This is a genomic window from Streptomyces sp. NPDC055815 (assembly GCF_053616475.1).
This window is the reverse complement of the sequence record NZ_JBSHDU010000001.1, coordinates 89579-146824: the sequence shown is the minus strand read 5'-3', so window position 1 is coordinate 146824 and position 57246 is coordinate 89579. Positions and strand designations below refer to the sequence as shown.

General features: G+C 71.3%; 48 protein-coding genes and 4 pseudogenes (1 of these 52 running past the window's edge). 24 read left to right on the top strand and 28 right to left on the bottom strand.

Annotated elements, in window-relative coordinates:
* Positions 1 to 1482 carry the 5' portion of a glycoside hydrolase family 15 protein gene (locus ACWGN5_RS00780; RefSeq protein ID WP_453510297.1) on the bottom strand. It extends 336 nt beyond the left edge of the window, so 1482 of the gene's 1818 nt are visible here — the first part of the coding sequence; the start codon lies at positions 1480 to 1482; its stop codon lies off the left edge, out of view.
* 175 nt (positions 1483 to 1657) lie between these two features.
* Here ACWGN5_RS00780 and ACWGN5_RS00775 point away from each other — a divergent pair, with 175 nt between their 5' ends.
* Complete coding sequence (locus ACWGN5_RS00775) at positions 1658 to 2491, top strand: hypothetical protein (protein WP_453510620.1); 834 nt, start codon at positions 1658 to 1660, stop codon at positions 2489 to 2491.
* Between the two features lie 13 nt (positions 2492 to 2504).
* Here ACWGN5_RS00775 and ACWGN5_RS00770 read toward each other — a convergent pair whose 3' ends face one another.
* From ACWGN5_RS00770 to ACWGN5_RS00760, 3 genes and pseudogenes are all read right to left on the bottom strand, one after another.
* Positions 2505 to 3215: a 2-phosphosulfolactate phosphatase gene (locus ACWGN5_RS00770; RefSeq protein WP_453510295.1), complete on the bottom strand. Its 711-nt coding sequence runs from the start codon at positions 3213 to 3215 to the stop codon at positions 2505 to 2507.
* An 8-nt stretch (positions 3216 to 3223) separates the two neighbouring features.
* Complete coding sequence (locus ACWGN5_RS00765) at positions 3224 to 3607, bottom strand: nuclear transport factor 2 family protein (RefSeq protein WP_453510293.1); 384 nt, start codon at positions 3605 to 3607, stop codon at positions 3224 to 3226.
* 73 nt (positions 3608 to 3680) lie between these two features.
* Positions 3681 to 4175, bottom strand: a pseudogene (locus tag ACWGN5_RS00760) (TetR/AcrR family transcriptional regulator); the annotation flags it as partial.
* Between the two features lie 9 nt (positions 4176 to 4184).
* Here ACWGN5_RS00760 and ACWGN5_RS00755 point away from each other — a divergent pair.
* The 4 genes from ACWGN5_RS00755 to ACWGN5_RS00740 all read left to right on the top strand — a co-directional run bounded on the left by ACWGN5_RS00755 (position 4185) and on the right by ACWGN5_RS00740 (position 8559).
* Entirely contained in the window at positions 4185 to 5105 is a 921-nt protein-coding gene (locus ACWGN5_RS00755) for a TIGR03620 family F420-dependent LLM class oxidoreductase (RefSeq protein WP_453510619.1), read from the top strand.
* A gap of 73 nt (positions 5106 to 5178) precedes the next feature.
* A complete protein-coding gene (locus ACWGN5_RS00750; protein ID WP_453510292.1) occupies positions 5179 to 5736 on the top strand; it encodes a GNAT family N-acetyltransferase in 558 nt (185 codons plus the stop codon).
* Between the two features lie 311 nt (positions 5737 to 6047).
* Positions 6048 to 6740, top strand: a complete 693-nt coding sequence (locus tag ACWGN5_RS00745) for a TetR family transcriptional regulator (protein WP_453510291.1) — start codon at positions 6048 to 6050, stop codon at positions 6738 to 6740.
* Positions 6741 to 6951: 211 nt separating this feature from the next.
* On the top strand, positions 6952 to 8559 hold the full coding sequence (locus ACWGN5_RS00740; protein ID WP_453510618.1) for an MDR family MFS transporter: 1608 nt from the start codon (positions 6952 to 6954) through the stop codon (positions 8557 to 8559).
* Between the two features lie 534 nt (positions 8560 to 9093).
* Here the strand turns inward: ACWGN5_RS00740 and ACWGN5_RS00735 are convergent.
* Positions 9094 to 10440, bottom strand: a pseudogene (locus tag ACWGN5_RS00735) (nucleobase:cation symporter-2 family protein); the annotation flags it as partial.
* Positions 10441 to 10893: 453 nt separating this feature from the next.
* On the opposite strand from ACWGN5_RS00735, the gene ACWGN5_RS00730 reads away from it, so the two are divergent.
* Both ACWGN5_RS00730 and ACWGN5_RS00725 read left to right on the top strand, forming a co-directional pair.
* Positions 10894 to 11625: a hypothetical protein gene (locus ACWGN5_RS00730; protein WP_453510289.1), complete on the top strand. Its 732-nt coding sequence runs from the start codon at positions 10894 to 10896 to the stop codon at positions 11623 to 11625.
* 299 nt (positions 11626 to 11924) lie between these two features.
* The gene (locus ACWGN5_RS00725; RefSeq protein WP_453510287.1) at positions 11925 to 13328 is read left to right on the top strand and encodes a nucleobase:cation symporter-2 family protein; all 1404 of its coding nucleotides are present in this window, start codon (positions 11925 to 11927) and stop codon (positions 13326 to 13328) included.
* A gap of 470 nt (positions 13329 to 13798) precedes the next feature.
* Here the strand turns inward: ACWGN5_RS00725 and ACWGN5_RS00720 are convergent, their stop codons facing one another.
* Entirely contained in the window at positions 13799 to 14056 is a 258-nt protein-coding gene (locus tag ACWGN5_RS00720) for a hypothetical protein (protein WP_453510285.1), read from the bottom strand.
* A 51-nt stretch (positions 14057 to 14107) separates the two neighbouring features.
* Between ACWGN5_RS00720 and ACWGN5_RS00715 the strand changes: the two genes are divergently transcribed.
* Both ACWGN5_RS00715 and ACWGN5_RS00710 read left to right on the top strand, forming a co-directional pair.
* Positions 14108 to 14338 (top strand): FAD-dependent monooxygenase, encoded by a 231-nt coding sequence (locus tag ACWGN5_RS00715; protein WP_453510284.1) that lies wholly within the window; start codon positions 14108 to 14110, stop codon positions 14336 to 14338.
* A pseudogene (locus ACWGN5_RS00710) lies at positions 14296 to 14553 on the top strand (aromatic-ring hydroxylase C-terminal domain-containing protein); the annotation flags it as partial. The gene ACWGN5_RS00715 and the pseudogene ACWGN5_RS00710, both read left to right, overlap by 43 nt.
* Positions 14554 to 15092: 539 nt before the next feature.
* On the opposite strand, the gene ACWGN5_RS00705 reads toward ACWGN5_RS00710, so the two are convergent.
* The 5 genes from ACWGN5_RS00705 to ACWGN5_RS00685 form a co-directional block, all read right to left on the bottom strand.
* The gene (locus ACWGN5_RS00705; RefSeq protein ID WP_453510283.1) at positions 15093 to 15836 is read right to left on the bottom strand and encodes an amino acid ABC transporter ATP-binding protein; all 744 of its coding nucleotides are present in this window, start codon (positions 15834 to 15836) and stop codon (positions 15093 to 15095) included.
* On the bottom strand, positions 15833 to 16723 hold the full coding sequence (locus tag ACWGN5_RS00700; RefSeq protein WP_453510281.1) for an amino acid ABC transporter permease: 891 nt from the start codon (positions 16721 to 16723) through the stop codon (positions 15833 to 15835). Before ACWGN5_RS00700 ends, ACWGN5_RS00705 begins: the two co-directional genes overlap by 4 nt.
* A 10-nt stretch (positions 16724 to 16733) precedes the next feature.
* Positions 16734 to 17612, bottom strand: coding sequence for an ABC transporter substrate-binding protein (locus ACWGN5_RS00695; RefSeq protein ID WP_453510279.1), 879 nt, complete (start codon positions 17610 to 17612; stop codon positions 16734 to 16736).
* 52 nt (positions 17613 to 17664) lie between these two features.
* On the bottom strand, positions 17665 to 18501 hold the full coding sequence (locus ACWGN5_RS00690) for an SAM hydroxide adenosyltransferase (protein WP_453510277.1): 837 nt from the start codon (positions 18499 to 18501) through the stop codon (positions 17665 to 17667).
* 499 nt (positions 18502 to 19000) lie between these two features.
* Positions 19001 to 19396 carry an effector-associated constant component EACC1 gene (locus ACWGN5_RS00685; protein WP_453510276.1) on the bottom strand — a complete coding sequence of 132 codons (396 nt, stop codon included), beginning with the start codon at positions 19394 to 19396 and terminating at the stop codon, positions 19001 to 19003.
* A gap of 81 nt (positions 19397 to 19477) precedes the next feature.
* On the opposite strand from ACWGN5_RS00685, the gene ACWGN5_RS00680 reads away from it, so the two are divergent.
* Entirely contained in the window at positions 19478 to 22711 is a 3234-nt protein-coding gene (locus ACWGN5_RS00680) for a caspase, EACC1-associated type (protein WP_453510274.1), read from the top strand.
* A gap of 182 nt (positions 22712 to 22893) precedes the next feature.
* Here ACWGN5_RS00680 and ACWGN5_RS00675 read toward each other — a convergent pair whose 3' ends face one another.
* A complete protein-coding gene (locus ACWGN5_RS00675; RefSeq protein WP_453510273.1) occupies positions 22894 to 25257 on the bottom strand; it encodes a SpoIIE family protein phosphatase in 2364 nt (787 codons plus the stop codon).
* Positions 25258 to 25530: 273 nt separating this feature from the next.
* On the opposite strand from ACWGN5_RS00675, the gene ACWGN5_RS00670 reads away from it, so the two are divergent.
* A complete protein-coding gene (locus ACWGN5_RS00670; RefSeq protein WP_453510271.1) occupies positions 25531 to 27666 on the top strand; it encodes an ATP-binding protein in 2136 nt (711 codons plus the stop codon).
* Here the strand turns inward: ACWGN5_RS00670 and ACWGN5_RS00665 are convergent.
* A complete protein-coding gene (locus tag ACWGN5_RS00665; protein ID WP_453510270.1) occupies positions 27593 to 29410 on the bottom strand; it encodes a hypothetical protein in 1818 nt (605 codons plus the stop codon). The two genes, ACWGN5_RS00670 and ACWGN5_RS00665, sit on opposite strands and share 74 nt — an antisense overlap.
* A 171-nt stretch (positions 29411 to 29581) precedes the next feature.
* Positions 29582 to 30856, bottom strand: coding sequence for an extracellular solute-binding protein (locus ACWGN5_RS00660; RefSeq protein WP_453510268.1), 1275 nt, complete (start codon positions 30854 to 30856; stop codon positions 29582 to 29584).
* 726 nt (positions 30857 to 31582) lie between these two features.
* Here ACWGN5_RS00660 and ACWGN5_RS00655 point away from each other — a divergent pair.
* Positions 31583 to 31729, top strand: a complete 147-nt coding sequence (locus ACWGN5_RS00655; protein ID WP_453510266.1) for a hypothetical protein — start codon at positions 31583 to 31585, stop codon at positions 31727 to 31729.
* Here ACWGN5_RS00655 and ACWGN5_RS00650 read toward each other — a convergent pair.
* Positions 31726 to 32106 (bottom strand): toxin Doc, encoded by a 381-nt coding sequence (locus ACWGN5_RS00650; RefSeq protein ID WP_369148968.1) that lies wholly within the window; start codon positions 32104 to 32106, stop codon positions 31726 to 31728. The two genes, ACWGN5_RS00655 and ACWGN5_RS00650, sit on opposite strands and share 4 nt — an antisense overlap.
* A 3-nt stretch (positions 32107 to 32109) precedes the next feature.
* On the bottom strand, positions 32110 to 32358 hold the full coding sequence (locus ACWGN5_RS00645) for an antitoxin MazE7 (protein ID WP_453510265.1): 249 nt from the start codon (positions 32356 to 32358) through the stop codon (positions 32110 to 32112).
* Positions 32359 to 32722: 364 nt separating this feature from the next.
* Here ACWGN5_RS00645 and ACWGN5_RS00640 point away from each other — a divergent pair, with 364 nt between their 5' ends.
* Together ACWGN5_RS00640 and ACWGN5_RS00635 are read left to right on the top strand one after the other, a co-directional pair.
* Positions 32723 to 33247: an AAA family ATPase gene (locus ACWGN5_RS00640; RefSeq protein ID WP_453510263.1), complete on the top strand. Its 525-nt coding sequence runs from the start codon at positions 32723 to 32725 to the stop codon at positions 33245 to 33247.
* Between the two features lie 132 nt (positions 33248 to 33379).
* Complete coding sequence (locus tag ACWGN5_RS00635; RefSeq protein WP_453510262.1) at positions 33380 to 33904, top strand: GNAT family N-acetyltransferase; 525 nt, start codon at positions 33380 to 33382, stop codon at positions 33902 to 33904.
* A 59-nt stretch (positions 33905 to 33963) separates the two neighbouring features.
* On the opposite strand, the gene fxlM is transcribed toward ACWGN5_RS00635, so the two are convergent.
* On the bottom strand, positions 33964 to 36306 hold the full coding sequence (fxlM, locus tag ACWGN5_RS00630) for a methyltransferase, FxLD system (RefSeq protein ID WP_453510260.1): 2343 nt from the start codon (positions 36304 to 36306) through the stop codon (positions 33964 to 33966).
* Positions 36307 to 36403: 97 nt separating this feature from the next.
* Positions 36404 to 37813: a phosphotransferase gene (locus ACWGN5_RS00625; protein WP_453510259.1), complete on the bottom strand. Its 1410-nt coding sequence runs from the start codon at positions 37811 to 37813 to the stop codon at positions 36404 to 36406.
* 337 nt (positions 37814 to 38150) lie between these two features.
* Here ACWGN5_RS00625 and ACWGN5_RS00620 point away from each other — a divergent pair, with 337 nt between their 5' ends.
* Positions 38151 to 38612 carry a hypothetical protein gene (locus ACWGN5_RS00620; RefSeq protein ID WP_453510257.1) on the top strand — a complete coding sequence of 154 codons (462 nt, stop codon included), beginning with the start codon at positions 38151 to 38153 and terminating at the stop codon, positions 38610 to 38612.
* A gap of 88 nt (positions 38613 to 38700) precedes the next feature.
* Here the strand turns inward: ACWGN5_RS00620 and ACWGN5_RS00615 are convergent, their stop codons facing one another.
* Complete coding sequence (locus ACWGN5_RS00615; protein ID WP_453510256.1) at positions 38701 to 39267, bottom strand: dihydrofolate reductase family protein; 567 nt, start codon at positions 39265 to 39267, stop codon at positions 38701 to 38703.
* A 233-nt stretch (positions 39268 to 39500) separates the two neighbouring features.
* On the opposite strand from ACWGN5_RS00615, the gene ACWGN5_RS00610 reads away from it, so the two are divergent.
* Positions 39501 to 40283, top strand: coding sequence for an SAM-dependent methyltransferase (locus tag ACWGN5_RS00610; RefSeq protein ID WP_453510255.1), 783 nt, complete (start codon positions 39501 to 39503; stop codon positions 40281 to 40283).
* 115 nt (positions 40284 to 40398) lie between these two features.
* Here ACWGN5_RS00610 and ACWGN5_RS00605 read toward each other — a convergent pair whose 3' ends face one another.
* The 4 genes from ACWGN5_RS00605 to ACWGN5_RS00590 all read right to left on the bottom strand — a co-directional run bounded on the left by ACWGN5_RS00605 (position 40399) and on the right by ACWGN5_RS00590 (position 44611).
* Positions 40399 to 41217 (bottom strand): isocitrate lyase/PEP mutase family protein, encoded by an 819-nt coding sequence (locus ACWGN5_RS00605; RefSeq protein ID WP_453510253.1) that lies wholly within the window; start codon positions 41215 to 41217, stop codon positions 40399 to 40401.
* 166 nt (positions 41218 to 41383) lie between these two features.
* Positions 41384 to 42409 carry a TolB-like translocation protein gene (locus ACWGN5_RS00600; protein WP_453510617.1) on the bottom strand — a complete coding sequence of 342 codons (1026 nt, stop codon included), beginning with the start codon at positions 42407 to 42409 and terminating at the stop codon, positions 41384 to 41386.
* A gap of 5 nt (positions 42410 to 42414) precedes the next feature.
* Positions 42415 to 43728 carry an MFS transporter gene (locus ACWGN5_RS00595; RefSeq protein ID WP_453510252.1) on the bottom strand — a complete coding sequence of 438 codons (1314 nt, stop codon included), beginning with the start codon at positions 43726 to 43728 and terminating at the stop codon, positions 42415 to 42417.
* Position 43729: 1 nt separating this feature from the next.
* Entirely contained in the window at positions 43730 to 44611 is an 882-nt protein-coding gene (locus ACWGN5_RS00590) for an alkaline phosphatase family protein (RefSeq protein WP_453510250.1), read from the bottom strand.
* A gap of 297 nt (positions 44612 to 44908) precedes the next feature.
* Here ACWGN5_RS00590 and ACWGN5_RS00585 point away from each other — a divergent pair, with 297 nt between their 5' ends.
* The gene (locus tag ACWGN5_RS00585; protein ID WP_453510248.1) at positions 44909 to 45367 is read left to right on the top strand and encodes a group II truncated hemoglobin; all 459 of its coding nucleotides are present in this window, start codon (positions 44909 to 44911) and stop codon (positions 45365 to 45367) included.
* A 179-nt stretch (positions 45368 to 45546) separates the two neighbouring features.
* On the opposite strand, the gene ACWGN5_RS00580 is transcribed toward ACWGN5_RS00585, so the two are convergent.
* The 5 genes from ACWGN5_RS00580 to ACWGN5_RS00560 form a co-directional block, all read right to left on the bottom strand.
* Positions 45547 to 46440 (bottom strand): AraC family transcriptional regulator, encoded by an 894-nt coding sequence (locus ACWGN5_RS00580; RefSeq protein WP_453510246.1) that lies wholly within the window; start codon positions 46438 to 46440, stop codon positions 45547 to 45549.
* Between the two features lie 189 nt (positions 46441 to 46629).
* Positions 46630 to 47007 (bottom strand): FKBP-type peptidyl-prolyl cis-trans isomerase, encoded by a 378-nt coding sequence (locus tag ACWGN5_RS00575; RefSeq protein WP_453510245.1) that lies wholly within the window; start codon positions 47005 to 47007, stop codon positions 46630 to 46632.
* Between the two features lie 151 nt (positions 47008 to 47158).
* A complete protein-coding gene (locus tag ACWGN5_RS00570) occupies positions 47159 to 47668 on the bottom strand; it encodes a hypothetical protein (RefSeq protein ID WP_453510243.1) in 510 nt (169 codons plus the stop codon).
* A 121-nt stretch (positions 47669 to 47789) separates the two neighbouring features.
* Positions 47790 to 48488, bottom strand: a complete 699-nt coding sequence (locus ACWGN5_RS00565; RefSeq protein ID WP_453510241.1) for a nucleotidyltransferase domain-containing protein — start codon at positions 48486 to 48488, stop codon at positions 47790 to 47792.
* 94 nt (positions 48489 to 48582) lie between these two features.
* Positions 48583 to 49323, bottom strand: a complete 741-nt coding sequence (locus ACWGN5_RS00560; protein WP_453510240.1) for a class I SAM-dependent DNA methyltransferase — start codon at positions 49321 to 49323, stop codon at positions 48583 to 48585.
* 133 nt (positions 49324 to 49456) lie between these two features.
* On the opposite strand from ACWGN5_RS00560, the pseudogene ACWGN5_RS00555 reads away from it, so the two are divergent.
* The 7 genes and pseudogenes from ACWGN5_RS00555 (at position 49457) to ACWGN5_RS00525 (ending at position 57118) form a co-directional block, all read left to right on the top strand.
* Positions 49457 to 50177, top strand: a pseudogene (locus ACWGN5_RS00555) (transposase).
* Positions 50178 to 50631: 454 nt separating this feature from the next.
* Positions 50632 to 51657, top strand: a complete 1026-nt coding sequence (locus tag ACWGN5_RS00550; protein ID WP_453510239.1) for an SGNH/GDSL hydrolase family protein — start codon at positions 50632 to 50634, stop codon at positions 51655 to 51657.
* A 260-nt stretch (positions 51658 to 51917) separates the two neighbouring features.
* The gene (locus ACWGN5_RS00545; RefSeq protein ID WP_453510237.1) at positions 51918 to 52256 is read left to right on the top strand and encodes a thioredoxin family protein; all 339 of its coding nucleotides are present in this window, start codon (positions 51918 to 51920) and stop codon (positions 52254 to 52256) included.
* Between the two features lie 157 nt (positions 52257 to 52413).
* On the top strand, positions 52414 to 53010 hold the full coding sequence (locus ACWGN5_RS00540; RefSeq protein WP_453510235.1) for a PadR family transcriptional regulator: 597 nt from the start codon (positions 52414 to 52416) through the stop codon (positions 53008 to 53010).
* Positions 53007 to 54770 carry a sulfatase gene (locus ACWGN5_RS00535; RefSeq protein ID WP_453510234.1) on the top strand — a complete coding sequence of 588 codons (1764 nt, stop codon included), beginning with the start codon at positions 53007 to 53009 and terminating at the stop codon, positions 54768 to 54770. Before ACWGN5_RS00540 ends, ACWGN5_RS00535 begins: the two co-directional genes overlap by 4 nt.
* A gap of 244 nt (positions 54771 to 55014) precedes the next feature.
* A complete protein-coding gene (locus ACWGN5_RS00530; protein ID WP_453510232.1) occupies positions 55015 to 55911 on the top strand; it encodes an alpha/beta hydrolase in 897 nt (298 codons plus the stop codon).
* Positions 55912 to 55936: 25 nt separating this feature from the next.
* Complete coding sequence (locus tag ACWGN5_RS00525) at positions 55937 to 57118, top strand: serine hydrolase domain-containing protein (protein ID WP_453510230.1); 1182 nt, start codon at positions 55937 to 55939, stop codon at positions 57116 to 57118.
* Positions 57119 to 57246: the final 128 nt, after the last annotated feature.

The following is a 57246-nucleotide window of genomic DNA, read 5'->3' as shown; positions in this document are numbered from 1 at the left end:
CGGGTCGCGCGGTGCGATGAAGCCGGTGATCGGCATCAGCAGCAGCGAGGCGTCCAGTACCTGGCTGCCGTAGTGCTGGACGAAGGCCTGCCGCTCGGCGGACCACCCCCGCTCCATGACCTGGTGCAGCACCGCGTCCCGCGCGGCCGTCCAGCGCTGCAGGTCGGCGGGACGGCTGAGTTCCACGGCCATCCGTACGGCACGGTCGAAGGCCACCCAGCACATCAGCCGGCTGTAGGTGAAGTCCTGGCGGCCGCCCCGGGTCTCCCAGATCCCCTCGTCGGGGCGGTCCCAGTGCTCGCACAGCCAGTCCACGGCGGCGGCGAAGCGCAGCCAGCCGTCGTAACCGGCGAGCTGGGTCAGGTCGCGCGACTGCGCGAAGGCGTAGACGGCCTCGCCGTAGATGTCGAGCTGGAGCTGGTCGGCGGCGCCGTTGCCGGCGCGGACCGGGGCCGAGCCGCGCCAGCCCTCCAGATGGCCGAGCACCTCCTCGCTCAGGTGCGGGTCCCCGTCCACCCGGTACATGATCTGCAACGGCTCGCCGCTGACCGTGCCACCGGCCCGGACCCGGGCGCCCAGCCACCGGCGGAAGGCGTCGGCCTCCTCGGTGAAGCCCAGGTCGACCATGGCGCGCACCGACAGGGAGGCGTCCCGGATCCAGGTGTAGCGGTAGTCCCAGTTCCGTTCGCCGCCGACCTGCTCCGGCAGGCCCATGGTGGCGGCGGCCACCGGCGCGCCCGACGGGGCGTACGTGAGCAGCTTCAGCGTGATCGCCGAGCGGTTGACCTGCTGCTGCCAGCGGCCCCGGTAGCTGCAGCGGCTGATCCACGCGTGCCAGAAGCCCCGGACCCCGTGGAAGGCGGCGCGCAGCCCCGCCTCGTCCATCGGCTCGGGCGGCGCTGCTCCGGGGCCGTCCACGGTGAGCACGGCGGCGGCGCGTTGACCGGCGGTGAGCTCCACCTCGGCACGGACGTCCTCGCCGTCGCGCCGCAGGGCGACGGGCCCGAGGAGCTGGAGGTGCGCGCCGGCCGTGACGCCGGAGAACCGCGCGGTGGCGCCCTCGACGACCAGTTCGTGGGCTTCCCGGCCGTAGTCGAACCGCGGCCGGCACTCCAGCGCGAAGCGGACCGTGCCGCGCACCACCCGCAGCACCCGGACCAGGCTGTGCCGGTCGGTCGGTACGGTCGGGTCGGCGGCCAGCGGCATGAAGTCGGCCACCTCGCCCACGCCGTCGGGGGTGAGGAAACGGGTGAGCAGCACCGCGCTGTCGGCCAGGTAGAGCTGGCGCACCGTCGTCCCCGGCGTGTCGACGGTGATCGAGAAGTGCCCGCCGCGCTCGTGGTCGAGCAGGCGACCGAAGATGCTCGGCGAGTCGAAGCGCGGCGAGCAGAACCAGTCCACCACGCCCTCGGCGGAGACCAGCGCGCACGTCTGCAGGTCTCCGATGAGCCCGTGGTCGGCGATCGGCGGGTAGCGGTGCATCGGCGGGGTCCTCAGGGGGCTCGGGCCGGGGCGGGGGCGGCGGGCGGCGGGCGGTCCTCAGAACCACCCTCCGGCGGAACGGCCCCCGGGGCGACCGGAGCTGCGCCGAACAGGCCGCCGCCGGCACCCGGGCGTGGTGGTGCCGATCCCCGGCGTCCCGTACGGTCGGTCAGTGATGATCAAGACGGGCAGGACGCGCCGGATGGGCGTTCCGGCCGCCGAGGCGAGGGTGCGCTTCGAGGCGGAGCAGGGGGCGTACGGAGGTGCCGCGCCGGGCCGCAGGGTGCTCGTGGTCGACGGCGAGCCCGCCTTCGAGCTCAGCTTCTGGTGCGGAACGTGCGCGTTCCTGTTCAGCCGTCTGGAAGGCGCCCGGCAGACGCTGTCGCTGGACACCGTCCAGGAACAGCTCGCGGGTGCGCTCGCCGGCCCGGACGACGAGGGCGTGATCGCGGCGTTCGGCGCGCTGCTGCCGGAGGGGGAGTACCTTCCGGTCCTGCTCCGCGTGAAACCGCGCCTGGTCGTCCCCGGCCAGGACGGCGACTACTTCAGCGGCGAGCAGGTGGACACGTGGGGGCTCGACCAGTTCTGGGGCCTGCCGCAGTACCCGCACACGCCGTACTACCGGACCTTCGAGACCCCGGTCGACGCGTCCGCCCACCTCTACGAGTTCGTCGTGCCCATGGTCCCCCCGACATGGAACGCACGGGAACGCGTCGAGGAGTACGCCGACCTCATGAGCCGGGGAACGGTCCCCACGGCGGTGGCGGTCTCGACCCTGGACGTGTGCGAACCCGCCACCGGCGCGCCGGCCGACCACTACCGGCACTGGGGCCTGACGCACTTCCTCCTCGACGGCCACCACAAGCTGGAGGCCGCGGCCACGGCAGGCCGGCCGGTGCAGCTCCTCGCGCTCCTGGCCCTGGGTGAGGGCCTCGCGCGACCCGAGGACTGGGCGCGACTGCCCGCCCTGCGCACCCAAGACAGGTCGGGGCGGCCTCGCCGACAGTGACGGCCGACACGCCTCACGGCGAGTGGACGGGATCCCCGTCAGCCGGCGGAGGCACCGGGTGGGGGCGCAGGACCATGAGGGAGTCTTCCGAGGCCGCCACCATCGCGAAGGGGAACCGGTCGAGCTCAAGACACAGGGCGACGTCATCGGCATGCACTCCCCGACGTACACCCTGCGCCAACTCGGCGGCGGCCCGCGAATCGGCGGCGCGCCGGAGGAAGGGAGCGGCATCCGTCCCGGCCCCGGAAGCCGTCCCGGCGATGTACTGCGCGCAGGCCAGATCCTCATCGGCCCGCCCGTCCTCGCCGGTGACGACGAAGGTCACACGGTCACTCCCACGTGCCCGCAGGACCCGGGCCGTCGCCTCCGCCACCACGAAGCCCGCGCACAGCACCAACTCCGCGTCCTTGACCGCGAGGGCACCGACGGTGCCGGCCGTGGTCTTCTGCACGACGGTCCGCCCGGCAAGGTCGACGGACCGCAGCATGCCCGGCGAGTTGACCAGGTCGAACCCGGCCGCGGGCGGACCGTCCTTGAGCGCCACCCAGTCCGGATGGCGGGCCTTGAGCGCCAGAGCGCCGTCCAGCGACTCGGCAAGAACGATCTTCTCCGCGCCCCGGGCGAAGGCCCAGGCGGCGACGGTGTAGGCGCGCATGACGTCGACGACGACCGCCACGGACGGGGTTTCGGTCAGATCGGCGATACCGAGAAAGCGGGCGTCCATACCGATCCTCACGCGTCCGGAACAGGCGTGGCCTGGTGGTAGAACATCCGCCAGCCGGTCTCGTCGTCCAGCTTCCGCCAGATGGAACTCCTCCGGGCCCGCCGGCCGTCCAGCAGGGTCTCGAACGTCAGGTGCACGAGCCCCGGCGCCAGCACGGTGCCGGTCATCTCCGTGGGCACGTACTGCGGGCCGTCGTCGGCCGCACCCTGCATCACCGGCAGCGCCGAGAGCACCGCCTCGCGATCCCACCGACGTCCTGACGCACCCACCTCCGTGAACTCCGGATCGAGGAGTCGCTCCGCCACGGCCCTGGACGACCGCCCGGCCGGACTCAACAACTCCAGCTCCCGCTGGACGACCTCGGCCACGCTGCTGTCCCTGTCTCCGCTCATGGGAGCATCCTGCCCCACCTGACCTGGGTGTTCGCAAGCGAATTGAGGCGGTGCCGCGGGGTCCGGGCAGGAGTCACTTCCTCCGGCGCGGTGCTCCGTGCACGGCGTCCAGCACCAGATCCAGCAGGAGTTCGGGCTGCCCGGTCTGCTCGCTGTGGGCCGTGGACAGCGCGATCCCGACGACGAGTTGGAGCAGGTCGTCGGCGGTCAGGTCGACGCGAGCCGTTCCGTGCTGTTGGGCACGGGAGAGCAGGCCGCTCGCCATGTCGGTGATGCGTCGATGGCAGTCGAAGCCCAACTCCCCGGCCGATTCCATCAGCAGCGCGCTGCCCATGCCCTGGTTCACGCGGGCATGGTCGAGGAAGGCCCGCAGCCATTCCTCCAGGGCGTCGTCGGCGTCCGCCGAAGCGAGCAGCCGTTCCGCGTGCGCGCCCAGGGTCTCGATCCGGTCTCCGAGTACGGCGGTCAACAGGGCCGAGCGCTGGGGAAAGTGGCGGTACAGGGTGCCGGGCCCCACCCCCGCCCGGCGGGCGATCTCGTTGAGGGACGCGCCGGGTCCGGCCTCGGCCGTGTCGGGATCTGGACCTTCGCCTACGAGGGGCAACCCGCCGGGCGCGTACGTGAATCGGTCGCGGAACTGGAGGAGTTGGGTTACGGAGCGATCTGGTACGGGGAAGCCTTCGGCCGTGACACGGTGGGCCAGGCCTGGCTCCTGCTGTCGGCGACCCGCCGGATCACCGTCGCGTCCGGGATCGCCAACATCGCCTTCCGGGACCCGATCGCCACGGCCAACGCGACACGCACCCTCGGCGAGGCCTTCCCCGGACGCTACCTGCTCGGCCTGGGCGGGCACCGGGTCGACGACACCGTGCACCTGGTGGACGGCTACCCCGTCCCGGCCCGGGGCAGGGCGGTCGCCACGATGCGCGCCTACCTCGAAGCCATGGACGCCACCCCGGCCCACGGCCCCGTACCGGACCCCGCTCCCCGCCGCGTCCTGGCCGCCCTCGGCCCGAAGATGCTCCAACTGGCGGCCGAACGCACCTGGGGCGCGCACCCCTACTTCGTGCCCGTCGAGCACACCGCGCAAGCCCGGACGATCATGGGACCGGATGCCTTTCTCGGGGTCGAGCAGGCCGTCGTCCTGGACACCGACCTCGGCCGGGCCAGGGAACTGGCCACGGAACATGTCGCCGGATACGTCGCCATGGCGCCGCACCAGCAGGCGAACGTCCGAAGGCTCGGCTTCGGCGACGAGGACATCACGGGCGGCCCGAGTCGCCGACTGGTGGACGCGATCGTCGCGTACGGCGACACGGAGGCGATCCGCCGCCGCGTGCAGGAGCACCTCGACGCAGGGGCCGACCACGTCTGCCTGCAGGTACTGACCGCCGATCCGGCGGCGCTGCCGGAACGGGAGTGGCGCGAACTCGCCGCCGCCCTCGTCGCGCCGTCGCCTTCGCCGTTGCGGAACTCCCGAGAGCTCGCCCGAGACTGACACCGTCTGCGCGTCGGCGGCCTCGGTGGCCTCGGTAAGATCGCGGGGTTTCGGCAGTCCGAGGGGGCATCACATGACAGCGCAGGCGGCCATCGCCATGGAGCGCATGGACGGATCGACGGCGACGCATGTCATGGAGGCGTTCAAGCTCATCTACGCCGAAGTGTTCGCCGAACCCCCCTACAGCGAGACCGAGGACGGCGTCGCCGCCGCATTCCGCCGATTCCCCACCCAGGCCGTCAGGCACGGGTTCCGCGCCGTCCTGGCCCGTACGGAGGACGGCGAGGCGGTGGGCATGGCGTACGGCCACCCGCTCGCCCCCGACACCCGGTGGTGGGACGAACTGGCCGAGCCGGTGCCCGCCGACATGCGACGGGAGGACGGGCACCGCACCTTCGGGCTGATGGAACTCGCCGTCCGCGAGCCGTGGCGGGGTTCCGGCATCGCACGGCGCCTGCACGAGACGCTCCTCGACGGCCTCGCGGCCGAGCGGGTGCTGCTGAACGTCCACCCGGGTGGCGAAGCGGCCTGCGCCGCCTACCGGTCCTGGGGATACCGCAAGATCGGCGAGACGAAGCCCTGGGGAACGGGCGCGGACCGCTATCACCTGATGCTGCTCGACCTGCACTGACATCAGCCGACGGACGCGGTGACCCCCGCTCCAGGGGGCCTCGTCCGAGGTCACCGCTCATGTGCCCGCCGGCAGTTGCCCCTGCGCACACATCGACGCCTCGCACCTCTACCACCACGTGCGCGCCGACATCACCGCCGCCCGCGAGCGGAACCTGGGGCTCCGCCGAGGTCCTGCGCGACACCCTCGCCGGACGCCTGACCACCCACCCACCCTCCCAGTCGAAGCCGCCCTCGACGAACTCGGCGAGTGCGTCTCGTCGACCGTCCGATTATTTTTGCAGACCCTGCATTTTTGCGTACCATGCACCCATGGTGGAGGGGGTTCCCGTCGAGGGCGGGCTCAGAGAACGCAAGAAGCGGGCGACGCGGGCCGCCCTGGTCGAGGCGGCGGTACGCCTCGCCGTGGAGCGCGGCGTCGAGCACGTGACCGTCGACGCCATCAGCGCCGCAGCGGGCGTGTCCACGCGCACCTTCTTCAACTACTTCGACTCCCGCGACGAGGTCTTCGTCATGGTCGGCGCGGACGCCGGCGACCGGGTCCGCCGAACCGTCCTCGCCGCTCCACCCGAACTCCCCCCACTCGAAGCGCTCCGTGAGGCCCTCGCGGCGGAACTCGGCGAGGTCGAGCAGCAACACGAGCTGTGGCGTCTGCACGCCGAAGTCCTGCGCAAGGCACCCCAGCTCCTCGCCCGCAGGATCGGCGCCCACATGGCCGACGAACTCGGCCTCGCCGAGGCGCTCGCGGAGCGCATCGGCAGGGGCTCGCCCCTGTTCACCGAGGACCGCCCCGCGTTCGCGTCGCCGGAGGACGAGGCACGCCGCCGCGCCCTGGGGCTGTACCCGCGCCTGCTGGCCGCCGTCGGCGGCGCGGCCGTCCGCGTCGCCGTGGAGCACTGGAGCGTCCGCCAGGAGGACGTCCCCTTCGCGGACGTGTTCCGGGAGACGTTCGACCACCTCGCCGCAGGCCTCCCACAGCCGCCCCTGCCGACAGACGCACGCTGAGCGGCTGATCGCGGCCCGGCCGAGTCCGACCGGCTGGGCCAGTACCGGCGGCGCCGTACCCGCGGAGCCCAGTACCCACGGCCCCGTACCCGCGGCGCGTGGCCCTGCCACGCCACGCCGAGGCCCCCCCAGAACCCCTGTGAACCACGAAACACTGAGAAGAGATGCTGTGAAATCACCCGCGGCGCCGGTCGACGCGTCCCCGGCTGCCATGTCCGACCGTCAGATACTCCAAGCGATGTCCGGCCTGATGGCGGGCATGTTCGTCTCCATCCTGGCCGGCACCGTCGTCGCCAACGCCCTGCCCCGCATCATCGCGGACCTGGGCGCCAGCCAGTCCTCGTACACCTGGGTCGTCACCGCCGAACTGCTCGCCATGACGGCGACCGTGCCGCTGTGGGGCAAGCTGGCCGACCTCTACAACCAGAAGCTGCTCCTCCAGATCTCTCTCGGTCTGTTCGTGGTCGGCTCGCTCCTCGCCGGCTTCTCGCACGACGTCTCGCTGCTGATCTTCAGCCGGGTCGCCCAGGGCATCGGCGCCGGCGGTCTGACCGCCCTCGCGCAGGTCGTGATGGCCGCGATCATCCCGCCGCGCAGGCTCGGCAAGTACGCCGGCATCTTCGGCGCCGTCTTCGCCGTCGGCACCGTCGCAGGGCCGCTCATCGGCGGTGTTCTCGTGGACACCTCCTGGCTGGGCTGGCGTTGGTGCTTCTTCGTCGGCGTCCCGTTCGCACTGCTCGCCATCGTGCTGCTGCAGCTCACGCTGAAGCTGCCCGTCAGGCGCCGCGAAGCGAAGATCGACTACCTGGGCGCGTTCCTCATCGTCGCCGGTGTCTGCGCGCTGCTCATCTGGGTGTCGCTGGCCGGCAACAGCTTCGCCTGGGCCTCCTGGCAGACCGCCGCCCTGACCGGTGGCGGACTGGTGCTGCTCGTCGCGGCGGTCCTCGTCGAGTCCCGGGTGCCCGAGCCGATCATCCCGCTCGGCATCTTCCGTAACCGCACCGTGGCGCTCGCCACCGTCGCCAGCCTCTTCGTCGGTCTCGCCATGTTCGGTGGCACCGTCTTCCTGTCGCAGTACTTCCAGATCTCCCTGGGGAAGTCCCCGACCGTCGCGGGCCTGATGAGCCTGCCCATGATCCTCGGACTCCTGGTCTCCTCCACCGTCGCCGGACAGATCATCAGCAAGACGGGCCGCTGGAAGGCGTACTTGGTCGCCGGCGGCATCACGATGACGGTCGGTCTCGGCCTGCTCTCCACGATCGGCGCCGACACGGGCTTCGGCCTGACCAGCGTCTACATGGCCGTCATGGGCATCGGCGTCGGCATGCTGATGCAGAACCTGGTCCTGGCCGCGCAGAACGACGTGGCCGCCACCGAACTGGGTGCCGCCACCTCGGTGCTGTCCTTCTTCCGCAGCCTCGGCGGCACGATCGGCACCAGCGTGCTCGGTGCGATCCTGGCCGGCCGCGTCGCCACGGAGATGACCAAGGGACTCGCGGATGCCGGAATACCGGCCGGAGCCGGCGCCGGCGGCGACGGCGCGGTGCCGGACATGACGACCCTCCCTGCCCCGATCCGCGAGATCGTGGAGCACGCGTACGGCGTCGCCACGGGCGAGATCTTCCTGGTCGCGGCCCCCTTCGCGTTCCTCGCGCTCGTCGCCGTCGTCTTCATCAAGGAGAAGCCGCTGAAGACCACGAGCGGTATGCAGCGTCTCGCGGAGGAGGAGGAGGCGGACGGTCCGGGTCAGGACGGTGTGAGCGGCCCGTCCGGTACGGCCGTGGACGCGGCGCCGGCGCAGCCCGCCGAAACCGGCTGAGACACCGCGGCGACGCGTCGCCGGGACACACCACGGCCCCGTACGGACATGGCCCCCACCTTTGAGGCGGGAGTCATGTCCGTACGACGTTCCGAACCGCTGGGGACCGTCAGTCGAACCGGCCCCGCTGAACTCCGGCCCCGACCCGTCCCGTTCGTGGCGTCAGCCGGATGTCGTGCCCCGGCCGTGCGTGGTCGGGTCGTCGTCGGGGTGTCCGGTCCGGTTCCGCAGCGGGTGCAGAGGGCCCGGGAACGTGGCGCCTTCGGCCGCGGGGTCGTAGGCCGCGGCGGGATCCTCGTACGTCTCGGGGCCGCCGGTGACGAGGTCGGGGTCGTAGGGCGGCCAGTCTCCGGCGAGCGTCGCGGTGTGCGGCGGGGGCGGGGTGACGGTCCGGGGGCGTGGCGGTGCCGCGTCACCGAAGGGCGACCAGGCGGGCCCGGGGGCGTACGAAGGGAACGCGCCGACGGGGGCGGTGCCGTCGAGTGCGGTGACCTGCTCGGCGGGTACGGCGTCGAGGTCGGCTTCCGTGCCGCGGCCGAGATGGTTGAGCAGGTAGTTCAGCAGGATGGCGACGAGACAGCCGGCGGTGATGCCCGAACCCAGGACGGTGGCCGCGGGGGCGGGCAGACGCTCGTAGAAGTCGGGGTGGGCGACGGGGAAGAGCCCGAAGGCGAGGGTGACGGAGACGATCAGGCTGTTGTGGCCGGTGCCGAGGGCCGCCTTGGCGAGGGTTCGGATGCCCGCGACCGCCACCGATCCGAAGAAGACGACGCCGGCGCCGCCGAGGACGGGCAGCGGGACGAGGGCGACCAGGGAACCGAGGACCGGGACCAGGCCCATCAGGACCAGGAGGGCGCCGCAGAGGGTGACGACGTACCGGCTGCGGATCCGGCTGAGCGCGACCAGGCCCACGTTCTGGGCGTACGAGGTGCTGATGAACGAACCGAGGACGCCGCCGAGCGCCGTGGTCAGGCCCAGCGCGCGGAGGCTGCCGGTGAGGGTGCGGTCCCGGGTCGGGCGGCCGGTCACCGCGCCGAGGGCGAGCAGGGAGGCCGTGGACTCCATCATCGCCACGAGCATGACCACCACCGTGGTGGCGATCACGGTCGGCACGAGGCGGGGCATGCCGAAGGCGAAGGGCTCGGGCAGGGCGAACAGGGACGCGTGGGTGAGGGAGCCGGGGTCGACCTTGCCGAAGGGGATCGCGATCAGCGTGCCCGCGACCATGCCGAGGAGGATCGCGATGCGGCCGAGGAAGCGGCCCGACAGCGCCCGGTGGATGACCAGGGTGATGACGAGGGTGGCACCGGCCAGGGCGAGGTTGGAGGGGGAGCCGAAGTCGGCGGCCTCGGTGTCGCCGCCGCGGGCCCAGACGCTGGCCACGGGCAGCAGGGAGACGCCGACGAGGGTGATGACGCAGCCGCTGACCACCGGCGGAAAGAACCTGATGAGCCGTCGGAAGGCGGGGGCGAGGAGCAGACAGACGATCCCGGCGATCACGGTGGCGCCGAAGATCTCCGACAGGCCGGCGGTGCCCTTCGACGCGGTACTGGCCAGGGCCGGGGAGACCACGGCGAAGGAGACGCCGTTGGTCATGGGCAGCCGGGCACCGACACCGAACAGGTCGAGGGTCTGGGCGATGGTGCCGAGGCCGGCGACGACCAGCGCGGCCGCGAGCAGGGTGGAGAGTTCGGCGGCGGTCAGGCCGAGGGCGCTGCCGATGATCAGGGGCGGGGCGGTGAGGCCGGCGTACATGCTGGCCACGTGTTGGAGCGCGGCGGGTACGAGACGGCGGGCGGGAAGGATCTCATCGACCGGGTGCGGGGCCGTGGCCGCGGTTCGTGCAGAGGCGCGGGGCGACAAAGTTGTTCCTTGCGACACCACCTGTCGGAAGGCGGTTTCCGGCAGGTGCGCGGGGTCAGGGGCGGGCTGGACGAGGAACGGCTCATCCCGGGAGAGAGCAGGTGGCGGTGGGCCGCAAGGGATGGAAGAGCAGCCTCCCGCCACCTGAGTCCGCATCGTGGAAAATGAATTCCACTGACGGACGCAGCGGACTCTAGGGAGCCGTGCGGGCAGCCGTCAACAGCCCTTCTCGCTCCGTCGGTTCGAGATCAACTTTGGATGATCTGCCAGGTCGGGGCCGGTGCCGGAAGGCCCGAGGTGCTGCCCCGTAGCGACGAATGGGCAGGTGGCGGGCGGTCGTCAGGCATGGAGGATCCGACGAATAACTGTCCGTCATGTTGTGCGTTCATCCTGGGGGATCGCGCCTACAACGCCGTGGACAACGCCCCGAGCTCTTGGCGAAAGCCTGCCGGCTCCTTACGGTGTGCCGCTATGTCTTCCGCAGACGACCCTTCCCCACTCCCACCCTTCCGCCCCGACCGTGCTGCCGCGGTCCGAAGACGGCTGGGGCTGACGCTCGGCCAGGTCGCATGGGCCGTCGCCGCCTACCGCGGCGAACCGCTGCATCCCTCCGCCCTCGAAGCCTGGGAGGCCGGCACCCTCGTACCGGACGCCGCCCACGTCCAGGCACTCGCCGCCGCGCTGTGGTGTTCGCCCGTCGACCTCGTCGGAGAGGCGACGACCCTCGCCCAGTGCCGTGCCGTCGCCGGACTCTCGGTCGGCCAGACCGCGGCCGCGCTCGGCATGACCCATGCCCGCTGGGAGGAGGCCGAGCGCCGCAACCGATGGCGGGGCACGGCCGACCAGACCCGCGCCCTGCTCCACACCCTGCGCCCGCCGCCGGCCTGCTTCGTGGCCGCCTGCGGCAGGACCGGTCAACTGCGGGTCCTGCTCCGCGAGGCGGTGAGCAGCTGGTGGCCCAACTACGTCTCCCCGGTCAGCCGGATCGTGCCTCTCCCGCGCGAGCTGATCGGCCACTCCCTGGAGCAACTCCACCTGATCTACCAGCAGTTCGAAGGGTCCCTCGGCGCCTCCCCCCGGGTGGCGGCCGCGGCCGAAGCGCAGGCCGCCGACTTCCTGGACCGCATCGACCTGCACCTGTGGCAACAGGTCCGCGCCGCGAGCCGGCCAACGGCTCAGGACCCGGGCTTTCCCGCCCCTTGACACCCGAAGTCCAGCCATGAGCAACTAGAACAACTCCACGATGCGGAGAGCAAGTTCCGAATCGTGGATGAATAGGAAGCGAACGCTCGAAGCCGCGGGACTGCACGGGACACGATTCCGCCCCCGCAGCCACAGAACCACGCACCGGCCCCAGCAGCCGCACGTACTGCCACCGGCCGCCTCCCGACGCAGCACCTCTGCGCCGCCCCTCAGCAATCCCACTCCGGAGCAGGCCCCCACGCGGGCCCGCTCGTTCTGCCCGCGACCCGCCAGCCGCTGCTGCCAGGAGGCACGCCACCATGTCGGAAACCGCCCCCGCGGTCGAGCCCTCGCCCGAGGCGAGAACCGCCGCCGAGCCGACCGCTCCCCACCCCGTCGACCAGATGCTCCCGCCGCTCAAACTCCTCAGCGCCGGGCTCCAGCACGTCGCCGCCATGTACGCCGGCGTCGTCGCGCCCCCGCTCGTCGTCGGCATCGGCGTGGGCCTGTCCACGACGGAGATCGCGTTCCTGATGAGCGCGAGCCTGTTCACCTCCGGCATCGCCACCCTGCTGCAGACCCTCGGCTTCTGGAAGGTCGGCGCACGCCTCCCGTTCGTCAACGGCGTCTCCTTCGCCGGCGTCGCCCCCATGCTCGCGATCGCGAAGGCCGAAGCGCCCGAGGACGCCCTGCCCGGCATCTACGGCGCCGTCATCGTCGCCGGAATCTTCGGATTCCTCCTCGCCCCGTTCTTCTGCAAACTCATCCGCTTCTTCCCGCCCGTCGTCACCGGCACCGTCATCACCCTCATCGGGGTGTCCCTGCTGCCCGTCGCCTTCAACTGGTCCCAGGGCGGCAACCGCCAGGCGGACGACTACGGCAGCCTCAAGTACATCGGCCTGGCCGCCGCCACCCTCCTGATCACCGTCGCCCTGCGACGCCTGCTGCGCGGCTTCCTCAAGCAGATCTCCATCCTGCTCGGCCTCGTCGCCGGCACCCTGATCTCCCTTCTCCTCGGCGTCGCGGACTTCAGCGCCGTCACCGAAGCCGACATCGTCGGCATCCCCACCCCCTTCCACTTCGGCGCGCCCCAGTTCGCGGCCGCCGCGATCATCTCCATGTGCATCGTGATGCTCGTGTCGATGACCGAGTCCACCGCCGACGTCCTGGCCCTCGGCGAGATCGTCGAGCGGCCCGCCGACGAGAAGACCCTCGCCGCCGCCCTGCGCGCCGATGGCCTCGGCACCGCCATCAGCCCCCTCTTCAACGGCTTCGCCGCCAGCGCCTTCGCCCAGAACGTCGGTCTGGTCGCCATCACGAAGGTGCGCAGCCGGTACGTCGTCGCAGCCGCCGGCGGCATCCTCATCCTGCTCGGCCTGTGCCCGGTCCTGGCCTCCGTCGTCGCCCTCATCCCGCAGCCCGTCCTGGGCGGAGTCGGCATCGCCCTCTTCGGCACCGTCGCCGCCAGCGGCATCCAGACCCTCGCCGGCGCGGCACTCGAACGCGGCGACAACGTCCTCATCGTCGCCATCTCGCTCGGCGCCGGCATCATCCCCATCGCGGCCCCGGACTTCTACCACGCCTTCCCCGAAGGCGCCCGGATCGTCCTGGACTCCGGCATCAGCACCGGCTGCGTCGTCGCCGTCCTGCTCAACCTCGCCTTCAACCACCTCGGCCGAGGATCCGCCGCCACCGCCGAAGAGGCACCGGCCCTCCACCACTGACGGCCAGAGACGGTCTTCTCCTACGGGACACGGAGGGAGAAGACCGGCTTCGGTGATACGAGCACACGTGTCTGCTGGACCGCACGGACCGGACTGATGCTCGGCATGATCGTGGTGTCGGCGGGGGACCGACCGGCATGATGCCGGCCGCCGACGTGGACCGTCTTGTCGAGCAGTTGGTGCCGGACGAGCTGTGGGAGCTGTTTCGGCGGGTAGTTCGCCGACGGTGGTGCACCGGCCGCAGGGTGGGGGACGTCGGAGGGCCGGGGACCGTGAGGTGCTGGCCGCGCTCGTGTTCGTGACGACGTCGTGCTGCACCTGGCGGCAGCTTCCGCCGGTCTTCGGGGGCTCGCTGGCAAACGGTGCACATGCGGTTCGTCCGTTGGAGCCGCGAGCGCGTGTGGGCCCGTCTCTACCGGGTCATCCTGGACGAGCTCGGCTCACGCGGGCAGGCGGACACGCAGATCCGGTCAGCGTGAGGTGGCTCCGACGCTGCTTGCCCAGACCCGGATGGGCACCGCCTCTCGCTCGGCCGTGCTCGGCTCCGAGTGGTTCTGCACGCCTTCCAGGCACAACCAGCCCGTGATGTCCGGCTCGCTGTCGGCCAGAAACCCCTCGATGACTGGCCCGAGTTCGTCGGAAAGTTCGTAGGCGCTGCCGAACGGCAATGCTTCCGCGGGCACCGATCCCGTCGAGCACCTGAGCTGACCGGCCTGCTCGTCAACCACACGTAGAACGTGGCCACCCCGGGAAAGCCCAGCTCGCGGATACGGACCCGGATGGCTGAGGCAGTCCGCTCGAAGGCGGCCACCACGGCGGAGACGGACGGCACGCGGCTGCGCTCGCGCCACGTCGTCGGCTGCGACGGCGGCCGCAGCACGGTACGCAAGCTGACCGGCGTCGGCTTCCCCGGCGAACCCGCAGGCGCGGCCGAGCGTCGGCATCCAGGACGCCTTCAACCTCGGCTGGAAGCCGGCTGCTCGGGCGACGGCTTCGGGACGTCGTGCTGAAGCGGGGACGCCTGTACGAGCTGACGCACGGCGGCTGCGGACTGCTCCTCGACCGGACCGGCCGGCTCACGGCGGCGGGCTGGGCGGACCGCGTCGACCACGTCGTCGACGCCGGCGAGGAACTCGACCTCCCCGCCGTGCTGCTGCGGCCGGACGGCCACGTGGCATGGGCCAATGCCGATCAGCGGGACCTGCGCGAACACCTGCGCGCTTGAAGACCTGCACGCCGATGCCGCGGAACATCAGCTCCTCACCGATCCCGACGCACAGGGTCATCCCCACGAGGGCCAGGACGAGGGAGGCCCTCTGGGCGGTCAGGTTCGGGTAGTCCATGCCGAGCGGGGCGGCCACCGCCATCGAGACCGGTAGGAACCACACCCACCGCCGGACCGGCGCCCGGTAGCGCGCGACCTCGCCCCACCAGCCCAGCCAGGTCACGACGGCCACGCCGTAGACGACGGACAGGCCGATCGGGACGAGGTCGTTGCGGACCACCGCCTCGGTGGTGGGGAACGGGCTGTCCGAGTCGCCGGTGTCGACCCCGATGGCGAGTCCCGCACCCTTGAGGACGGCGAGGTACCCCACCACCACGACCAGGAACCACGGCCAGGTCAGCTTCCTCCCGCGCCGGGAGGTCGGCTCAGCCACAGACATGGGTCACTCTCCGTTCGGCGACGGTGCCGGCTGCGCGGCCGCGGAGCCGAGTGGACCACCGCCGAACGGAGAGAAACCCGGCCGACACTCCCTGCCGGGATCAGCTGCCGTGGAGGGCGCGCGCGAGGAAGCGCTGGGTGGCCTGTTCGCGGGGTGCGGTGAGGACTTGTTCGGCGGTGCCCTGTTCCACGATGACGCCGTTCTCGAGGAAGCAGACCTGGTCGGCGACCTGTCGGGCGAAGTCCATCTCGTGGGTGGCCATGAGGATGGTCAGGCCGCGCTGTTTGAGGTCGGCGACGACGTCGAGGACTTCACCGACGAGCTCGGGATCGAGGGCGGAGGTGATCTCGTCGAAGAGGAGGAGTTCGGGTTCGGTGGCCAGCGCGCGGGCGATGGCGGCGCGTTGCTGCTGTCCGCCGGAGAGCCGGTCCGGGTGTTCGTCGGCCTTGTCGGCGAGTCCGAGGCGGGCGAGGAGTTCGCGGGCCGTGGCTTCGGCCTGCTTGCGAGGCGTGCGGTGGACCTGGCGCGGGGCGAGGGTGATGTTGTCGAGGACGGTGAGGTGCGGGAAGAGGTTGTAGGCCTGGAAGACGATGCCGATGCGGCGCCGGGCGACGTCGGGGTCCAGGCGGGGGTCGGTGAGTTCGGTGTCGCCGAGGTGGATGGTGCCGTCGTCGACGACCTCCAACAGGTCGGCGCAGCGCAGGAGGGTCGACTTGCCGGAGCCGGAACCGCCGATGAGGCAGACGACCTGGTGCTCGGCGACATCGAGGTCGATCGAGCGCAGGACGAGCCGTGTTCCGTACTGCTTGCGAAGTCCGCGGATACGCAGGAGGGGCTGGCTCATCGGCTGCTCTCCGCCCAGGTGCGCTGGGCCGCCCGCCGCTGGAGGCGGTCGGCGAAGCGGGTGAGGGGGATCGTGACGGCGATGAACAACAGGGCCGCTCCGAGGTAGGGGGTGTAGTTGAAGTCGTAGTCGGCCTTGATCTGGGCTGCGCGCAGCGCTTCGAGGGGGCCGAGGACGGAGACCAGCGCGGTGTCCTTCTGCAGCGCGATGAAGTCGTTGAGCAGGGGCGGCAGGACGTTGCGGACGGCCTGGGGCAGCACGACGTGCCGCAGCGTCTGGCGCTCGTTCAGTCCGAGCGCGCGAGCGGCGTTGCGCTGCGCGGGGTGGACGGAGTTGAGGCCCGCTCGCAGGACCTCGCCGACATAGGCGGCGTACGAGAGGACGAGGGCGATGACGCCGAGGACCCACGGGTCGGAAGGGGTTCCCTGCAGCTGCAGGGCCGGCAGCCCGAACCCGACGAGGAAGACCAGCAGGAGGGTGGGTACTCCGCGGAAGACGTCGACGTAGACGGTCGCGGCGAGCCGGAGGGGCTGCAGCCCCGGCGCCCGCGTCACCCGCACCAGTGCGATCAGCAGTCCGAGGACCAGGATGAGGACCTCGGCGACGAGGAACATCTGGATGTTGAGCCAGAAACCCCGGAGGAGTTCGGGGAACGCGGTCCGCAGTTCGGTCCAGTCCAGGAACAGGCTCCGGACACGGTCCCAGCCGGGTGAGGCGACCGCCCCCGCACCCACCGCGACCAGCGCGGCGAGGGTGCACAGGGCGGCGGTCCAGGTCTGACGGCGCTTGCGCAGCCGCCGGTAGCGCTGCCGCTCCAGCTCATGGCCGCTCGGCACGTAGGTGTCGTCCTCCGCCGCCGGGGACGCGGGTGTTTTGGTCAGTTCCACTGTCGGCCCGTCACTGCTTCAGCTCGGGCACGTTCGCCGACGCGGACAGCCACGTCGACGTCAGCTTCGCCAGGGTGCCGTCCGCCTTGAGGGCGTCGAGGGCCTGGTTCACGCAGGTGGTGTAGCCGCTGTTCTTCGGCAGCAGCAGACCGAAGTGCTCCGGCGTGCCGCCCGCGTAGCCGAACTGGCCCACGATCTTGCCGTTGTCCAGCTCCGCGCCGGCCAGGTAGAACACGGTCGGCAGGTCGGTGACGATCGCATCGATCTGACCGTTGGTCAGCGCCGTGACCTCGTCCTTGGTGGTGTTGAAGACACTCGGCTTCTGCGACGGCTTCAGCCGCTCCAGCACCGCCTGGTAGCTGGTCGTGGCGACCTGCACGCCCATCTTCGCGTCCTTGAACGCGCTCAGCGAGGTGGCGCCGGCGAACTTCGAGCCCTCCAGGGTCAGGATGGCCTGGTTGGCGGTGTAGTAGCTGGAGGAGAAGTCGACGGCCTTCGCGCGCTGCGGGGTGATGGAGATCTGGTTGATGTCGAAGTCGAAGTTCTTCGCACCGGGGGCGTAGGAGTGGGCGAAGGGCTCGACGACCCACTTCACCTGATCCTTCTTGAAGCCGAGCTTCCCTGCCACCGCGTAGGCCACCGCGCTCTCGAAGCCCTTGCCGTTCGACGGGGTGTTGCTGTCGAACCAGGGTTCGTACGCCGGAGAGTCCGTCGCGATCGTCAGCTGACCCGGCTTGTGGAGACTCGCGCTGTCCGTCGTGCACGCGGCTGCGGTTGCGGCGGAGCCGGACGCCTTGGGGGTCGCCTGCGGCTGCGGCGCGCAGGCGGCTGCGGCCAGAACGACGACGGTGGCAGCGGAAGCCGAAAGAGCTATTCGGGTACGGGACATCAGAAGTCCTTAAAGAGAAGAAGTCCGGCAGGAATGAGAGGAAGGAAACGTGTCAGCTGGCGAGGCGGAGGACCTGGTCGCCCTGGTTGAGGCCGAAGAGTTCGGCTGCGGAGCCGCCGCGGACGACGAGCTCGGCGAAGCCGACGCCGGAGCTGCCGACGGTGATTCCGGGTTCGCCCAGGGGGACGTCCGGGAGCCGGTCGTAACAGCGGACCTCGATGTCACGCCCTTCGTGGCGGTTGTGGACGAGGAGGCTCTTGGCCGTGGTGTAGCCGGGAAGGTCGGTGGCGGGGCGGTCGAGTTTGCAGTTGCCGAAGTTGTCCACGACCGCGACCCGGACGTCGTCCGCGGCGGGCTGGGCCACGGCCGTCGGCTGGGCGGGGACCTCGCGGCCGTCCGCGAGCCAGCGGGCGAGCAGCGGCACGTACCACAGGCTGCGGAACTGCGTCCGCACCATCTCCTCGATCTCGGCCGGCGTGAGCTCGGCCCATCCGGCGGCCGCGGCCTCCAGGACTTCGCGGACGTCGGTGACGTGGACCTCGGTGATGCCCAGGTAGGTGGCGAGCGGGGCGAGGACCCGGTGGTTCAGGGTGCTGATGACCAGGTGGTCGCCGTGGCGGAACCAGCAGAACGGCACACCGTTGGGCCAGTGCCCGTCCCGCGGCGCGATGTTGACCAGGACCACCACCGGCTGCGTCGGACCGCCGATCAGATCGGTGGAACGCAGAAGGTCGAGCAGGGTCAGGGCGGCGGCGCCCTCCGGGTCCGGCCCGCCCAGCGGCAGAACCGTGGGGGTGGCGCCGAAGAGCGTCGCGATCCGGGTGGACTGCCGGGCCAGCGCGTTGGGATCGGCACAGTCGGTGAGGGAGACGACCGGCAGGAGGGTCATGGCAGATACTTCACATTTCTGTCGAAAGGGGGTGGGGGAGATGGGGGGCAGGCGGGGTGGGACTGATTCGGGGTAACAAAAAAGGACCCTCCGTCTCCGGAGGGTCCGTCGCATCCTGTGCGCACACGGCTTCGCTAGCGAAGCGCCTCCGAGGTGGGGGGCATCATTCGCATCATGGCGAGGCCGGTGATGTTCTGCATGGATGGCACGCTAGCACCGGACGGAAGCGTCTCAAACATCTGTCCGCATAGTGGACGCACGCTGTCGGACCCCACCGTGCCGGGGTGTCCCGTTCGGCCCCGTAGTCTCCGCCGCCACCGGGGCGACGCGGCCCGGGCGGGCCGGCAGCCTCGCAGCCGGCAATGCACACGCGCTGGGTGCCCTGGGCGACGCGGAACCGGACACGCTCGGATCCGGGCGTCCCCGGACCCGTGACCGCCGGCCCGTACGAGGCGAGGGACGCCGTCGCCATGGCACCGCCCCCTCCCCCCTCGGTCCGTCACGCGGAGGCGGCGGGGGCCTCCTCCGCGGCGGGCGGCTCCTCCTGGCCGTTGAGGGCCGCCGCCAGGACGTCGTTCGAGATGGCGTCCCCCTCGATCCGTACCACCTTCCCGGTCTCGGTCTCGGTGACGGTCACCGTCACCGATCGCCGGCGGTCCCGCTGCAGCCACGCCTTCACGATCTGTACGAGGGCGGTCGCGCCGCCCGCGCCGGTGAGCCCCATGACCAGCTCGGAGGCCACACCCTTGGCACCCTCGACCGGGACGTCGCGCTCCGTCAACCGGGCACCCGCCACACCCCGCAGGTCGGCCATCAGTTCGGCACGCGCGTCGAGCACGGCCTCGTGGCCGGCGTCGAGCCCCGCCAGTCGGCCCTCGATCCCAACTTCCGTCACAGGTGCCATGGTTGCCCTCTCCCGTTCTAAGCTGAGGCCCGGTGCGTATCGCGAGTGACAGCCGGGGGTGGACAGGATCGCATGTACCGGGCCTTGATCGTCTGCAACTCCCGATACCCCAAAGACCCCGGCGTCCTCCCCGAGCTGAACGGACCGAAGGCGGACGGGATGCTGCTCCGGGACGCCCTCACCGATCCGGTCACAGGGCTCTTCGACCGCAGCGAGGTCACGCTGCTTCCGGAGGCCGACGCGCCGGAGATCCTCGACAGGGCCGACGAGTTCTTCGGCGACGCCGAGGCGGACGACGTCCTGCTCTTCTACTTCAGCGGTCACGGACGCAGCCTGAGCCGGGAGTTGTTCCTGTGCGCGGGCAACACCAGGACGAACCGGCTGGAGTCGTCCGCCGTCGCGTCGAGCACCCTGTCCCGGATCATCACGCGGAGCTTCGCCCAGGTGAAGATCGTGGTCCTTGACTGCTGCCACGGCGGCGGATTCAAGGGTGGCGACCTGACCGAAGGGCTCTCGGGCAAGGGCCGGTTCGTCATCGCGGCGGCGTCCGCCACGGACCAGGCCGGCGACGCGGAGACCCGCGGCGAACCGAGCCCGTTCACGAAGGCACTGGTCGCAGGGCTGCTCACGGAGGCACGGGACGGCGACGGCGACGGCACGGTCGATCTCGACGACCTCTTCACCCATGTGTCGGGCACCCCCTTCGACGGACACGAGCCGCAACGCAAGTTCGACGGCGCCGGGGCCGTCCCCATCGCCCGCCGGACGCCCGAGGTCACACCGGCCGACCAGCCGCCCACCTCCGGCCCGGGCGGTCGTGCCGTCACGGAGCCTCTCCCGCAGCCGACCACCACCGCCATGCCCTCGGGCGGATCTACCCCCGCGCGAGACAGCATCGACCGGCTTGAGGCCGCCGCGCCGCAGGCGGTCCTCGACCACGCCCGGGTCCAGGCGTTCCGCAGCGAGCTGCGGGAGGACGTGACCGCCGCCTACCCTCCGCAGCTGACGATGAACGAGTTCCTGGCGCGATCAGGGCTCGTGAAGGAAGGCGTGCCGACGCTGTCGGGCGCGCTGCTCTTCGGGGAGAACCCCACGGCGGTCCAGCCCACGGCGATGGTGCGCTGCGTGCGCTTCCGGGGTACGGACAAGACCGACCCGACGACCAGCGCGGAACTCCACGGGACCCTTCCCGAACTGATCGTGCAGGCCCGGGACTTCGTCGCCGCCGCCGCCCGGCTCGGGGAGCTGCCGACGACCGAGTCCGCCCACACGGACGCGCTCTACCGCTTTCCGATGATCGCGGCACGCGAGATCATCGCCAACGCCCTCGTCCACCGTGACTACGCCCGCACCGACGCGTGTGTCGCCGTGCACGTCTACGACGACCGGGTCGAGGTGATCAGCCCCGGGGCGTGGGGCGGTGGCGACCGCCCCGTGCCCGACGGTCTGCAGCGGCTCGGCATGCTGGAGAGCCATTCCCGGCCGCACAACTTCCGGCTGGCCCGGGTGCTGTCCTGGGCGAAGCTGGTGGAGTCGGTGGGGGCCGGGCTGCCGCGGTCGGTCGCCGACTGCCGCGCGGTGGGGGCGCCGGAGCCGGTGGTCAGGCTCCGGCACGGGATGGTCGCGGTGACCCTGTTCCCCTCGCCCGACCGCACGGTGGAGCCCGACCGGGCGCCCCGCGAGACCGTCGCACCCGTCGAGCGGACCGAACGGTCGCGCGGTATCGATCCACGCCGGATCGCGACGGTGTTCTGTCACCCCACGCGGTCCTACGGCACGGGATACAGGATCTCGAACGACACCGTGCTGACAGCCGCTCACCTCGTGAGCGAGGGAGCTCTGTGCCTCCTCGGCTTTCCGCTCGGATCGGCGACCTGGCAAGCGAGCGCCGAGGTGGTCGTTCGCGACGAGGCCACGGATCTCGCCGTGCTGCGCTTCTCGCCGCCGGGCGAGGCCGAGGTCGTTCCACCCGTGCGCTTCGGCCGGGTCACCCGCGAGGCCGCCGTCCTGAACGTGGAGACCGCCGGATTCCCCGACTTCAAACGCCGCGACGTGGGTGGCAGGGAGCACCAGGACCTGGTGCATCTCGTCGGTACGACATCGAGCCTGACGAACATCAGCAGCGGCACGCTGAGCGTCCAGTTCGCCGTGACGCCCCAGCGTGACGGGCACGCGTCGAGCCCATGGGGAGGCATGTCCGGCGCTCCGCTCTGGTCCGACGGCATGCTCATCGGAGTCGTCAACGCGGATCTGTCCCATGAGGGGCAGGGAACACTGGGGGCCGCCCGTGTCGACCGCTTCCTGGCCGGCTCCGCCCCCGACCTGTCCGGACTCCTCGGCATCCCCGGGCTGCGCGACCTGCCCGAAGTCCCGGCACCGGAGCTCCGTGCCGCCTCGCCTTATCTGACCCATGTGCAGGACATCGCGCCACAGCGCCTCGTGGGCAGGGACGCGGAACTGGCCGAGCTCGCCGAATTCTGCCACGGTGACCAGCCCTATGCGGTGTGGCGGGGAAAGCCCTGGTCGGGCAAGACGGCACTGACGGCATGGTTCGTCCTGCATCCCCCTCACGACGTGGATGTCGTCTCCTTCTTCGTCACCGGCCGACTGACGGGCCAGAGTGACAGCGGCGCGTACACGGACGCCCTCACGGACCAGCTCGGCTGGTACCTGGGCCAGGAGCCCGCGTCCTCCCGGATGTATTCCGGGGCTGCGGAGAGGCTCCGCAGCCAACTGCTTGACGCCGCCGCCCGCAAGGCGCAGCAGGAGGGCCGCACGCTGCTGCTCGTCGTGGACGGACTCGACGAGGACCGTGGACCGTCGACCGGACTGCCGAGCATCGCGTCCCTGCTGCCGGGGAATCCGCCGACAGGTCTGCGCGTGCTGGTCACCGGCCGGGAGTTCCCGCTGCCGGACGACGTCCCCGCCGGGCATCCGTTGCGCCGGTGCTTCCCGGCCCACCTCGCCCCCGCACCCCTCTCCACGCAACGCGAGGTCTCCCACGAGCTGCTGAACCTGCTCGCCGCCTCCGAAGCCCATCGCGACGTTCTGGGCCTGATCGCCCTTGCCGATGACCTGCCGCTGCCGGAACTCGCGGAGGTGGCCGGCCTGGCGCCGTACGAGCTGGCGCGGCTGATGCAGGGGCCGCTCGGCCGCGTGCTGACCCTCTCCGACGGCGGAGCACCGACGACCGGCCTCGTGCGGTTCGCCCACCACGAACTGAGCGAGGAGGTGAAGCAGATGCTGGGCGCGCGGCTGTTGCGCGACTACGCCCAGCGGCTCGAAGCCCGCAGCCAGGAATCGTGAGGCCGACCGGGCCGCGATCCGTGGCTCCGACAGAGCCAGGGCCGGTGATCACGGCGGCACGGACCGGCCACACAGCAAGGCCGTACGGATCGGCCACACGGTCAGGTCGTACGGATCGGTCACGCGGTCAGGCCGTACGGATCGGCCACGCGGCCGGGCCGCACGGACCGGCCTCACCGCTGTCAGGGTTCCGGCAGGTTCTGTTCCGTCCAGATCGTCTTGCCGCGCGCCGTGTAGCGGCTGCCCCAGCGGGACGTCAGCTGGGCGACCAGGAACAGGCCGCGGCCGCCCTCGTCCGTGGCGAGGGCGCGGCGGAGGCGGGGCTGTGTGCTGCTCGGGTCCGACACCTCGCACACCAGCACACGGTCCCGGACGAGCCGCAGGGTGACGGGCCCGCCGGCGTACCGCATGGCGTTGGTGACGAGCTCGCTCACGATGAGCTCGGTGCTGAACAGCAGCTCGTCGAGCCCCCATTGCTCCAGCCGCGCCTGGACGTGCGCGCGTGCGTCGGCCACCGCGGCGAGGTCCGCGGGGTACTCCCACACCGCCGTGGACTCCTCGGCCACCACGTGCGTACGGGCGAGCAGGAGGCTGATGTCGTCCACCGGGTTCTCCGTGTGCGGACTCCGTGCGACGAGCGCGTCGCCGAGGGCCGCCGGCGTCCCGTGGGCGCCGCTCAGGGCGGCGAGGTCCGCCTTCAGGCGTTCCGCCCCGGCGGTGACGTCCCGCCCGAGCAGACCGTCGGTGTAGCAGACCAGGGTGCTTCCCGGGGGCAGGGTCAGGGTCGTGACCTCGAAGGGATTGTCACCCACCCCGAGCAGCGGCCCCGGCGTGACGGGCACGAAGGACACCTCGCCGTCGGGCGTGACGAGCGCCGGGGGAGGATTGCCGGCCGACGCCATCTGACAGGTGCGGCCGACGGGGTCGTACACCGCGAACAGACACGAGCCGCCCACGGTGTCCGGCTGCTCGGCCTCGAGCTGCATGCGCCGGACCAGGTCGTCGAGCCGCGTCAGCAACTCGTCGGGCGGCAGGTCCAGTTCCGCGAGCGTCTGCACCGCCGTACGCAGCCGGGCCATGGTGGCAGCCGCCTCCAGCCCGTGTCCCACGACGTCGCCGACGACGAGCCCGACCCGCAGCGAGGACAGGTCGAAGGCGTCGTACCAGTCGCCTCCCACGCTGACCGAACCACCGGCGGGCAGGTAGATGCCCGCCGTCTCGGCGGCCGTGCTGCGCGTCGCCGACGGGGGCAGCAGGCTCCGCTGGAGGACGACCGCCGTCTGGTGCTCGCGGGCGAAGCGGAAGGCGTTGTCGATGGCCGTCGCCGTCCGCGCGCACAGATCGTGCATCAGCTTGACGTCGGTCTCGTCGTAGGCCGCGGCGGTGCGCGTGCGGTGGACCGTCGCGTATCCGAAGAACCGCCCGCGCCGGTAGAGCGGGCAGCCGAGGGAGGCGTGCGCGCCCTCGGGCAGGAACCGGGCGATCTGCTCCGGATCCCCGCCGAAGATCCGCCGGGCCTGCTCCGCGTCGGCGACGAGCACGTCTCCGACGAGCTTGGCCGCGACATGCGGCGTCTCCGCCACCCGGGGGATCGCCTCGCCCACCTGGATGAGCCCGGCCGGCCAGGCGCCGTCGGCGGCCCGCACCGCCACCCGGCGCGGGGCGGACGCCTCCTGCCCCGGGTAGCCGGCCGGCGGGTCCCGGCCCTCGAGGACGTCGTCGGGGTAGTCGACCGTCGCGTAGTCACCCAGCGCCGGCACCAGGACGCGGGCGAGGTCCTGCGCCACCTGGACCACGTCGAGGGACTGCCCGATCTCGAAGGCCCTGCGGTACGCGGCGTCCAGGTGCGGGCCCGTGTCCGTGACCCTGGAGACCTCGACCATGATGCCCAGAGGTACGCCGAGGACGTCCTCGATCCGGAAACAGGACACCGACAGCGCCGGACCGCCGCCGTCGGACCCCAGGTCGTAGACGCGCGCGGCGAGCGGCTTCCCCGTGGCGGCGACCTGCTCGAACGCCGCCCGCGCCGGACCGCCGCCGTCCCGGGCGACCAGACCGCCCAGCCAGTCGTCCCCGGCCCCCGGCGGTCGCAGCGCCTCCATGGCCGCGTTCGTCCGTACGAGCTGCCCCGCCTCGTCGTACTGGGCGACGCCGATGCCGTCCTGCGCCAGGAGCGCCCGGGCGATGTCCCGCTCCTGGTCCCAGCCGCCGGCCTCGCCGGGCAGCCGCATCAGCACCAGCCGCTCGGCCGAGCCCTCCGCCTCCGAGACCCGCACGTCCGCCTCGACGACGTGCCCCGACCGGTGCCGCAGCCGTACGCGGCGGACCTCCGCCGAGCGTTCCGGGTACGCGTCCACCTCGCCGAGGACGTCACGGGCGGACCGCCCGGCCACCTCCTCGCCGCTCCAGCCGAGCAACCGCCGCGCGGACCGCGACCACCACACGATCCGGCCGTGGGCATCGAGCAGCGCGGCCGCCACGCCCTTGAGCGCGGAGCCGCCCTGATCACGGGAGCCGTCGCTGCCCGCCCGGTCCCTCGGTCCCACACGGCCTCCTTTTCGGCCAGGAGGAATCCGCCCCTCCTGACAGGATGCGCCCCGTCGGCCGGGCGGGCACCTCAGGAGGCCCGCACACGGAAACGGGTCCCGTCCGGAGAGGTGACACATTCGGCGGACAGGTGCCCCTCCTTTCCAGGCCCGTCCGGCCGCATGTTTCGCGCCGGGCAGGGAAGTTGTCGACCTTCCGGTGTTTCCGCGAGCGTGAGCCGCGGCGATACAGTCCCGGCCAGGACCGGGTGGCGATCAGGGGGAGGGGCCGACGTGCTGGAGGTCGTGGCGCTCAGTGCGCTCACCACGTTCCTGCTGGGTGTGGGGAACGGGGCGGCGGGGGAGATCGGCAAGAACCTGACCCTGTCGGCGGGCGCGCTGGTACGAAGGACCCTGGGGCGCGAGACCCCGCTTCCGACCGACACGGAAGAGCGGCAGGCGCTCGCCGGACGGCTGTACGCACGCCTCGACCGCGACCCCCGGCAGGCGGGGGAGTGGGCGGTCTTCCTGGAGAACGGCTCCGAGCACATCGACGGCGCGTCCGGCGGCGGTATGCCCCCGGCCCCATGGGCGTTCACGAACCGTCAGAAGGTGCTCAAGCAGCTGATCCGCGAAGCGGACCGCCCATGGGACGGGCAGCCCCGCGTCGCCCAACTGGCCGGTCCACCCGGGAGCGGCACGACCTCAGTGGCCCTCCGCCTGGGCGCCGAGACGCGCGACCGCTTCCCCGACGGGCAGTTCTACGTCGACCTGCGGGAGACGGCCGCGGAGAGCGGCCCCGAACCGGCCACCGTCCTGCTGCGCCTGCTCCTCGACATGGACGTGGACCGCGACCGCATCCCGGCCACCGAAGCGGGCCGCGAACGCCTCTACCGACGGCTCACCGCGGGGCGAAGGGCGCTCGTGGTGATCGACCACGTCACCTCGCTGGCCCAGGTCCGCGGGCTCGTCCCGGCCACCCCCGACGTGTTCCTGCTGGTCGTCGTGTCGGGAACACCGCTCCTGCTGGAAGCGGAGCGGATCGCCGTCCCGCCGTTGACCGACCGGTACGCGAAGGAACTGGTGCGCAAGGTCGCCGGGCCCGAGCACGCCGCCCGGATCAAGGCGCAGCTGCCCGGACTGCTCGAACGCTGCCAGGGCAACGCCCTCGCGCTCCACACCGAGGCCCGCCTCCTCGGCCGTGACCAGCTCGCTCCCGTACGGGAGGACGGGGAAGGGACGTGGCCGACGCACCCCGTGCGCGGCACGGCCGAGCGCGCCTCCCACCGGCTCGACGCGGAAGCCCTGCGGCTCTGCCGGCTCGTGGCGCTCGGCGGCTGGCCCTCCATCAGCGCCGCGCTGGCCGCCGCTGCCGCCGGCCTCGACGACGAGGAGAAGGCGGCCCGGTGGCTCGCCGAGGCCGCGGAGGTCGACCTGCTCGACGCACTGCCCGAGCGGCGCTACCGATTCCGCCCCGAAATCCGGCGCCAGTTGGCCGCCGCAGCCACCGCCTACGGAGCGGTGGAATGCTCGGCCGCCGTGACCCGGGTCCTCGACATGCTCCTGGACCGGGCGCTGCACGCGGCCCACGCGGCCCTCCCGCAGAGCTGGCGCACCGAACCGGCACCGCCGACACCCGGCGCACTCCGCACGGAGCAGCACGGCATCGCAGCGCTGGCCGCCGAGGCGGCCAACCTGGTCCGCGCCGTCACCGTGGCCGAGGAACACCAGCAGATCACCACCGCCCTACGGCTGGCCCGAGCCCTGTGGCCGCTCCAGCTGAAGGCCGGTCACTGGGACGAGGTCCTTCCCGCCCTCCGTACCGCCGCCCGCTGCGCCGAGGAGCACCGGGCCGATCCACGCACGGCGGGCGCCCTGTCCTTCCAGCTGGCGCACTGCCTCGGCGAGACCGGCCGCTGGGAGCAGGCGAACCGGGCCGCGCGGGCCACCGTCGCCCACGAGCGGGAGGCAGGGCATCTGCGGGGCGAGGCGTCGTCCGTGGAACTGCTCGGCCTACTGAGCCTGAACCGCTGGATGTACGAGGATGCGCACGAGAGGTTCGTCGAGGCCGGGCACATCTACCGCAGGATCGGGGCCGACCAGGAAGGCGCGGCGGACCTCCCGCGGGCCCTCGCCCTTGTCGAACGTCACCAGGGGCGGGCCCTGCGAGGACTGGACCGGCTTGACGAGTCCCGCCAGTGCCTGGAGAACGCCGCGTCCTTCTTCGCGGGGACGGCGACGAGGCCGGCCGAGGCCTACAACCGGGCCCGCACGCTCACGGACCTAGCCGAGACCCTGCACGACGCCGGACAGGACGCGGCGGCGCTGACGACGATCGCCGAGGCCGAAGCCCTGCTCACTCCGGCCGCGGCCCCGCACCTGAGGTATCTGGAGGGTCTGCGGCGGCGCTGCGAGGCGTCCGCGCGGTAGGACCCGCGAGCACCTCCACGGCGACCGGGTGCACACCGCCCGCGGCGTGCACCCGGAGCGTGACACCACGCCCTGGCACGGTCCCCCCGCCCACCAGCCAGGCGTACAGCGCGGAGGCGTACGCCGCCGGATCCACGTCCGCGCCGGGACCGGCGGACAACCGGAACAGGCCGTGCTGCCGGGCGCGTACGGTGCAGTGACCGGGCCCCGTCACGTACACCGCCGCCGCACAGTGCGGGTGCAGCCGCAGCACCTCGTCGGTCCACGTCCCGGGGCCGCCGAGGCGCGGGTCGTCCGCGGCCCCTTCCCGCGTGATCACGTCCGCGAGCTCCAGGTCCCCGGGGTGACGGGTGTCCTCGTGCACGGCGAGGTGCACATGCCCCTCCGTGCCGCCCTGATGCTCGGTGGCACGCTCGACCACGACATCCGTCCCGTCGACACGCGTCCACACGAGCAGCGGGGCCGTCAAGGTCCGGGGGACGTACGGCGGCAGCGGCAGCGGCTCCAGGGACGCGGGAGCAGCGGGCTCGGGGAGGTCCAACAGACCGTAGAAGTGCCGCCGCAGCAGCACGGCCGACCGGCCCGGGTCCGAGGTGACGAACCTGGCGGCGGAGGGATCCGGACGGTGACCGCCCAGCAGCCGCTCCACCTGAGGACGCAGCGGAGCGTGCGGATCGAGCCGCGGCGCCCCGGCCACGAACGCCGAGAGCGGCGCCTCCGGATCGAGCTTCTCCCGCCCGTCCGCCGCCACCAGCACGGGAGTGCCCAGCGCCGCCGCGTAGTACGAGACCGCCCCGAAGTCCCCCAGCACCAGATCAGCGGCCAGAAGAGCCTGCCGCCACGCGTGGACCGGGTCGATCAGGGTCAGCCCGCCGCGCCGCGCCCGGTCCAGCCACGCCCGGACCTGGCCAGGGCCGTGCCCGTACCAGATGTTCGGATGCAGTACGGCCGCCAGCCGGTAGTCGTCCGCCGGCAACTCGGCCGCGAGGCGCGGCAGCAGACCGGGCAGAACGTCCTGCCCGCCGCCGCTCCCGAAGAAGCCCTCCGGGTTCCACGTCGAATTCAGGACGAGGAGCCGCTGACCGGGGCGCACGCCAAGGGCTCGCCGGAACCGCTCCCGGTACGGCCGCGCCGCGAGCATCCGGTCGAAGCAGGGATCGCCACCGAGTACGGCGGAGGGAACCGCGTCCGCGCAGACCCGGCCCAAGCGCTCCAGCTGTTCGGGGTGGGACAGGACGAGCCCGTCGACGAACGGCTTCCCGTCGACCAGCAGCCACTCGGGCGACAGCCCGAACGTCGGCTCGCGGCTCGCGGCTCGCGGCTCGCGGCTCGCGGCTCCCGGCTCCCGGCTCCCGGCTCCCGGCTGGCCTAGTTTCTTAGTATATCCGGCACCATGTGAGAGAACGGACAAACTACCCTGAATCGCGGCGAGTTCTCCCCCGAAGCTCGCGGAGATCGCGAGATCCACCGGAGTCGAAAGAGCCTGCTCCCACGGCAGCTCGGGAAGCTCCAGCTCGGCGAGGAGTTCGCGGACTCCGGACTGGAACGCGGAGGACCCCGTCGACGTCACCAGCGTCTGGATGCGGAAGTCGTCATGGAAGAGGGGAAGCAGGTCCCACAGGCGGCCTGCAGAGGTGACGTTGTGGACCACCAACAGGACCCGGCGCTGGACGGCTCGGCTCGTCCACTGGCGGGCTCCCTCTCCGACCGGCACGCGTATCGGCAGGGGTCCGGCTGGTCGCACTCGTAACCCTCCTGAGCGAGCTTGGCGTCGGCGTGCGCTCACCTTAACGGGAGGATCCTCGACGCGCGGACCGCTGTACGGGGAGGGGGATGGTCGTCGCTCGCGCACCTTGTGGGTGCCTGGTGAGCGACGAATGGGGCTTCATGGGCCCGGGGAACGCGGAGACCGCTCCTACTGCTGGGTAGCGTCCTTGGCCTGCTGGGCGATCTGCTCCAGCACCGCCTTCGGATCGGCGGACGGCGCGACGGCCTTGCCGATGTTGCGCTTGATGGTGTTGCTGATCTCGAGCCAGGACGGCTCGTCGACCGGGTAGAGCTGGGCACTGCGCAGGGCGGCCAGGAACTGCTCGGCGCTGGGGTCGGCCGCCGCGTACTGGGAGGCCTCGGTGGCGGAGACCGTCGAGGGCAGCAGGTGGTAGCGGCCCGCGAACTCGTTGAGGTTCTTGTCCTCGTAGACGAAGTTCAGGAAATCGGTGACCAGTTCGCGATTGTCGTCGTGCCGGAAGGCCATCATCCAGTCGGCGACGCCCGCCGCCGGCGGGGTATCCTCGGCGTCCAGCGTGTCCGACACCGGCATGCGCAGGGTGCCGACCCTCATGCCCTTCCCCCGCGCCTCGTGCAGGAGCGAGGGGTAGCCGTTGACCATGCCGACCTCACCGCGCAGGAAGGCGTCGAAGGCGTCCTGCCGGTTGAGACTGGCGGGAGCGACCGGCCCGGTGAGCCCCGGAACGACCAGGTTCTCCTTGATCCAGCGGAACGTCTGCGTGTTCTGCTCGGAGGCGATGTTGTAGCCGCCGCTGTCGTCGGTGTAGCCGCCGCCGTTGCTCAGTTCCCAGATCAGGGTCTCGGCGTGCGCCTCCTCGGGGCCGAGCGGCAGGGCGTACGGGTAGCGCACGCCCTCCTTCTTCAGCGCCTCGGCCGCCTCCTTCAGCTCCGACCAGGTCTTCGGCGGCTTCGCCCCGGCCTTGTCGAACAGCTCCTGGTTGTAGAAGAGCAGCCGGCTGCTGGCCACGTAGGGCAGGCCGTAGAGGGCGCCGCCGACCGAGCCCGCGTCCGCGAGCGGCCGCAGGAAGTTCGCCTCCGCTCGCACCGACAGCACCTCATCGGCGGGATAGAGGCTTCCCTGCGCGGCGAAGTCGGAGTAGGCGCCCATCAGAGCCACGTCGGGGGCGTCGTCCTCCTTGACCATGCGCGTGACCTCGCGGTCGACGTCGGCCCACGGGTAGACCGTCACCTCGACCTTCTTGTCGGGGTGGGCGGCGGTGAAGGCGGTGATCAGCTTGTCCCAGTACGCCTTGGAGCTGGTCGCCGGGCTGGTGCCGTACTCGGGGACCACCAGCCGCAGCGTGGTCGCGTCGCCCTCGGACGAGCCGCACGCGGTGACGAGGGAGCCGAGTAGTCCGAATGCGGCCAGGGAGGCGGACATGCCGAAAGGTCTTGGGCGCATGGGTCGTTCCTCTTGTTCTTTCTGGACAGTGCGTCCGAAAGTCTCTCCCGGCCTGGGCTTGATTGGGCTCCTCGGCGAATGGTTGTGGCCGAAGATCTAAAGGGAAGCTCTCCGAATGGTGCCTTCCGATAAAGGGGCGCTTCTTTCCTCGCGCGTAGAACTCTCCGCGATGTCCAGAACGCCTCCGGTGAGGAGCATTGACACCGGAGTGCGATGATCGACGATTCCCACCCGACCGAGCCACCGTCCGGCATGCGGACACCCCTCGCGCCGCCGCCCGTCGTCCCCGGCCGCACGCAGCCCGCTGGACGCGTCGGCAGGTGGTGGCGCGCCCGTTGAGGGTCTGGTCGATGCGGGTGACGCCGGTCCGGGCGGCGGTGAGATGTCGGCGCGGAAGTTGTCCACCCAGTGCTCGGCGGCCTGCTTGACGGGGCCGTCGCCCCCCCGGGCACGGGTGAAGACGTGCGCGGCGACCGGGGGTCCCTCCACCGCTGATCACAACGGTTCGGGCATGGCGACATCCTCGGGGACGGCCTGCCACCTGGGTCGGACCGACGGGTCGACCGGCGTGGGCGACCAGCGGTGTTGAGCCTGTGCGCGCGTTGCAGGCGAGCCGGTCCCGACCCGTACTGGAAACCCGGAACCCGGCAACTGGCCGACGACAACGGCGGACGGGCCGTCCGGCTTGACCTGAGGGTTCGGACACGAGTCGAGAGACGGTCTCCTGTGACGCCCGCTGACGCCCCGGATCCTGAGCCCCCGTCGACCTACGCATGGTCCTTCCACGTGGACCGCCATCAGCACGACGAGCTGAAGCTGTTCTTCTTCTACGGCGATCCCGACATCGGCAACGCCTACGTGGCTTGGAGCTAGGCCTGCTGCGCGAACGACCGAAGGCGGTCGGCGATGTCGTAGCTCGTGAGCCGCAGAGCCTGGATGTCGCGGATGAGATCGCGCCAGGGCTCGTACGAGGTGTCGACACGGTGGCCGGAGGCTTCCAGGTACGCGATGGCGACGCCGTAGCCGTACAGCTCATTGCGCGCGGGCAGCGGGCGGAGCAGGACGCACTCCTGCAGGAACACCGCGGCGCGCCAGAACGCGTCCGGGTCGGCCTGGTCGATGTGCGGCGTGTTCACCCGGTGGCGGGCGGCCATGCCGGCCAGGACCGAGTAGTCGCTGACCGTGAGGTCCCGGCGGAGGATGTCTTCCTGGCGGTCGAGCAGCCAGCGGGCGTCGACGAGCAGCTGCACGGGTCAGGCCGCCCGCGGAGTCTCGTGCTTGGCCGGCGGCAGCCCGCCGAAGTCGGCGTCGAAGCGGCTCACGATGCCGGGCGCGCCGATGGCACGCCGGAAGGCGGCCGTGGCGGTGTCGAGGAGCTGCTCCCGCTCCTTCTCGTCGGCGACGCGCTCCAGGTAGTCCTTCACGGACAGCCCGGCGGCGTCGGCGAGGGCCTTGAACCGGTCCCGCGTGGCTTCGTCGATCCTGACGCTGGTGTCTGGCATACGGAAAGTATGCCGCAGAGTATGCAGGCGTGACCAGATGCCGGTCACGTAGGAGGTCGGTCCCCTCAGGGGCCCGTCACGCCCGAGATCAGCGGGGGCCCAGTGCACGGCGGCGAGCTGGCCGGCCGCGTCCGGACCCCAGTCGAACAGCTCCAGCACCTGCTCGGGACTGGCAGACCGGCCAGCTCGGCCGGGGCCTCCCCCGCGGGACCCGCGGATGACGGTCGCCTCGGGGCGCCCTGGTCCGAAGGCTCCGGCGTGCCGCCGGGAAGACGCGCCGCACCCTTTCCGGACTGAGCAGCGTCGTGATCCACCAGGGGAGAAAGCAGTTGTCCTCCCCGTGGTTTCCATGAACGATCCGGGTGTGACCACGTTGTTTCTGACAGTCGGCCTCCCGGGGGCCGGCAAGACCACAAGGGCTCGGCACCTGGCCAAGGAGCACCACGCGCTTCGGCTGACGCCTGATGAGTGGATGATTCCGCTGTTCGGTCAGCCGGAGGCGGACGGGAAACGCGATGTCCTGGAAGGGCGGCTGCTCTCGCTTGCCCTGGAGGCGCTGAGGCTCGGAACCGACGTGATCTTGGATTTCGGATGCTGGTCTCGTGACGAGAGGTCCGCCATCCGCTGGTTGGCGGAGTCTGTAGGCGCGTCTTGTGACCTCGTGTACGTGCCGGTGGACCTGGAGACCCAACGCGCTCGGATCGCCCATCGCCGGTCGACGACTCCGGATCAGACCTTCCCGATGAGCGAGGCGGACCTCTTGCACTGGAGGACGCTGTTCGAGGAGCCCGACGCCGCGGAACTCGACGGGCATGACATCGGCGGTCCGCCTCCTGGTTGTCCGGGCTGGCCGGAGTGGGCCGCCGATCGATGGCCGTCTTTCACCTGACTGTCCGGCCCGTGGCGGATCGGTGATGAGCTGCAGAGGTGCCGGCCCACAGGGTCCGCCGCTCCTGCAGGCCTGGACCACTGCCCATGCGCGCAGTCGATACCTTGAAGTCGGTCAACTAGCCTCCCGTTCATGGAGACGATTCTGCACGGCGTCGAGGTGACCCTCCGGCCCGCCGTTCCCTCCGATGTTCCGGCGCTGGCCGCCATCCGGGCGAAGCCCGAGGTGTACGCGCGCTGGCGCGGCGACGCTGACCTTGCCGCGGAGGTCGTCGGCGACCTCCGCGATCCCGGGGTCAGCCTGCTGGTCATCGAGCTGGACGGCCGCACGGTCGGTGGCATCCAGTGGGGCGCGGAGACCGATCCGGACTACCGGCACGCGAACATCGACCTCTATCTGGATCCAGCGGTGCACGGCCGGGGCCTGGGCACCGACGCCGTCCGCACCCTGGCCCGGCACCTGATCACCGATCACCGCTTCCACCGCCTGGTGATCGATCCAGCGGCGGACAACGCCGCCGCCATCCGCTGCTACACCAAGGTCGGCTTCCGCCCGGTCGGCATCATGCGCAACTACGAACGCGGACCGGACGGCAGCTGGCACGACGGGCTCCTGATGGACCTGTTGGCCGATGAGCTGACCTCCTACGATCACTGACCCCTTGGAAACGATCGTCTGTCACCTCATCTCACCTCCCCGTATCCGGGACGCCCTGGTCATCGGTCGACGGGGGCGGGCAGCAGGCCGTCACGGCCCGGCCACTGCACCACGATGCGGCAGTGCTCCTTGCCCACCACATCGCCCCGGGGCAGCAGGTGTTCAGGGGCGTCGGCCGGATGCACGGTGACGGCCGGGTCCGCGCTCCCGCCGCCGTCGCCTCGTACGTCCCGGTCCCACGCCCTCACCGTCTCCGCGAACCTCTCCGCGAGCTGCGGGCCTCGGGGGCCGAAGGCGTGGACGTACCACTCCCACAGCCGCTCCGAACGGATCTCGCTGTGCCGGGTCTGTGCGTACGTGACGTAGGCGAGCGAGCCGTCCCCGAGGACGGCGGGGGCGTCCGATCCCGCGTTCATCCCCACCACCGTGGCGCCCTGGTCGGCAGCGGAGACGAGGCGGCAGAACCCGGGCAACGTCGTCGCCGCGTACAGCTGCAGCGACCCGAAGTCGAGGCCGGGACCCATGGTGACCCCGGTGGCGATCTCGTGCCGGCGCCCGCGCAGCGCCTCCTCCAAGCCCTCGACGCTCCCGGCGGGACCGTCATCGAAGCGGAGCCGCAGCTGCCCGTCCAGAAGCACGACGACAGGCGCGGAACGGGCGTCCGCCCCCTGGGCGGGAACGAACCCGCAGTGCGTGAACCGCCGGCCGACCAGCACATCCCCGTGTCGCCGGAAGGCGATCGCACGCGTGTAGCCGCCGATCTCGAGCGGCAGCACGAGGCGCCCGCCCTCCGCCAGCTGTTCGCGCCACGCCGGGGCGACATCCCAGCAGTTGTAGGTGATCACGATGGCGTCGAACCCGCCGCGGGGGAGGAGACCGCCCGGCGCTCCGTGGGCGGCGTCGCCGTGGACGACGGTGACGCGCCCGCTGCCGGCCTCGGTGGTGAAGCGGCGCGCGCGGCGTACGACATGGGGATCGATGTCACTCGTGACGACGCGCCCGCCAGGGCCGACGACATGGGCGAGCAATGCGGCGTTGTACCCGCCCGATCCCGCCTCCCACACGACGGCCCCCGGCTTCAGATCGAGGCCCTCGATCATGTCCGCCTGCAGCCACGCCGCGGACACCGAACTGGTCGCCCTTCCATCCTCGTTCCGGCGGGTGACGATCGCGAAGTCCCCGGCGTCGTAGGCCGTCTTCAGGTTGCTCTCGGGGGCGAACCGATGCCGGGGAACCGACCGAAGAGCCTCCCGTACCGGCGCCGACGGGGCCCAGCCGCCGGCGGCCACGGTCTCCGCCATGGCCTGCCGGAGCCGAACGGCCTCGGCGGGCTCGCCGGGCACCGCTGGTTGTGCCGCGTCGATCGGGTACGAGGTCACCGGGGGCAGGTCCGGCAGGATCCCGGGCCAGACGGCCTCCAGGGCCTGCGCGGCCGGTACGGACACATCCCCGGCGCAGGCCAGAGCGTGCAGGTCGAAGAACTCCCAGCGGACGATCCGGTCGTGCTCGGGCCGGGTGAGCGCCCCCGTCCAGCCGGTGACGCGGACCACCGCCGTGAGCCGGGGGATGTCGCCCACGGCGTCGCCGAGCAGCGTGACCACGTGCGCGTCCTCGACCTCGGCGGCGAGCCCGGTGCCCTCGGCGAGCCCCCTGACCGCTGCCGCCGCGAACGACTCCGAGCCGACGCACTCTCCACCGGGCAGTTCCCACACGCCCCGGCGCGAGCGCCCCAGAAGTACCCGGCCGGCCTGGTCGGTGACGACGGCGAGCGCGCCGGTCGCCTCCGCACCGGTCGGCGACGGCCTTCGCTCCACGGCCCGGGTGCCGGCATGACAGGGGCCACGCAGGACCAGGACCGCGAGCCGGTCGGCGTCGAACCGATCCGCCCGCTCCCAGCGCCCGGTCAGCAGTGCGATCCCGTCCTCGTCCAGCGCGGTGCCACGTCGCTCCTCCGGGGTGTGCTCGGCCACCGGAGTGATGACGACGAGTGCACCACCGGGCCGCAGGCGTTCGCCGAGACCGTGCAGGGTGGACACCCGGTTCGCGAGGAACGGGACGACCAGGCGGAGCACGATCAGGTCGTAGCCGCCCTCGTGGAGCGCCACCGGGTCGTCACGCTCGATGTCCATGCAGATCCACGTCACCCGCGGGGCGTCCGGGTGCTGCTCACGGGCGCGGACGATCGCGCTGTCGGCGAAGTCGACGGCGTCCACGGTGTAGTCGAGCGACGTGAGGTGGACCGACAGCTCGCCGGTCCCGCATCCCACTTCCAGCGCCCGCCCGCCTGCCTCCGGTGCGGGCACGTGTGTGGCCAGCAGCTTCCGCTCCACGTCCCCGAGCAACCGGAACCCCTTGCCATCGGCGTAGTGCCGGTGCCATTCGGTGCGCTCGACGTACTCCAACGGGTCTCTCCTCATGTGATGGTGTGACGGTGCCGAACACGCGCGGGGCTGTCGGCCGCATCGGACAGACCGTGCACCGGCGCGCCGATGCCGGGGCTCATCGCGGGACTCCCTGTGGACGGAGCGACGGCCATGTCCTTCCGGTACGCAGGCGGGCGAGGGTACGGCGGCCACGCTCGACGAGCTCCGGGTCCCCGGCCCGAGTCCCGAAGGCGATGCCCGAGACCGAGTCGAGGGCGGCGCTCGCGATCAGATGCGCCTCCTCCGCGCCGGTCAACGGGCGGCCGTAGCCGCCGAAGAACGCCGCGGCGAGATCGGGGCGGCCGTCGAAGTGGTCCAGGATGCGGACGAAGTCCCGTACACAGGGCTGGGGTTCACTGCGCTCGAAGTCGATGACCCCCACCGTGCCGTCGTCACCGAGGAGAAGGTTCCGCAGCTGGAAGTCGCCGTGGGTCACCACCGGCGTCAGCGGCCCGAGCTCCTGGGCAGTGGCGACGGCCGAGCGGACGAATTCCTCGTCGCCCGGTGCGAGCAGTGGTTGAGCGCGGTGAAGGTGGCGGTCCATCCGGTCGTACGGTCCCAGAGGCGCGGCTGCAGGCAGCGCCTCGGGGACAGGGCTTGCGTGGATGCGGGCCGCGAGGGCGCCGATGGCCGTGAACACCGCACGCTCCTCGGCGCCGTTCAGCACCCTGCCGTGCAGGGACCGGCCCTCGACCGCGGTCACCACGACGGCCAGGAGACCCGGGTCGGCGGCCACGAGCCGGGGCCCGGCACCGCCGAGGCCGGGCACCCAGCCGCGCAGCGCGGACGTCTCGCGGTGGTGGAACTTCTCGTTCTGGTGAAGCTTCACGAACCACACGCCGCCCGCCGCCCCGCGCACGCGCCACACCCGGCTGTTCTCCCGGGCCCAGGACACATCCGCCCAGGTGGCGATGCGTCCGACGGCCCGCTCGGCGAACTCCCGTACGGCCGGCTCCGGCTCCCCGTCCGCAGGCCCCGGGCCGGGGACGAGGCGGAGGCGGTCGAGCTCCGCGTCGTAGGCGATCGGATCGTCGGGGCCCTGGAAGTGCAGCGCCAGCGGCGCACCGGCCCGGTAGGCGTCGAGACCGGCCCGGCAGTAGGCGACCATCGGCTCCGGGAGCCGGTCGAGCGGGAACCACCGCATCGCGTCGCACTTGTCCCGCTCCATCACCCGGGCGGTACCCCGCCACCGGCGGACCTCGAAGAAGACGCCGATGCGCTCCTTTCCGCCCGGTGGCCGGTGGTGCACCGTGACAGCCGCGCGCACGTCCGCCGGTGCCACGACGAGACCGGTCTCCTCCAGCGTCTCGCGCACGACGGCGTCCACGACGGTCTCCCGCTCCAGGTGGCCCGAAGGGGCGTGCCACAGACCCGAGGCGTAGACGTCGCCGGCCCGCCGCGACAACAGCACTTCCGGCCCCCGCGCTCCGTCACGTACGGCGATCAGGTGCACGTCCACCGGCACGGTGTGCCGCCCGCCGCTCATACGCCGCCTCCCAGCAGTCGGGAGAGCAGCTTCCTGCAGAGGCTGACGCGGCCGTCGGCACGGAGAACGGGAAAGCCGCTCGTCATCCGCTGATCTCCCTTCACGGTCGTCCAGGCTCGTCGTAGGGCTCAACGACCAGTCCGGGGGTATCGAACACATGTATTTCGGTCGGTCCCTGGACCCCGAGATAGAGCGCGTTTCGAAGGATGGGGGATGCATGGACCCAGCCGTTACAACAGGTGTGCGGGTCGTAGGGGTTGGCCGAAACGCCGACGACAGGGCGTACACATGCCCTCCCCAGGCAGAACGCCGTACGCGAGCGTTCGTTGTACCGCGCATGATCACTTCACCGCACCGAGTCCGCGCGACGGTCCTGACCGCCGCGGCCACGGCGGCGCTCATGGCCACGATCCCGGCAGCGACCGCCTCTCCTCCCACCGACCTGCGCGCCCGCAACTGCGTCGCGCATCCCGGCGGAGGATGCAAGCGAAGCGTCGTGGTGGAGTACTGGCACAACCAAGGTGCCTCGCAGCGGGGCATCGGCTGGGTGTACGCGTCGAAGAAGCCGGCGCGTAAGGGCGTCGTCTACTCCGCCCGCTGGACGTACAAGGCCCCCGGAAAGGCGTGGAAGATCGGCGGCGGCTGGAAGAAGGCCGACCTCACCCAGAGCTCGAACGGCTTCTTCGCCGCGGTCTGGTGGGGGCGCGGCGGACACACGGGACCACTGGTCCCCAAGGGCACGCAGGTCTGCACCCAGTACAAGGGCGAGCGGACATCCACCTGCCTCACCCTCAAGTGACGGCTGAGACACACGGGGCCGTCAGGGCGACGTCGTACGACCGCACGACGCGCTCGACGGCCCGGCCGGGAAGGTTCGCCGCAAGCGGTCAGGATCCCGCCACGCGGTAGCGGAGGTAGACGACGTTCGAGGGGAAGGTGCGGGTCTCGACGAGTTCGAGATCCACCCGGCGCTCGTGCCGGGGGAAGAACGGAATGCCACCGCCGACCAGCACCGGATGGACCATGATCCGGTACTCGTCGATCAGACCGGACGCCGCCGCCTCGGCGGCCAGCGTCGCGCCGCCGATCGCGATCTCGCCCTCGCCGGGCTCGGCCCGCAGTCGCTCGATCTCCTCCGCCAGGCTGCCGGAAGCCAGGCGGGCATGGCCCTGCACCTCCGACAAGGTGGTGGAGAACACCACCTTCGGGAGCGGATTCCAGAGCGAGATCCACTCGCGCGTGGAGTCGTCGAGCGACGGTTCCTGGTCGGCGGTCTCCCAGTACAGCATCGTCTCGTACAGCCGTCGTCCCAGCAGGTGTACGTCGACCTTTCTGATGTCGTCGATCCAGAAGCGAAAGACCTCGTCGTCCGGCGCCGTCCAGTCGAATGCTCCGTCCGGCCCGACGATGTAGCCGTCAAGTGAGGTGCCCATCGAATAGGTCACGCTGCGCATCAGAAGTCCTCCTCGGTGACGGCTTCGACAGTACGACCGCCGGACTGCGGGACTCGTCACGGCTCGCGGGACATCAGGGCCGAGTCACCTCACGACACCATTTGGTCGAGAAATCCGCACTGTTCCCGTGCTTCGGTCAGGAGGCCGGATCGACAGTGCTCTCGATGGTGATACGTCGGTCAATGTGCCAGCGCGGTACGGGAGTTGCAGGAGCGCTGAGATACGTTGGAGGCGTGACCGACATCGAATCGCGCATCGACACGTCCCGGCCGCACACCGCCCGGATATGGAACTACTGGACCGGCGGCAAGGACAACTACCCGGTCGACCGGGAGGCCGGCGACCAGATCCGTGAGCTGCACCCCGGGATCGGGGAGTACGCGAAGGCGGACCGGCTGTTCCTGGGGCGGGCGGTGCGGTACCTGGCGGAGAAGGAAGGCATCCGGCAGTTCCTGGACATCGGCACGGGGCTGCCGAGTGCCGACAACACGCATGAGGTCGCCCAGCGCGTCGCTCCCGACGCGCGTGTCGTGTACGTGGACAACGACCCGCTCGTCCTCGCGCACGCCCGCGCCCTGCTGGTCGGGACGCCCGAGGGCCGCACCGACTACCTGGACGCCGATCTGCGGGACGTCGACACGATCCTGGCCGCCGCGGCGAAGACGCTCGACCTCTCGCGGCCGGTGGCGCTGATGCTGCTCGGCGTCGTCATCTTCGTCGAGGACGACGAGGAGTCGTACGCGATCGTCCGCCGGCTCATGGACGCCCTCGCCCCCGGCAGCCACCTCGTGCTGTCCCACACGGTCACCCACCCCGACATGCCGGACGTCGACGCGGCCGTGGCGTTCTGGAACGAGCACGGCACCCCGAAGCTCACGCAGCGCACCCCCACGGCCATCGCGCGCTACTTCGACGGCCTGGAACTGCTGGAGCCCGGCGTGGTCTCCTGCTCCGCGTGGCGGCCGGAGACGGCCACGCCGGACGTCGCGATGTACGCGGGCGTCGGCCGCAAGTGAGGGCGGGCGCGAGCGGCACCCCATAGCGGCCGGAAGGGACGACGAACGGACCGCGTACGACCGCCGGGGCCGCCTCCCGGGCTGGCCGCAGGCCGTGCCCGCTCCTCGTGCGGGGTCAGTGGGGAGCGGGGAACAGACCGTCGAGCTGGGGGAAGGGGATGGCGTCGGCGAGCGCCTGGTAGTCGCCCGTGCCGTACAGCTGTCGCGCGGCGTTGCGGGTGGCGGTGTAGGCGGCCTGGGCGACACCCGAGCCGAGACTGACGCGGGCGACACCGAGGCCGCCGAGCGCGGTGACGTCCGGTGATCCCGGGCCGGCCATGACGTTCAGCGGGACGGAGATGCCCGCGGCCAGTTCCTTGATGGTCGCGGGGTCGGTCACGCCGGGGACGAAGATGCCGTCGGCGCCGGCTTCGACGTACCCGCGCGCCCGCTCCAAGGTGTCCTCCAGGCGGGTGGCGGGATCGCCGAGGCCGAACAGGTACGTGTCCGTACGGGCGTTGAGGAACAGGGCCACGCCCGCTCGTTCCGCCGCTGCCCGGGCCGCCGCGAGGCGTGCCCTGAGCTCGGCCGGCGTTCGCGTGCCGTCCTCGATGTTGATGCCCACGGCACCCGCCTCCAGCACTCGTGCGACGGTGTCGGCGACGCCGGCCGCGTCCGTTCCGTATCCGCCTTCGACATCGGCCGTGACCGGTACGTCGACCGCCGCGACGATGCGGGCGATCAGGTCCACCGCCCGACCGGGGGAGAGATGGCCCCCGTCCGGAAGACCGAGCGACCAGGCGATCCCGGCGCTGGTGGTGGCGATCGCGGGTGCCCCGGCGGCCTCGATGACACGGGCGCTTGCCACGTCCCAGGCGTTGGCGAGCGCGAGGGGGCGCGAGGAGCGGTGGAGGGAGCGGAACAGCAGGGCCTTGTCGCGGTGCGAAGTGATCATGCGGTCAGCCAACCAGCGAACCGAACCCGCTGTCTGGCAGGTTTCCGACACCACCGTCGTACGACGATCGGCCAGGTACATCTCTGTACTCCGGCCGAGCGGGCGGCGCTCGCGCCACTGATCGACCGGCGGCCGATCCGCGTGCGGACGCGGCGAACCCCGGGCCTCACTCCAGGAACGCCGGTGCCAGGGCCGCCGCCATCAGGCGCTTCGGGGTGCCCGAGCCGTCGGCCGGGACGGTGTAGAGGTCGGCGCCGTAATCGCCCGGCAGGGAGTAGGAGACCGTGTGGTCGTCGAGCCAGACGGCCTGGTCGTCGACGCTGCGGGGCTCGGCGAGCGCGGTCTCCCGCAGGGTGGCCAGGTCCAGTGCGTACTCGTGCCAGGGCGCGTCCGCGGGGGCGCCCGCGACGCGCTTCTTGTAGACGATCCTGGTCTCGTCGGGGGAGAGGGACGGGCACTCGACGTTCCGGTGGACCGTGGTGACGGTACGGGCGGTCAGATCGCCGCGCACCAGGTAGGTCTGGCCGCCGGTCGCCATGGTGGCGTAGAAGTGCCGGTCGTCGCGGGAGAAGGTGACGCCCCAGAAGTTGGTGTCGGGAGCGCGGTGGTCCTTGCCGTCCTTCACGACCCGGAACTCCTCCAGGGACGTGGTGAGCCGGCCCGTCGTGGTGTCCAGGACGGCGGTACGGGTGGAGAAGTTCGCGCCGGCGTACGAGTCGCCGCCGACGAAGACCGTCCACGCGACCAGCCGACCGGACGGCGAGACCCGGGCGCGGGTCGGGATGCCGGGGAGCGGGTAGTGGGCCCGCTCCTTGAGTGCCGAGTCCAGGACGACCGCGCGGTACGCGTCCTCCACCGCGCCGCGCACGGCCTGCAGGCAGATGCCGGTGCCGCCGGCCGTGTGGAAGCGCAGGCACTTCACCCCGGACGCGGTCCGCGGACCGGCGGGGACGCCGGCCGGCACCGTGGCCAGTTCGTCGCGGTGCGGGCCCCAGGCCATGTTCCGGAAGACGATCCGGCGGTCGGCGCCCGCCGCGAGCGAGATCCGCCCGGACGCGATCGCCGGGCCGCCCGCCTGCGGGCGGTCCTTCTCCGCGGCCCGGTCGGCCGCGTGCAGCAGCGACGCGACGGCAACACCGCCGAGCACGGCGAGCGCCGCGATCAGGACGAGCAGTTTGCCGCGCAGGGTCAGCGGGGTCATGCGGGTGTTTCCTCCGAAACCTTGTCCGTGGTGGTGCCGGTGCGCGGGGTCGTGGTCGCCGGCCGCAGGGCGAACGCCGCCGTCGCGCACACCGCGAGCACAGCCGTCGCCGCGCCGACCGCCCAGCGGTCGCCCCACGCGGTCCAGGCCGCGCCGAAGGCGATCGAGCAGCAGAAGCGGGCGAGCGCCTGACCCGTCTGGATCAACGCGAGCCCGGACGACCGGAGTTCGGGCGGGACGAAGCCGGCCGCCGCGGCCATCAGGACTCCGTCGGTCGCCGCGTAGAAACCGCCGTGCAGGGCCAGGACCAGCCAGGGGAGCGCCGGGCTCTGCCAGCCGCTGAGCAGCGCCCCGTACACGAGCAGCAGCGCGACGTGGCCGCCCAGGAACACCCGCCATCGGCCGACCCGGTCGGCGAGCCGCCCCAGCGGGACGGCGAGCAGCAGGAAGGCGGCGGCGGTGCCGATCGGCAGCAGCGCGAACCAGCGGTCGGCGACGCCGAGGCGCCGCTGCAGCAGCAGGTAGACGAAGGAGTCGCTGACCGTCGCGAGTCCCAACAGCAGGGCACAGAGGGCGAGTCGGCGTACATCCGGCACCCGGAGCAGGGCGAGGGCGGCCTTGAGGGAGGCGCGCGGCGCGCCGTCGGGCGCCGGGGCGGCGAGGGGGCGGGGACGCGACGGTACGAAGAGGAGCAGGATGAGCACGCCGACGGCGGCCACGCAGAAGCTGACCGTGAACACGGCGTCGTAGCCGTCGACCGCCTGGCGGAGGATCAGAAAGGCGAGGAGCGGGCCGATCAGGGCGCCCGCGGTGTCCATCGCCCGGTGCACCCCGAAGGCCCGGCCGCGTGACTCCTCCGGGGACGCCAGCGAGATCAGGGCGTCGCGCGGCGCGGTCCGTAGGCCCTTGCCGGTGCGGTCCGCGGCGAGCACGGCGCCGATCAACGGCAGCGAACTCGCCACCAGGAGCAGGGGCTTGCACAGCGCGGAGAGCCCGTAGCCGAGGGCCGCGACCGTCTTGTGCCGGCCGCCGCGGTCGGCGAGATGGCCGCCGACGAGCCGTACGACCGCGCTGAAGCCGTTGTACACGCCGTCGAGCACGCCGAAGCCGAGCGGCGAGAGGCCGAGCCCGGCGACGAGGTAGAGCGGTAGTACCGCCGTGACCATCTCCGAGGAGACGTCCGTGACGAGGCTGACGGTGCCGAGCGCGAGGACGGTCGGCGCGACGGCGGCACGCCGCCCGGGACCGAGGTCCCGGGCGGCGGCCTCCGCGGCCGTCGCGGGGGTGCTGCGACTGTCCGCCACGTACACGTCAGGGCGTCCAGATTCCGGTGATCGGGGCCGCGTTGGCGGCCTGCCCGGCGTGCGCGGTGCCGTACATGTCCTCGATCGTGCGCAGCAGGTTGTAGTGGTTGTACGTGGTCGAGGACGTTGAGCCCGGGACCACCTGCTGGCCGTACAGGACGGTCGCGATCCTGTTGCCGGCGAACCGGTTGTCCTCGTCGAAGGTCACGACGAGCAGGCTGTTGTGGGTCTTCGCCCAGGTCGCGTAGGCGCCCAGGTTGTTCTTCAGCCAGGTGTCACCGGTGCCGACGGAGCAGTCGTGCATGTCGTTGCACAGGTTCGGGACCACGAAGGACACCTGCGGCAGCGTGCTGTAGTCGGTCGGGAACTGCGCCATGGTGTACGCCGACGAGGTCGGGACGTTCGAGAAGCCGAACCACGGGTTGTGCTTGCGCGCGTACTTGCCGCTGCTGCACGTGGTCGAACCCTGGCTGGGGAGCGTCTCGTTGTAGCTCTTCCAGGTCTTGCCCGCCGCGATCAGCTCGGAGGCCAGGTTGGGTGCGGACGAGAAGCCGGGCGTGTAGCAGCTGTCGTTCGTGATGCCCTGGGTGGAGCCGGAGAACATCGCGAAGTAGTTGGGCTGGCTGGGGTGGGTCTCGGCGTACGACTGGGTGAGGTTGGCGCCGCCGGCCTTCAGCGAGTTGATGTACGGGGCGCTGGAGCTGCCGATGATCTGGCTGTACGCGTGGTTCTCGAAGACCACGACGACCACGTGGTCGGGGGTGGGGACGGTCGCCGCGGTCTGGGCCTGCGACGTGCCGCCGAAACCGGCCCAGAGGCCGATCGACGCGGCCGCGAGACCGAGCGTGGACAGAAGGGCGGTGCGGCGTTTGCTGGGCGCGCCGGACACGACTACCTCCGGTTGAGGGGGGTGACTACAGGAGCGGTGCAACCGGCAGGCTAGGAGTGGACATGTCAACCTGGAAGGGCTTCCGGGTGAAGACCCGGCAAACTTGCCCACCTCCTCGGCCGCCGCCACCTTGCCCTCCGGCTTCCCTCTCCACCAGTGTCCGCCCTCCCGGCGGCCACGTCCCGTCGGGGGATCGGAGGGGATCGGAGCCGCTTCACGCCGCGAGTGAACATACGGGTATCCGGGCCGTGTTGTGTGAAGGTGGGGGTGACACACCTTGGATCACTGGAGGGCTCCATGAGTGCCGAGCACACGAACACTCTGTACGAGGCTGTGGGTGGTGCCGACGCACTGCGCCGGCTCTCCGAGACGTTCTACGAGGGGGTCCTGGCCGACCCCCTCCTCGCGCCCGTCTTCGCCGACTTCACCGCCACCCACGTGGAGCACGTGGCCGTGTGGCTGGCGGAGGTGTTCTCGGGACCTGCCGCGTTCACGGCGGAGCTCGGCGGGCACCAGGCACTGCTCCGCGCCCACCTCGGGCTCGGCAGCACGGAGGAACAGCGGCTGCGCTGGATGGAGCTCATGACGGCGGCCGTGGAGAAGGAGCTGCCGGACGACGCCCTGCTGCGCCGCCGGGTGCTGGAGTACTTCGACTGGGGCACGCGCATCGCCAAGGACGTCTCGGCCTCGGCCCCGGGCACGGACCTCGGCGAGCCCGGCCCCACCCCGCGCTGGGGCTGGGACGGCCTCGCCTGACCTCGGCCCGGAACCGGACGAACGCGCACCGGGGTGTCGCCTTCTGGGCTTGGAAGGCGACACCCCGGTCCTGTAGGGCCCACGGTCCCGCGGGTCCCTCAGATACACATCAGATACACATCAGGTACACCTGGGTCCCGAAGGTCTCGCGGGCTCCGGTTCCTGATGGCCCCGCGGGCTCACGCTCCGGCGGCCCCGCTGATCCGCTCGACCGGGATCCACAGCTGGGAATCGGTATCCGCACCGATGTCCACCGGCTGCGTCCGCAGCAGCTCCGGACCGGGCCGGCTCGCGTACGGGTTCGAGGGGAACCACTGGGTGAACACGTCCCGCCACAGCTCCTGGAGGGCGCTCGGATACGGTCCGTGGTTGTCGAAGACCGCCCAGGTCCCGGCCGGCACATCGAGGGCGTCGAGCTCCTCCGCGGCGGCCTCGGGGACGGTGGCCACACCGATCCAGTAGTCCACCTCGGCGCCCTCCTCCCGGCTGTCGGTCAGGTGGACCACCGCCGACAGGACCCCCTCCGGCTCCCCGTCGGCCAGCTCCTTCATCCGGACGATGGCCTGCTCGTCCAGGGTCTCCACATGGGCCGCGGCCGCCGCGTTGACACCCTCGTGCACGAGCGGAACCCGCGCCTTCCTGCCGACAACCCGAAACGCTTCCTTCTCGACGATGCGGTATCGCATGGTCGTACTCCCTTCGACGACAACGCGGAAGGACATGCGCGGCTGCGCCGTGAGCGTCGCACCCGTGCGCCGGGCCTCGCCCGGACCGATGCCGTGCACCGACCGGAACGCCCGCGCGAACGCCTCGCCCGAGCCGTACCCGTACCGCATGGCCACGTCGAGCAGCGTCCGTTCCCCGCCCAGCACCTCGGCCCCGGCCAGCGTCATGCGCCGGCGCCGTACGTACAGGGAGAGCGGCATCCCGGCGAGCGCCGAGAACAGCCGTCGGAAGTGGTACTCCGACGTCATCGCGATCCTGGCGGCCTCGGCGACATCGACCTCCCGGTCGGCCTCCGCTTCGAGGTGGCGCTCGATGTGGTCGAGTGCCTGGTTGAGCTGCTCCAGCACGGGTGCGTGTCCTTCCTTCTGACGTCTTCACCGTAGGTTTCGCCCGCTGTCCGGAGCCCGACGATCCGTGCCCGGAACGATCGGGTGACCACCGAGGTCGTCACGAGCCCGGGGCAAGAGCGCGCGAGCGTGGTCCGCGAGGTCGCCGGGCGGATGAGGCGACGCCGCGCGGGCACCGGAGGGCCCACCTCAGACCACGGAGAGCAGGTCCACGACGAAGACGAGCGTCGAGCCCGCCGGGATCGACGGCGAGGGGGACTGCTTGCCGTAGCCGAGGCGCGGGGGAACGATGATCTCGCGCCGACCGCCGACCTTCATCCCCCTGATCCCCCGGTCCAAGCCCTTGATGACCCGGCCACCGCCCACGGCGAACTTGAACGGCCGGCCCTCGTTCCAGGAGGCGTCGAACTCCTTCCCGGACTCGAAGGTGACCCCGACGTAGTGAACCTGGACGACCCTGCCCGGCTTCGCCTCGGGCCCGTCCCCGACGACGAGGTCGCGGATGGTCAGCTCGGTGGGAGCGTCACCCTCCGGACGGTCGATCTCCGGCTTCGTCAGTTCACTCATTGCAGCCTCACCACTCTCCACCGGAAGCCCTCGTACGGGCCGGCCGGGCGCATGGTCACTCCACGCAGCAGATGATCACGCTACCGACAACGCTGATCCCCGGGACTGCACCGAACCGACGCGGCACGGCGCTCAGCATGAGGACGGCCCTCTACGTCTCCGGTGTCGCCATGACGAGGCCCGAACTGACCGGGTGCTTGTCGTCGACGAGGATGAGCCGGTTCCGGGCCCAGGTGTCGAGCCGGGCGCACGCGAATTCGGGGTCGTACGCGGCGGTGGGCAGCTGGGGTACGCGTGTGCGGCCGGTGTCGTCCAGCCGGTACGGGACGTCGAAGGCCTCGTTCCAACCGTCGAGGCCCGCGGCGAAGCGCTCTTCCGCTTCCTCGGGGCCGATCCCGAGGTACTGGCCGATCTCCGCCCAGGAGCTGCCCCGCTCCCGTTCGTAGACGACGGCCGAGACCAACGCGCGCTCCGCGAGTTCGATGAGCTGGAACGCCTGGCTGACCCGGCCCCCGGGGCCGGAGTCGCGGTCGTTCCCGGTGGCGACCAGGCCCGCCGCGCCATCGGCGACGTCCGTGGCGTGATCGCACAGGACAAGGCGGGCCAGCGACTCGCGGGTGAATCGGGCACGGTCGGCGTCGTAAGGGGTTGTCTCAGTCACCCGCACAGGCTCCCAGCCCGTGCCCGCAGCGCGGACCCGTTTGCCGACGGAGACCGGTCGCGGGCCTGCCGGTCTGTGGTGGAAGCATCGCGGCGGACGGCCGTGCAGGGCTGTGGGGCGGTCATCGGAGGGCGTACCCGTCCCACAGCGGGCCGCCGGCCAGGTCCAGTACCTCTGTCACGGCCGCGACGAAATCCGCCGTCTCCCCGGCGATCGCCCGCGGGGCGGTTTCGGACAACGCGGCGTGCGTGGAGGGGGCCGCCTCGGCCAGCCGACGCGACAGCCACTTGCCCGAACCGAGCCAGTGCCCGCCGATCAGCAGGACCAGTTCCGAGGCACGCTGGAGCAGGTGCGAGACCAGGTACACCCGCTCCGCGGGGTCCGCGCAGCCACGCAGGTCATCGAGCAGGTCGGTCAGGATGTACCGCTGGTAGTCGCGCTCATGGTCCGAGAGCGGCGGCGGGCCCGCGGCCCGACGCGTGCGAGCCTCGGCCTGGAGCGAGGCGCCCAGCCCGTCGCTGTCCACCAGGAGCATGCCGTCGGCACACATGGCGAGCAGGGGCGATCTCCGCTGCGCGGTCTCCTGGTCGACGAAGCGGTGCCAGGCGGCCTCCGTCTGCACGAACAGCTCCACCGGCCAGCCGCCGTACATCAGGTTCTCCCGGTACGGCGCGGGCGGCCCGTCAAGCAGAACCACCAGGTCCAGGTCGGAGGTGGGCGTCCGGCGCTCGGTCAGCACGCTGCCGGCCAGGAAGGCCGCCCGGGCGGCGGGAAATCGGTCCCGCACCAGTTCGCGGGCGGTGAGTACGGGGTCGTTCATGAGCGCAGCGTACGTGCGGCGTCGCTGACGCAGGAGGACCGGGGCCGCCCCGGGCACCGCCCGGACAGGGTGCCGGGGCCGACCGCGTCAGGACTCAGACCGGCTTGCACCACACGGAGATGTGCTTCGTGGACTCCTGGGTGAACGGCGACCCGTCCCAGTCGGCGACGCGACGTTCCAGTTCGAGCCCGGCGATCCGCGCCATCAGGTCGAGCTCCGCCGGCCAGGCGTACCGGTGCCGGGAGTGGTCGCGCCGGTAGCGGCCGTCGTCGCCGTCGCGGGTGAGGTGGTGCGAGACGAGGATCTGCTCGACCAGGTCGAAGGTGTCGAAGCCGAGATGCCGCTCGGAGACGTCGAAGGGCACCGCGACCTGGCCGGGAGGCAGGAACCGCAGGGGCGGCACACCCAGCTCGATGACGAATCGGCCGCCGGGCTCCAGATGACGTGCGGCGTTGCGGAAGCACTCGACCTGCTCGTCCTGCGTGAGCAGGTTCGTGATCGTGTTGTAGACGAGATAGACCAGGGTGAACCCGCCGGGGACGACGGTGGTCGCCATGTCCCCCATGGAGACCGGGAGCGTGTCCTCGTCGACCTTGCGCCGCAGCACCGCCGCCATGTGCTCGGACAGTTCGATGCCCACGACCGGCACACCGCGCTCCCGTAGCGGGACGCCCACGCGTCCGGTCCCGATGGCGAACTCCAGCGCCCGGCCGTCTCCGGCGAGGTCGGCCAGGAAGGCGAGGGTCGGTCCGAGAACGGCGGCCGAGGACATCTCGGTCTCCTCGGCGTCGTAGCGGTCGGCGGTCGCACGGGTCCACAGCTCACTGCTCGTCACGGGCGGCCACTCTGCCGGGTGGCGAGCGGGGCTGTCGACGGAATTACCGTCCACCGGTTCCGGTCACGCCATGGTCAGGCCGTGTTTGAGGTGGGTCTTCTGGCTGTCGTCCTGCACCGGGATGATCGGCCTTGTGGGGCGTGGGGATCTTTCCGGTGAACAGTGGTCAGTGCTGGAGGCGTTGTTGCCTGCGGTGGGGGTGAGCCGCAGGCCGCTCCGGCCGGCGGCGACTCGTGGACGGCGTGCGGTGGCGGGTGCGGACTGGTGTTCCGTGGCGTGATCTGCCGCGTGAGTACGGGCCCTGACAAACGGTGTAAGGGCTGTTCCGGCGCTGGCAGCGGCAGGGAGTGTGGGCCAGGCTGTTGACGTTGCTGCAGGCACGAGCCGATGCGGCCGGGCTGATCACCTGGGAGGTGAATGCCGACACCACGGTCTGTCGGGCCCATCAGCATGCGGCCGGTGCCCGTCGCAACGGCGCGGAGCAGCAGGAGCCGCCGGGTGGGGTGGTGAGCGAGCCGGGTACCCAGGTCCGGGGGCGGCCGACCACGGACTCGCCCGCTGCGGGTGCGGGGAGACAGGGCGTATTCCTCTCGCGCGAACCGCGCTTACCTGCGCAGGCGTGGGATCAGGTGCGCGATCCCCGAGCCGTCCGGCCAGGTGCGCAACCGCAGGGTCGTGGCCGTGCGGGTGGCCGCCCGCCTGCCGTCGACTGGCAGGACCACAAGGCCCGTCACGCGGTCGAGTGCGGGATCGGCCGTCTGGAGCAGCATCGGGCGGTCGCCACTCGCTCTGACAAGCTCTCCGTTCGGTTCGAGGCCACCGTCCACGTCGCGGCGATCCACCAGTGGCTGTGATGAGGTTCCTGTGCCTCTCCTCTTCCGACGCTCACGGGTGAGACGGCCTGGGTGACCCGTCGCAGGCGGAATTCTGGCCGGTTCGAGCTGCACAGCCGTGTCGGCTGCTGCACACGTCTGTGACGGCCGCTCACGTGTGCGGCAGGAGCGGCCGTGTGTCGGCTCCCTTCCCCCCCACCGGCAGGCGGCCCCGCTGTCCGGCTCGTATCGCGGGCCGCACCGGCCGTCCCCGTTCGGGTCATGAACCTTCTCGATCTCAGCAGTCGCTCCTCCTCGACACCCCCGCTGAGCAGGCGAGACGAACCGGCGTGAAGGGGCTGGCCAAGATCGCCCGGTTGCGCTTCACCACCACTAGACCGACACGTTCCGCTTATGGATGAATACCTGGAGTTACATCTCTCTCCTTCCCTCCTCTCGTGGGCCCCGATGAAAGGGCACAGCCATGTCTTCGGCCATGCGTAAGACGACGACCACTCCCAGGGCGCGGCGGCTGGCCGCCGCCACCATCGCGCTCGGCAGCTGCCTGGCACTCGCGGTTCCGGCGGGAACCGCCGCCGCGGCACCCTCCGACCCGGTGCCGACCGTCTTCTTCGGCGACTCCTACACCGCCAACTTCGGCATCTCTCCCGTGAACCACCTGGACAGCGAGAGGGGCTGGTGTTTCCAGGCCACGGAGAACTATCCCGCCGTCGCCACCCGACGCCTGGCCGACAAGGCCATCACGCTCGACGTCCAGTCGGACGTCTCCTGCGGAGGCGCGCTCATCCACCACTTCTGGGAGAAGCAGGAGCTGCCCTTCGGCGCCGGGACGCTCCCGCCGCAGCAGGACGCGCTCCAGGAGAACACCCGGCTGATCGTGGGCGGCATGGGCGGCAACACGCTGGGCTTCACCAGCATCCTCAAGCAGTGCTCCGCCGAGCTCCGCAAGCACCCTCTGCTGCCCGGAGAGCCGCTGGACCCGGACAAGCCGGCCGGCGAATGCCGGGACCTCTTCGAGTCGGAAGACGGAAAGGCATGGCTGGACGACCGGTTCGAGCGGGTCGAAGCGGACCTGGAGGAGATGCTCCTGCGCATGAGCTACTTCGCCCCGGCCGCCGGGCGTGTCCTGGTCGGCTATCCCAGGCTCGTGCCCGAGGACACCACCACGTGCCTGGCCCCAGCCCCCGGCCAGACGGAACCGCCGTTCGCCGACATCCCCAAGGACGCGCTGCCCGTCCTGGACCAGGTGCAGAAGCGGCTCGACGACGTCATGAAGAAGGCCGCCGCGGATGAGGGTGCCGACTTCGTAGACCTCTACGACCACACCGGGAACAACACGGCGTGCGACGGCGCCAACCGTGGCATCGGCGGCCTGCTGGAGAACTCCAAGCTCGAACTCTTCGGCCAGCCGATCCCGTGGTACGCACACCCCAACGAGAAGGGCCGCGACATCCAGGCCCAGCGCGTGGCCACCAAGATCGAAGAAGTCCTCAACCGCTGACCGGCCACACAACCGCGTTCCCGCACGAACGAAGCCCCAGGACCCGCCATCGGCCTGGGGCTTCGCGGCACGGCAGATCCCCGGGCACTCGTCCCAACTGGCCCTCACCACCGCACGGTGCGCCTGACAGCGCGCATTTCAAGCAGCCCCGCTCAGCGCCGTCCCAGCGAGCGGACCACCTGATAAAACACGTCCTGGCCCAGAGGGGATGATGGGAACGGCACGACGGCACGACGGCACGCGAGATCAGGAGCTTCCACATGGCGAAGCGGTTCCACCAACCCCGTGAGGACGCGGAGTTCGATTTCATCCTCAGGATGAGCACGGTCCCGGTCCTCGCGTACTTCACCGGGACATGGCCGAAGGCGATCGAACCCTGCCGTGCCATGGACCTCGTCATGGGCGAGATCGCCGAGGAGTACACGGGCCGCCTGACCGTCGTCCGCACCGACATCACGCGCTGTCCGGCCGCGACCAAGCGATACGAAGTCACCGGAGCCCCGTCGTACGTCCTGCTGACAGGGGGAGAGGCGGTGGCGCACGGCACAGGGCCCATGACCGTGGCAGAGGTACGGGACCTCCTTGACGGTCACCTCTGACCGGCTCCTTCCGAACGGCCCCGTCCGAGCGGCTCGTGTTCGTGTGAACGGCTTGATACAGCCTTGATAAGCGCGCGCCGGATCCATTGCCCCACCCTTCCGCAGGCCTTAGAACACTCATCACATAGGTGAGAGTGCACATAGGGAGAGGTCGCGGATGGTCAGGTTCGACCGCGTACTGCTCGCGTTGCTCGCCGGACGGCCCCGGAGCGGTTTCGACCTGGGGCGATGGATGGAGACGGAGGGTCAGTTCCTGCGGTCGCGGGCCCACCACAGCCAGATCTACCGGCTGCTCGCCCGGATGACGGACGACGGCTGGGTGGCGTTCGAGGTCGACCCGCGCGAGAAGCGGCCGGACGCGAAGGTCTACCGGCTGACCCGGCGCGGGAAGGACGTGCTCTGGGAATGGGTGCGTTCGCCGTACGAGCCGACCAGCCGGTTCCAGGACCCCGACTTCCTCGCCCGGTTCGCCTTCACCGCCCCGCTGGACCGGCAGGCCGCGATCCGTCTGATCGACACCGAGCTCGCCTACCGGCGGGACCAGATCGCCCGAAGCCGTGACCGCGACCGCACCCTGCTGTTCGAGGACCCGCTGCCCGAGCTGGACCAGAGCCTGGCCCAGGAGCTCTTCGACGCACTGCACGCGCACGGAGCCTCGGCGGTCGACGCCTGGGTCGCCTGGCTGCAGGGCATGCGGCACCGCCTCGTACAGGAACACGTGCCGGAACCCGACCGACAGGAGCCCTCCGCGTGAAGGCCATCATGGTGATGTTCGACAGCCTGAACCGGCGGATGCTGCCGCCGTACGGCGGTGACTGGACCCACGCCCCGAACTTCGCTCGGCTCGCCGAGCGGACCGTGACCTTCGACCGGGCCTACGCGGGCTCGATGCCCTGCATGCCGGCCCGCCGCGAGTTGCACACCGGCCGGTACAACTTCCTGCACCGCAGCTGGGGCCCGCTGGAACCGTTCGACGACTCGATGCCCGAACTGCTCAAGCAGAACGGCGTCTACACCCATCTCGCCAGCGACCATCCGCACTACTGGGAGGACGGCGGCTCCACCTACCACGGCCGCTACAACTCCTGGGAGTTCTTCCGCGGGCAGGAGGGCGACCCGTGGAAGGGCCAGGTGGCCGAGCCGGAGATCCCCGAGGACCTGAAGCGGATGCACAGCGCCGTCTACCGACAGGACTGGGTCAACCGGCCGCACATGGCGACCGAGGACCGGCATCCGCAGACCCTCACCTTCGACGCCGGCCTGGAGTTCGTCCGCACCAACCACGCCGAGGACCGCTGGTTCGTGCAGATCGAGACGTTCGACCCGCACGAGCCGTTCTTCAGCCACCAGCGGTACAAGGACCTCTACCCGCACGCCTACGAGGGGCCGCACTTCGACTGGCCCGACTACAAGCGGGTGGTCGAGACCGACGAGCAGGTCGCGCACGCGGGGTACGAGTACGCCGCCCTGCTCTCCATGTGCGACCACTCCCTGGGCCGGGTCCTCGACGCGATGGAAGCGTACGGCCTGTGGGACGACACCCTGCTGATCGTCAACACCGACCACGGGCTGCTGCTCGGCGAGAAGGGCTGGTGGGGCAAGTCCGTCCAGCCCTGGTACAACGAACTCGTCCATCTGCCCCTGTTCGTCTGGGACCCGCGCGCCGGGCGAGCGGGCGAGCGGCGCGACACCCTCGTGCAGACCATCGACCTGGCGCCCACGCTCCTGGAGTACTTCGGCGTCGAGCGCCCGGCCGACATGCAGGGAGTGCCGCTGCCCGTCGCCGCCGATACGCCACTGCGCGAGGCGGGCCTCTTCGGCATCCACGGCGGGCACGTGAACGTCACCGACGGCCGGTACGTGTACATGCGCGCGCCGGTCACCGCCTCCAACACCCCGCTGGAGGAACACACGCTGATGCCCACGCACATGCGCGGCCGCTTCACCCCCGACGAGCTGGCGGACCTGGAGCTCGCCGAGCCGTTCGGCTTCACCAAGGGCGTCCGCACCCTGCGGATGCCGGGGCGCACCTTCGTCAATCCGTACCAGCACGGCACCCTGCTCTTCGACCTGGAGACCGACCCCGAGCAGCTCGCCCCGCTCGTCGACGACGAGGTGGAGCTGCGGCTCGCGACCCAGCTGGTGGAGCTGATGCGGAGCACGGAGGCACCACCGAGCCAGTACGTACGCCTCGGGCTGCCGGCCGAGGGTCCGGTGACCGCCGACCACCTCCTCGTACGAGCACAGCGGGGCCAGGCCGAGAAGGCAGCCGCACCGCTGCCGCGCGCCGAGGAGTACCCGGAGGGGCGCCTCTCATTGCGGACCCCGGTCGCGGCGCTGATCGCCGACCCGGTGGCGGTGGAGGTCCTCAAGCGACACCTGCCCGGCATCGCCGACTCCGAGCTCCTGCAGTTCCTGGGACCGACCCCGCTGATCGACATCGCCGCGATGGCGGGCGGTCTGCTGCCCACCGAGAAGCTCCGGCTGGTCGCCGAGGAGCTCGCGAAACTCTGACCAGGCCGAGCGGGAAGGCACCGGTGACGGGGCGACCCCTGTCACCGGCGCACACTCCTCGCCGCGCCGCGGGGGACGGCGGCAGAGCGCAGGACGTCGTGGCCGTCGAGGAAGACGACGAGGCACCCCAGCTGGTAGCCATCCCCCGGGTCATCGACGTGCGCGCCGGGTGGCGCGAGATCGGGCTGGTTTGCGCGACGGATGGCGGATGATTCACCGGCGGGCGGCCGCCAGGATGACCGTCATGGATCCCGAACTCCAAGCATTCGTCCCCCTGTTCCCCAAGGCGGACCTGGCCGACCCGGTCGCCGAACGCAAGCAGTACGCCGCGCTGGCCACCGCCCGGCCCGCCCCGGACACCACGGACCTCGAGGTCGAGGACCGCCTGGTGCCCGCCGAGCCCGACGTGCCGGTGCGGATCTACCGTCCGCGCGCGGCGCGCGGCGCGGTCATCTGGCTGCACGGCGGCGGATACGTCCTCGGCGACGTGGACACCGAGCACGCGTGGGCCGCCCGGGTGGCTCAGGGCTCCGGCGCGGTGGTGATCTCGGTGGGCTACCGGACCGCCCCCGAGGACCCGTTCCCGGCCGCGCTGGACGACGTGTACGCGGTACTGCTCTGGGCTGCCGGACACGCCGCCGAACTCGGATTCGACCCCGAGCGGCTCGCGGTCGCCGGGCACAGCGCGGGCGGAGGCCTCGCAGCCGCCGTGGCCCTGCGGGCGCGGGACGAGCAGGGCCCGCGCATCTGTTTCCAGCTGCTCAACGAGGCTCAGCTCGACGACCGTCAGGAGACGTGGTCGCAGCGGAACTTCACCGAGACGCCGTGGGTCACGCGCGACATCGCCACCCAGTCGTGGCGCCACTACCTGGGCTCGACGCCCGCGACGCCGTACGCGGCGGCCGCGCGGGCGGAGGACCTGTCGGGCCTGCCGCCGGCCTACATCGCCACGGCGGAGTACGACCCGAACCGCGACGACGACATCACGTACGCGCTGCGGCTGCTGCAGGCGGGCGTGTCGGTGGAGCTGCGCCAGTGGCCCGGGACCTTCCACGGGTCGCAGGCGATTCTCTCCGCCGAGGTCTCGCAGCGACAGATGGCGGCGATCGCGGACGCGCTGCGACGCGCGCTGAACGACTGATGATGAGGAAGAAAGGACGACAGTCATGAAGATCCGCATGGCCTTGTGCGGTGGCATGGCCGCGCTGACCCTCGGCGCGGGGACGCCGGCGGTGGCTTCGCCGGACAGCACCTCGGACGAGTCGGCGTCCGCCCTGCGGACCGCCCTGGCGGGCGTCCACGAGGCGGGCGTACCGGGGGTGTTCGCGGAGGTGCGGGACTCCGGCCGGACGTGGCGGGGCGCGTCGGGGGTGGCGGACGTGGCCACCGGCCGCCCGGTGACCCCGGACATGGTGCAACGCGTGGGCAGCATCACCAAGACCTTCACGGCGGCGGCGATCCTCCAGCAGGTGGAACAGGGCAGGATCCGCCTGGACGCGCCGATAGCCGACTACCTCCCCGACCTGATCCCCGGCGAACGCGGCCGGAAGGTCACGGTCCGTATGCTGCTGAACCACACCAGCGGCATCCCCGACCACATCCGGTACGCCTTCCCGTCGCTCCAGGCAGCGTCACCGAAGAGCCTGGACGACAACCGGTTCCGGCAGTTCAGCCGGGCCGAGCTGATGGAACTGGGCCTGTCGGCACCGCCGGCGGCGGAGCCGGGCACCGCGCCCGGGGTGTACTCGAACACCAACTACCACATCCTGTGCGAACTGCTGGAGAAGGTGACCGGTCAGCGGGCCGACGACTACATCACGAGGAACGTGATCCTGCGGGCGGGCCTGAAGCACACCTACCTCCCGAAGGGAACGACCATCAAGGGCCCGCACGCCCGGATGTACGAGTCGCTGTGGGGCCTGCTCGACCCGCCGCGCGACTACAGCGTCTACAACATGTCGTGGGTGGCCGGCACGGCGGACCTGGTGTCCACCATGAACGACCTCAACCGGTTCTTCGGCGAGCTGCTCGACGGCAGGATCGTGAGCCGCGCGTCGCTGGAGGAGATGCAGCGCACGACTCCCGTGATCGCACTGGACGGCTCGACGGTGGACTACGGTCTCGGCCTGGAGAAGATCGACATCCCGGGCTGCGGCACCTTCTGGGGCAACACGGGGACCGTCTGGGGCGCCGGAACGATGTCCATGACCCGCTCCGACGGGGGCCGCCAGATGTCGATAGCGCTCAACCGGATGAGGTGGAACAAGCCGGACGGGCAAGGGAATCCGCAGCCGCATCCCATCGACGGCGCGCTGAAGGCATGGGAGGAGGAGGCGATGTGCGGGTGAGGACGATGCCGATCCCGAACGGTCGCGTTCTCGTGGCCGAGGGACCGTCTCCGGGAACCATCGACTGAGGCACGAGGAGTTGGGGGCCGCCCCCCGAAAGGGGGGGGGGGGAAAAACGTGGGGGGGAA

What these genes read in the sequence shown, in the direction of transcription:
- ACWGN5_RS00605 (WP_453510253.1), bottom strand. Translation starts at nt 41,217, where the DNA reads ATGATCACTTCGCACCGCGACAAGGCCCTGCTGTTCCGCTCCCTCCAC.
- ACWGN5_RS00765 (WP_453510293.1), bottom strand. Translation starts at nt 3,607, where the DNA reads ATGAGCGGAGACAGGGACAGCAGCGTGGCCGAGGTCGTCCAGCGGGAG.
- ACWGN5_RS00550 (WP_453510239.1), top strand. Translation starts at nt 50,632, where the DNA reads ATGCGTAAGACGACGACCACTCCCAGGGCGCGGCGGCTGGCCGCCGCC.
- ACWGN5_RS00530 (WP_453510232.1), top strand. Translation starts at nt 55,015, where the DNA reads ATGGATCCCGAACTCCAAGCATTCGTCCCCCTGTTCCCCAAGGCGGAC.
- ACWGN5_RS00715 (WP_453510284.1), top strand. Translation starts at nt 14,108, where the DNA reads ATGGCTGAGGCAGTCCGCTCGAAGGCGGCCACCACGGCGGAGACGGAC.
- ACWGN5_RS00745 (WP_453510291.1), top strand. Translation starts at nt 6,048, where the DNA reads ATGGTGGAGGGGGTTCCCGTCGAGGGCGGGCTCAGAGAACGCAAGAAG.
- ACWGN5_RS00750 (WP_453510292.1), top strand. Translation starts at nt 5,179, where the DNA reads ATGACAGCGCAGGCGGCCATCGCCATGGAGCGCATGGACGGATCGACG.
- ACWGN5_RS00635 (WP_453510262.1), top strand. Translation starts at nt 33,380, where the DNA reads ATGGAGACGATTCTGCACGGCGTCGAGGTGACCCTCCGGCCCGCCGTT.
- ACWGN5_RS00645 (WP_453510265.1), bottom strand. Translation starts at nt 32,358, where the DNA reads ATGCCAGACACCAGCGTCAGGATCGACGAAGCCACGCGGGACCGGTTC.
- ACWGN5_RS00540 (WP_453510235.1), top strand. Translation starts at nt 52,414, where the DNA reads ATGGTCAGGTTCGACCGCGTACTGCTCGCGTTGCTCGCCGGACGGCCC.
- ACWGN5_RS00775 (WP_453510620.1), top strand. Translation starts at nt 1,658, where the DNA reads ATGATCAAGACGGGCAGGACGCGCCGGATGGGCGTTCCGGCCGCCGAG.
- ACWGN5_RS00620 (WP_453510257.1), top strand. Translation starts at nt 38,151, where the DNA reads ATGATCACTTCACCGCACCGAGTCCGCGCGACGGTCCTGACCGCCGCG.
- ACWGN5_RS00770 (WP_453510295.1), bottom strand. Translation starts at nt 3,215, where the DNA reads ATGGACGCCCGCTTTCTCGGTATCGCCGATCTGACCGAAACCCCGTCC.
- ACWGN5_RS00705 (WP_453510283.1), bottom strand. Translation starts at nt 15,836, where the DNA reads ATGAGCCAGCCCCTCCTGCGTATCCGCGGACTTCGCAAGCAGTACGGA.
- ACWGN5_RS00740 (WP_453510618.1), top strand. Translation starts at nt 6,952, where the DNA reads ATGTCCGACCGTCAGATACTCCAAGCGATGTCCGGCCTGATGGCGGGC.
- ACWGN5_RS00680 (WP_453510274.1), top strand. Translation starts at nt 19,478, where the DNA reads ATGTACCGGGCCTTGATCGTCTGCAACTCCCGATACCCCAAAGACCCC.
- ACWGN5_RS00545 (WP_453510237.1), top strand. Translation starts at nt 51,918, where the DNA reads ATGGCGAAGCGGTTCCACCAACCCCGTGAGGACGCGGAGTTCGATTTC.
- ACWGN5_RS00730 (WP_453510289.1), top strand. Translation starts at nt 10,894, where the DNA reads ATGTCTTCCGCAGACGACCCTTCCCCACTCCCACCCTTCCGCCCCGAC.
- ACWGN5_RS00585 (WP_453510248.1), top strand. Translation starts at nt 44,909, where the DNA reads ATGAGTGCCGAGCACACGAACACTCTGTACGAGGCTGTGGGTGGTGCC.
- ACWGN5_RS00625 (WP_453510259.1), bottom strand. Translation starts at nt 37,813, where the DNA reads ATGAGCGGCGGGCGGCACACCGTGCCGGTGGACGTGCACCTGATCGCC.
- ACWGN5_RS00660 (WP_453510268.1), bottom strand. Translation starts at nt 30,856, where the DNA reads ATGCGCCCAAGACCTTTCGGCATGTCCGCCTCCCTGGCCGCATTCGGA.
- ACWGN5_RS00695 (WP_453510279.1), bottom strand. Translation starts at nt 17,612, where the DNA reads ATGTCCCGTACCCGAATAGCTCTTTCGGCTTCCGCTGCCACCGTCGTC.
- ACWGN5_RS00575 (WP_453510245.1), bottom strand. Translation starts at nt 47,007, where the DNA reads ATGAGTGAACTGACGAAGCCGGAGATCGACCGTCCGGAGGGTGACGCT.
- ACWGN5_RS00565 (WP_453510241.1), bottom strand. Translation starts at nt 48,488, where the DNA reads ATGAACGACCCCGTACTCACCGCCCGCGAACTGGTGCGGGACCGATTT.
- ACWGN5_RS00525 (WP_453510230.1), top strand. Translation starts at nt 55,937, where the DNA reads ATGAAGATCCGCATGGCCTTGTGCGGTGGCATGGCCGCGCTGACCCTC.
- ACWGN5_RS00725 (WP_453510287.1), top strand. Translation starts at nt 11,925, where the DNA reads ATGTCGGAAACCGCCCCCGCGGTCGAGCCCTCGCCCGAGGCGAGAACC.
- ACWGN5_RS00690 (WP_453510277.1), bottom strand. Translation starts at nt 18,501, where the DNA reads ATGACCCTCCTGCCGGTCGTCTCCCTCACCGACTGTGCCGATCCCAAC.
- ACWGN5_RS00615 (WP_453510256.1), bottom strand. Translation starts at nt 39,267, where the DNA reads ATGCGCAGCGTGACCTATTCGATGGGCACCTCACTTGACGGCTACATC.